The organism is Streptomyces iakyrus (assembly GCF_000717055.1).
In the GTDB taxonomy this organism is placed as follows: Bacteria; Actinomycetota; Actinomycetes; order Streptomycetales; family Streptomycetaceae; genus Streptomyces; species Streptomyces iakyrus.
The window spans coordinates 56,877-114,547 of sequence record NZ_JNXI01000008.1 but is presented as its reverse complement, the minus strand read 5'-3'; the positions used below and the strand labels follow the sequence as shown (position 1 = coordinate 114,547).

At 71.1% G+C, this 57,671-nt stretch carries 44 protein-coding genes and 3 pseudogenes (1 of these 47 only partly in view); 33 read left to right on the top strand and 14 right to left on the bottom strand.

The window, feature by feature from the left end:
* From OO68_RS14815 to OO68_RS14790, 6 genes and pseudogenes are all read left to right on the top strand, one after another.
* Positions 1-24, top strand: partial view of an S-(hydroxymethyl)mycothiol dehydrogenase gene (locus OO68_RS14815; RefSeq protein ID WP_033308813.1) — the 3' portion only. 1,062 nt of this gene lie to the left of the window's left edge; the window shows 24 of its 1,086 coding nt (coding positions 1,063-1,086); the start codon falls outside the window, past its left edge; it ends in the stop codon at positions 22-24.
* The gene (locus OO68_RS14810; protein WP_033308812.1) at positions 24-659 is read left to right on the top strand and encodes an MBL fold metallo-hydrolase; all 636 of its coding nucleotides are present in this window, start codon (positions 24-26) and stop codon (positions 657-659) included. The genes OO68_RS14815 and OO68_RS14810 overlap by 1 nt, the downstream gene beginning before the upstream one ends.
* An 86-nt stretch (positions 660-745) precedes the next feature.
* Positions 746-1,738: pseudogene (folP, locus tag OO68_RS42255) on the top strand (dihydropteroate synthase).
* A gap of 152 nt (positions 1,739-1,890) precedes the next feature.
* Positions 1,891-2,253: a bifunctional 3-phenylpropionate/cinnamic acid dioxygenase ferredoxin subunit gene (locus OO68_RS14800; RefSeq protein ID WP_033308811.1), complete on the top strand. Its 363-nt coding sequence runs from the start codon at positions 1,891-1,893 to the stop codon at positions 2,251-2,253.
* Entirely contained in the window at positions 2,250-3,413 is a 1,164-nt protein-coding gene (locus tag OO68_RS14795; protein WP_078625306.1) for an NAD(P)/FAD-dependent oxidoreductase, read from the top strand. Before OO68_RS14800 ends, OO68_RS14795 begins: the two co-directional genes overlap by 4 nt.
* 91 nt (positions 3,414-3,504) lie before the next feature.
* Positions 3,505-4,635 carry an aromatic ring-hydroxylating oxygenase subunit alpha gene (locus tag OO68_RS14790; RefSeq protein WP_033308809.1) on the top strand — a complete coding sequence of 377 codons (1,131 nt, stop codon included), beginning with the start codon at positions 3,505-3,507 and terminating at the stop codon, positions 4,633-4,635.
* Positions 4,636-4,705: 70 nt separating this feature from the next.
* Here the strand turns inward: OO68_RS14790 and OO68_RS14785 are convergent, their stop codons facing one another.
* Positions 4,706-5,452: an IclR family transcriptional regulator gene (locus OO68_RS14785; RefSeq protein WP_033308808.1), complete on the bottom strand. Its 747-nt coding sequence runs from the start codon at positions 5,450-5,452 to the stop codon at positions 4,706-4,708.
* A gap of 208 nt (positions 5,453-5,660) precedes the next feature.
* Here OO68_RS14785 and betA point away from each other — a divergent pair, with 208 nt between their 5' ends.
* The 11 genes from betA to OO68_RS14730 all read left to right on the top strand — a co-directional run bounded on the left by betA (position 5,661) and on the right by OO68_RS14730 (position 23,070).
* Complete coding sequence (gene betA, locus OO68_RS14780) at positions 5,661-7,322, top strand: choline dehydrogenase (RefSeq protein ID WP_033308807.1); 1,662 nt, start codon at positions 5,661-5,663, stop codon at positions 7,320-7,322.
* A gap of 196 nt (positions 7,323-7,518) precedes the next feature.
* Positions 7,519-8,988: an aldehyde dehydrogenase family protein gene (locus tag OO68_RS14775; RefSeq protein ID WP_033308920.1), complete on the top strand. Its 1,470-nt coding sequence runs from the start codon at positions 7,519-7,521 to the stop codon at positions 8,986-8,988.
* 19 nt (positions 8,989-9,007) lie between these two features.
* Positions 9,008-10,096, top strand: coding sequence for a quaternary amine ABC transporter ATP-binding protein (locus tag OO68_RS14770; protein WP_033308806.1), 1,089 nt, complete (start codon positions 9,008-9,010; stop codon positions 10,094-10,096).
* Positions 10,096-12,105, top strand: coding sequence for an ABC transporter permease (locus OO68_RS14765; protein WP_033308805.1), 2,010 nt, complete (start codon positions 10,096-10,098; stop codon positions 12,103-12,105). The genes OO68_RS14770 and OO68_RS14765 overlap by 1 nt, the downstream gene beginning before the upstream one ends.
* 13 nt (positions 12,106-12,118) lie before the next feature.
* Positions 12,119-13,081 (top strand): ABC transporter substrate-binding protein, encoded by a 963-nt coding sequence (locus OO68_RS14760; protein ID WP_033308804.1) that lies wholly within the window; start codon positions 12,119-12,121, stop codon positions 13,079-13,081.
* A gap of 227 nt (positions 13,082-13,308) precedes the next feature.
* Positions 13,309-15,747: a GcvT family protein gene (locus OO68_RS14755; RefSeq protein ID WP_033308803.1), complete on the top strand. Its 2,439-nt coding sequence runs from the start codon at positions 13,309-13,311 to the stop codon at positions 15,745-15,747.
* Between the two features lie 93 nt (positions 15,748-15,840).
* Positions 15,841-16,701, top strand: coding sequence for a bifunctional methylenetetrahydrofolate dehydrogenase/methenyltetrahydrofolate cyclohydrolase (locus tag OO68_RS14750; protein ID WP_033308802.1), 861 nt, complete (start codon positions 15,841-15,843; stop codon positions 16,699-16,701).
* Positions 16,698-17,981 (top strand): serine hydroxymethyltransferase, encoded by a 1,284-nt coding sequence (gene glyA / locus OO68_RS14745; RefSeq protein WP_033308801.1) that lies wholly within the window; start codon positions 16,698-16,700, stop codon positions 17,979-17,981. The genes OO68_RS14750 and glyA overlap by 4 nt, the downstream gene beginning before the upstream one ends.
* The gene (locus OO68_RS14740) at positions 17,978-19,210 is read left to right on the top strand and encodes a sarcosine oxidase subunit beta family protein (RefSeq protein WP_033308800.1); all 1,233 of its coding nucleotides are present in this window, start codon (positions 17,978-17,980) and stop codon (positions 19,208-19,210) included. Before glyA ends, OO68_RS14740 begins: the two co-directional genes overlap by 4 nt.
* 28 nt (positions 19,211-19,238) lie before the next feature.
* Entirely contained in the window at positions 19,239-22,472 is a 3,234-nt protein-coding gene (locus OO68_RS14735) for a sarcosine oxidase subunit alpha family protein (RefSeq protein ID WP_033308799.1), read from the top strand.
* Complete coding sequence (locus OO68_RS14730; protein ID WP_033308798.1) at positions 22,465-23,070, top strand: sarcosine oxidase subunit gamma; 606 nt, start codon at positions 22,465-22,467, stop codon at positions 23,068-23,070. Before OO68_RS14735 ends, OO68_RS14730 begins: the two co-directional genes overlap by 8 nt.
* An 82-nt stretch (positions 23,071-23,152) precedes the next feature.
* Here the strand turns inward: OO68_RS14730 and OO68_RS14725 are convergent, their stop codons facing one another.
* Together OO68_RS14725 and purU are read right to left on the bottom strand one after the other, a co-directional pair.
* A complete protein-coding gene (locus OO68_RS14725; protein WP_078625305.1) occupies positions 23,153-23,944 on the bottom strand; it encodes an IclR family transcriptional regulator in 792 nt (263 codons plus the stop codon).
* A 55-nt stretch (positions 23,945-23,999) separates the two neighbouring features.
* Positions 24,000-24,872: a formyltetrahydrofolate deformylase gene (purU, locus tag OO68_RS14720; protein ID WP_033308796.1), complete on the bottom strand. Its 873-nt coding sequence runs from the start codon at positions 24,870-24,872 to the stop codon at positions 24,000-24,002.
* 193 nt (positions 24,873-25,065) lie between these two features.
* On the opposite strand from purU, the gene OO68_RS14715 reads away from it, so the two are divergent.
* Both OO68_RS14715 and OO68_RS14710 read left to right on the top strand, forming a co-directional pair.
* Positions 25,066-26,208 carry an aromatic ring-hydroxylating oxygenase subunit alpha gene (locus OO68_RS14715; protein WP_033308795.1) on the top strand — a complete coding sequence of 381 codons (1,143 nt, stop codon included), beginning with the start codon at positions 25,066-25,068 and terminating at the stop codon, positions 26,206-26,208.
* A 456-nt stretch (positions 26,209-26,664) separates the two neighbouring features.
* Positions 26,665-27,450: a sulfite exporter TauE/SafE family protein gene (locus OO68_RS14710; RefSeq protein ID WP_033308794.1), complete on the top strand. Its 786-nt coding sequence runs from the start codon at positions 26,665-26,667 to the stop codon at positions 27,448-27,450.
* A gap of 43 nt (positions 27,451-27,493) precedes the next feature.
* On the opposite strand, the gene OO68_RS14705 is transcribed toward OO68_RS14710, so the two are convergent.
* The 3 genes from OO68_RS14705 to OO68_RS14695 all read right to left on the bottom strand — a co-directional run bounded on the left by OO68_RS14705 (position 27,494) and on the right by OO68_RS14695 (position 30,866).
* Positions 27,494-28,189: a hypothetical protein gene (locus tag OO68_RS14705; RefSeq protein WP_033308793.1), complete on the bottom strand. Its 696-nt coding sequence runs from the start codon at positions 28,187-28,189 to the stop codon at positions 27,494-27,496.
* Between the two features lie 455 nt (positions 28,190-28,644).
* On the bottom strand, positions 28,645-30,450 hold the full coding sequence (locus OO68_RS14700; RefSeq protein WP_051814634.1) for a caspase family protein: 1,806 nt from the start codon (positions 30,448-30,450) through the stop codon (positions 28,645-28,647).
* Positions 30,447-30,866, bottom strand: a complete 420-nt coding sequence (locus OO68_RS14695; RefSeq protein ID WP_051814633.1) for a hypothetical protein — start codon at positions 30,864-30,866, stop codon at positions 30,447-30,449. The genes OO68_RS14700 and OO68_RS14695 overlap by 4 nt, the downstream gene beginning before the upstream one ends.
* Before the next feature lie 367 nt (positions 30,867-31,233).
* Between OO68_RS14695 and OO68_RS14690 the strand changes: the two genes are divergently transcribed.
* The 4 genes from OO68_RS14690 to OO68_RS14675 all read left to right on the top strand — a co-directional run bounded on the left by OO68_RS14690 (position 31,234) and on the right by OO68_RS14675 (position 36,661).
* On the top strand, positions 31,234-32,649 hold the full coding sequence (locus OO68_RS14690; RefSeq protein ID WP_033308792.1) for a family 2B encapsulin nanocompartment shell protein: 1,416 nt from the start codon (positions 31,234-31,236) through the stop codon (positions 32,647-32,649).
* 73 nt (positions 32,650-32,722) lie between these two features.
* Positions 32,723-34,087 (top strand): 2-methylisoborneol synthase, encoded by a 1,365-nt coding sequence (gene tcp, locus OO68_RS14685; RefSeq protein ID WP_033308791.1) that lies wholly within the window; start codon positions 32,723-32,725, stop codon positions 34,085-34,087.
* Between the two features lie 27 nt (positions 34,088-34,114).
* Positions 34,115-34,990 (top strand): geranyl diphosphate 2-C-methyltransferase, encoded by an 876-nt coding sequence (locus OO68_RS14680; protein WP_033308790.1) that lies wholly within the window; start codon positions 34,115-34,117, stop codon positions 34,988-34,990.
* A gap of 129 nt (positions 34,991-35,119) precedes the next feature.
* Entirely contained in the window at positions 35,120-36,661 is a 1,542-nt protein-coding gene (locus OO68_RS14675) for a fused MFS/spermidine synthase (RefSeq protein ID WP_051814632.1), read from the top strand.
* Between the two features lie 28 nt (positions 36,662-36,689).
* On the opposite strand, the gene OO68_RS14670 is transcribed toward OO68_RS14675, so the two are convergent.
* Together OO68_RS14670 and OO68_RS14665 are read right to left on the bottom strand one after the other, a co-directional pair.
* Positions 36,690-38,282 (bottom strand): glycerol-3-phosphate dehydrogenase/oxidase, encoded by a 1,593-nt coding sequence (locus tag OO68_RS14670; protein ID WP_078625304.1) that lies wholly within the window; start codon positions 38,280-38,282, stop codon positions 36,690-36,692.
* On the bottom strand, positions 38,279-38,896 hold the full coding sequence (locus tag OO68_RS14665) for a TetR/AcrR family transcriptional regulator (RefSeq protein WP_033308788.1): 618 nt from the start codon (positions 38,894-38,896) through the stop codon (positions 38,279-38,281). Before OO68_RS14665 ends, OO68_RS14670 begins: the two co-directional genes overlap by 4 nt.
* A gap of 66 nt (positions 38,897-38,962) precedes the next feature.
* Here OO68_RS14665 and OO68_RS14660 point away from each other — a divergent pair, with 66 nt between their 5' ends.
* The 4 genes from OO68_RS14660 to OO68_RS47645 all read left to right on the top strand — a co-directional run bounded on the left by OO68_RS14660 (position 38,963) and on the right by OO68_RS47645 (position 43,945).
* Positions 38,963-40,561, top strand: coding sequence for an FAD-binding oxidoreductase (locus OO68_RS14660; protein WP_033308787.1), 1,599 nt, complete (start codon positions 38,963-38,965; stop codon positions 40,559-40,561).
* 84 nt (positions 40,562-40,645) lie between these two features.
* Positions 40,646-41,527 (top strand): diacylglycerol/lipid kinase family protein, encoded by an 882-nt coding sequence (locus OO68_RS14655; protein WP_033308786.1) that lies wholly within the window; start codon positions 40,646-40,648, stop codon positions 41,525-41,527.
* Between the two features lie 66 nt (positions 41,528-41,593).
* A complete protein-coding gene (locus OO68_RS14650; RefSeq protein WP_245236978.1) occupies positions 41,594-42,442 on the top strand; it encodes a GNAT family N-acetyltransferase in 849 nt (282 codons plus the stop codon).
* Between the two features lie 210 nt (positions 42,443-42,652).
* Complete coding sequence (locus OO68_RS47645) at positions 42,653-43,945, top strand: C40 family peptidase (RefSeq protein ID WP_245236977.1); 1,293 nt, start codon at positions 42,653-42,655, stop codon at positions 43,943-43,945.
* 63 nt (positions 43,946-44,008) lie between these two features.
* On the opposite strand, the gene OO68_RS14640 is transcribed toward OO68_RS47645, so the two are convergent.
* Positions 44,009-45,535, bottom strand: a complete 1,527-nt coding sequence (locus OO68_RS14640; protein ID WP_033308785.1) for an esterase — start codon at positions 45,533-45,535, stop codon at positions 44,009-44,011.
* A gap of 174 nt (positions 45,536-45,709) precedes the next feature.
* Here OO68_RS14640 and OO68_RS14635 point away from each other — a divergent pair, with 174 nt between their 5' ends.
* On the top strand, positions 45,710-46,654 hold the full coding sequence (locus OO68_RS14635; RefSeq protein ID WP_033308784.1) for a helix-turn-helix domain-containing protein: 945 nt from the start codon (positions 45,710-45,712) through the stop codon (positions 46,652-46,654).
* 306 nt (positions 46,655-46,960) lie between these two features.
* The gene (locus OO68_RS14630) at positions 46,961-49,237 is read left to right on the top strand and encodes a catalase (protein ID WP_033308783.1); all 2,277 of its coding nucleotides are present in this window, start codon (positions 46,961-46,963) and stop codon (positions 49,235-49,237) included.
* Positions 49,238-49,330: 93 nt separating this feature from the next.
* Here OO68_RS14630 and OO68_RS14625 read toward each other — a convergent pair whose 3' ends face one another.
* Positions 49,331-49,648 carry an aldehyde dehydrogenase family protein gene (locus OO68_RS14625; protein ID WP_033308782.1) on the bottom strand — a complete coding sequence of 106 codons (318 nt, stop codon included), beginning with the start codon at positions 49,646-49,648 and terminating at the stop codon, positions 49,331-49,333.
* 22 nt (positions 49,649-49,670) lie between these two features.
* On the bottom strand, positions 49,671-50,690 hold the full coding sequence (locus OO68_RS14620) for an extracellular catalytic domain type 1 short-chain-length polyhydroxyalkanoate depolymerase (protein WP_403551620.1): 1,020 nt from the start codon (positions 50,688-50,690) through the stop codon (positions 49,671-49,673).
* A gap of 348 nt (positions 50,691-51,038) precedes the next feature.
* Between OO68_RS14620 and OO68_RS14615 the strand changes: the two genes are divergently transcribed.
* From OO68_RS14615 to OO68_RS44030, 3 genes are all read left to right on the top strand, one after another.
* Positions 51,039-52,493 carry a 3-hydroxybutyrate oligomer hydrolase family protein gene (locus tag OO68_RS14615; RefSeq protein ID WP_033308781.1) on the top strand — a complete coding sequence of 485 codons (1,455 nt, stop codon included), beginning with the start codon at positions 51,039-51,041 and terminating at the stop codon, positions 52,491-52,493.
* A gap of 384 nt (positions 52,494-52,877) precedes the next feature.
* Positions 52,878-53,318, top strand: coding sequence for a VOC family protein (locus OO68_RS14605; RefSeq protein ID WP_033308779.1), 441 nt, complete (start codon positions 52,878-52,880; stop codon positions 53,316-53,318).
* A 111-nt stretch (positions 53,319-53,429) separates the two neighbouring features.
* Positions 53,430-54,857, top strand: a complete 1,428-nt coding sequence (locus OO68_RS44030; RefSeq protein WP_078625303.1) for a serine/threonine-protein kinase — start codon at positions 53,430-53,432, stop codon at positions 54,855-54,857.
* Positions 54,858-54,866: 9 nt separating this feature from the next.
* Here OO68_RS44030 and OO68_RS47640 read toward each other — a convergent pair.
* Both OO68_RS47640 and OO68_RS14595 read right to left on the bottom strand, forming a co-directional pair.
* Positions 54,867-55,068: pseudogene (locus OO68_RS47640) on the bottom strand (beta-glucanase); the annotation flags it as partial.
* A 101-nt stretch (positions 55,069-55,169) separates the two neighbouring features.
* Positions 55,170-55,559, bottom strand: coding sequence for a thiol-disulfide oxidoreductase DCC family protein (locus tag OO68_RS14595; RefSeq protein WP_033308778.1), 390 nt, complete (start codon positions 55,557-55,559; stop codon positions 55,170-55,172).
* A gap of 196 nt (positions 55,560-55,755) precedes the next feature.
* On the opposite strand from OO68_RS14595, the gene OO68_RS14590 reads away from it, so the two are divergent.
* Positions 55,756-57,360, top strand: coding sequence for a ricin-type beta-trefoil lectin domain protein (locus OO68_RS14590; RefSeq protein ID WP_033308777.1), 1,605 nt, complete (start codon positions 55,756-55,758; stop codon positions 57,358-57,360).
* A gap of 69 nt (positions 57,361-57,429) precedes the next feature.
* Here the strand turns inward: OO68_RS14590 and OO68_RS14585 are convergent.
* Positions 57,430-57,610, bottom strand: a pseudogene (locus OO68_RS14585) (SulP family inorganic anion transporter); the annotation flags it as partial.
* Positions 57,611-57,671 lie beyond the last annotated feature (61 nt).

The following is a 57,671-nucleotide window of genomic DNA, read 5'->3' as shown; positions in this document are numbered from 1 at the left end:
CTGCGCTCCGTGGTGGTGCTGTGATGGCCGGCGCACCGCGCATCGAACACCTCGTCACGAGCGGGACGTTCAGTCTCGACGGCGGCACCTGGGACGTCGACAACAACGTCTGGATCGTCGGTGACGACGACGAGGTGGTCGTCATCGACGCGGCGCACGACTCCGACGCCGTCCTGGAGGCCGTCGGTGACCGCCGTCTGTCGGCTGTCGTGTGCACCCACGCCCACGACGACCACGTGCGCGCGGCACCGGACGTCGCCCTCGCCACCGGCGCGCGCGTCCTGCTGCACCCCGACGACCAGGTGCTGTGGAAGACGGTGCATCCGAACCGGCGCCCCGACGGCCCCCTCGCCGACGGCGACGAACTCGTCGTCGCGGGCACCGCACTACGCGTCCTCCACACGCCCGGGCACGCCCCCGGGGCCGTGTGCCTGTACGCCCCCGACCTCCGGGCTCTGTTCAGCGGCGACACGCTGTTCGCGGGAGGTCCCGGCGCGACCGGGCGCTCGTACAGCGACTTCGGCACGATCATCACCTCGATCGGCGACCGGCTGCTGACGCTCCCCGGCGAGACGGTCGTGCACACCGGACACGGCGACACGACCACCATCGAGGCGGAAGCCCCGCATCTGGACGAGTGGGCCGCCCGCGGCTGGTGACACGAACACCGCCGTGCCGGCCAGCCTTGACAGGGCCGGCGCGGCATCCCCACACTCGTTGCGCGCATCGCACATCGTTCCTCCATATGCAACGAGGTGGGCCAGCCCATGATGACTCCCGTGCCTCCCCTCGCCCCGCCCCGCGTCGCATGAGCACCGCCGCCCGGACCGACCGGGCCGCTCCCGTCCCTTCCCCGCGGGGTCTGCCGCGCCTGGAGCGGACCTTGGTGATGGGCATCGTGAACGTCACGCCCGACTCGTTCTCCGACGGCGGGCGGTGGTTCGATCCGGACCGGGCTCTCGCGCACGGACTCGCACCGCTCGAAGAGGGCGCGGACATCCTGGACGTGGGCGGCGAGTCGACCCGCCCCGGCGCCACGCGCCCGCCGGTCGAGGAGGAACTGCGGCGCGTCCTGCCGGTCGTCCGCGCGCTCGCCGCCGCGGGCGCGAAGGCCAGTGTCGACACCATGCGGGCCGAGGTCGCCGCCCGAGCTGTCGAGGCCGGCGCCGTTCTGGTCAACGACGTCTCCGGCGGACTCGCCGACCGGCGATGCTGCCGCTGATGGCATGGGCGGGCACGCCCTGTCCTGATGCACTGGCGCGGGCACTCCGCCGGCATGCAGGCGCACGCCGTTTACGACGACGACGTCACCGACGTGGTCGACGAGTTGCGGGCGAGAGTCGAAGCGGCCGTGGACGCCGTAATCCCACCGGACTGTCTCGTCGTCGACCCGGGGCTGGGCTTCGCCAAGCACGCCGAGCACAACTGGCGGCTCCTCGGCCGCCTCCGGGAGGTCACCGCCGCACTCGGCCGGCCCGTTCCGGTGGGCGCCGCACGGAAGACGTTTCTGGGCCACCTTCTGAGGGACCCGGAGACGGGCCGGCCCCGCCCGGCGCACCTGCGGGACGCCGCCACCTCCGCGGTGTCGGTCCTGGCCGCCGCGCAGGGTGCCTGGTGCGTCCGCGTCCACGATGTCGCCTCGACCGCCGACGCGGTGCGCGTGACCGCCCGCTGGAGTCTCGAGAACGCTCCGGAAACTGTCGTCGGCGCCCCGGTCCTGAGGGGTGCCCAGCTCTGACCTGCGTTTCCTATGGTGCAGATCGTTTCGTATCGCGCAACGAAAAATAGGGGAGTCGAGCGGCCCGTGAACTCCTTGACAAGGGTTTGTGGGCGCCCTCAAACTGACGTTGCGTTCACCGCAATCCGTTTCGCTATACGCACCGAGGTGTCATGATGATTCCCGCGTGCCGTCTCGTGGATCTGCCCCGAGGCGAGGCCCACAGGCTCGACATCGACCCGCCGGTCTCGGTGTTCCACACCGACGACGGCGAACTCTTCGCCATCGACGACACGTGCACCCACCAGGACGCCTCGCTCGCCGACGGCTGGCTGGAGGGGCGCGAGGTCGAATGCCCGCTGCACGCCTCGAAGTTCGACCTCAGGTCCGGAGCCGTCGACGCCCCGCCGGCCAAGCTCCCGGTGCGCACGCACGAGGTCTTCGTCGAGGACGGCATGATCTACGTCCGGCTGTCCACGGCAGCCCCGAACCTGCCTCCCTGCATCGCCGCCCGGCTCGCCGGGGGCGTCGCGTGAGGACGGTCGCCGTGGTGGGCGCGTCGCTGGCCGGTCTGTCAGCGGCGCGCTCCTTGCGAAAGCAGGGCTACGACGGACGGCTGGTCGTCATAGGCGACGAGCTCCACCGTCCGTACGACAGGCCGCCCCTGTCCAAGGAGTTCCTCACCGGCGGCATCGGCGAAGCCGATCTGGCACTGGAGCCGGACGACGAGGACCTGCAAGCGGAGTGGCTGCTCGGCGCCCGCGCCGCCGGACTCGACACCACACCCCGCGCCGTGCGGCTCACCGACGGCCGGCAGGTGAGAGCCGACGGCATCGTCATCGCCACCGGCGCTTCCGCCCGCACCCTGCCCGGTATGGACGGCCTGGCCGGTGTGCACACCCTGCGCACCCTGGACGACGCCCGCGCCCTGCGGGACGAACTGGCCCGGGGCGGGCGCCTGGTCGTGATCGGCGGCGGCTTCATCGGTGCCGAGGTCGCCTCCACCGCCCGCGCGCTCGGCCTGGACGTGACCATCGTCGAGGCGGCGCCCACCCCCCTGGCCGGACCGCTCGGTGCGACCATGGGCGGCATCGTCTCCGGCCTCCACGCCGACCACGGAGTGCGCCTGTTGTGCGGCGTGGGCGTCAAGGGGCTGAGCGGCGAGACCCGCGTCGACGCCGTCCTCATGGAAGACGGGCGCAGCATCCCCGCCGACATCGTCGTCGTGGGCGTCGGGGCCCGCCCCTGCGTCGACTGGCTGGCAGGCTCCGGTGTCGAACTGGACGACGGCGTCAAGTGCGGCGCGGACGGCCGTACCGGCCTGGCCGGGGTGGTCGCCGTCGGCGACTGCGCCTCCTGGTACGACCCGCGCGCGGGCACCCATCGCCGTGTCGAGCACTGGACCGGCGCCCGGGAACGCCCCGACGCGGCCGTGGCCGCCCTGCTCTCCTGGGGCGAGTCCACACCGGGCGTACCGAGGCCGCCGTACTTCTGGTCCGACCAGTACGGCGTGAAGATCCAGTTCGCCGGCAACGCGTCCCGTGCCGACAGCGTCACCATCGAGGAAGGCGCCGCGGACGACCGTGACGTCCTGGCCGTCTACCGGCGTGCCGGTCACCCGGTCGCCGTCCTCGGGATGAACCAGCCCCGGCTGTTCATGCGCTGGCGCAAGCAGCTCGCGGCCAACACGCCCTGAATGGGCGTTGCTCCTTGATCCGACGACGTCCGGTGCAGCTCGTCCCGGCGCGTGCATGCCCGACCCACGACGTTTCTCCGAGGAGTGCACTGTGACCTCGACCGGCCTGCCGGAAAGTCTCATCGCCACCCTGCCCGGCTCCGCCTACACGGATCCCGGGGTCTTCGCCCAGGAGCAGGAGCACATCTTCGAGGCGATGTGGTTCTGCGCCGTGCGCTCCGCCGACCTCGCCGCTCCCGGGGCTTTCCGGACCGTCCAGGTCGGCCGCGAGAGCATCCTCGTCACCCGTGCACGTGACCAGTCCGTACGCGCCTTCTTCAACGTCTGCCGGCACCGCGGGGCCAAGCTCTGCACGGCGGAGAGCGGCGAGGTCAAGCGCGCCTTCCAATGCCCCTACCACGCCTGGACGTACGACCTGACGGGCAAACTCGTCGCGGCGCCCAACCTCACCAAGATGCCCGACGTCGGCCGCACCGCGTACGGCCTGGCAGCCGTGGCGACGCGCGAATGGCTCGGCTACGTGTGGGTGTGCCTCGCCGAGAACCCGCCCCCCTTCGACGAGGTCGTGCAGGACGTCGTCGCGCGTCTCGGCGACACCGAGTCGATCGAGCACTACGGCATCGAGGACCTCGACGTCGGCAGACGGATCGTCTACGACGTCCGGGCGAACTGGAAGCTCATCGTCGAGAACTTCATGGAGTGCTACCACTGCGCGACGATCCACCCCGAACTCACCGAAGTGCTGCCCGAGTTCGCCGACGGCTACGCCGCCCAGTACTACGTGGGACACGGTGCGGAGTTCGGCGCGGACGTCAAGGGCTTCACCGTCGACGGCTCGGAGGGCCTCGACCGCATCCCGGGCGTCACCGAGGACCAGGACCGCCGCTACTACGCGATCACCGTCCGACCGCAGGTGTTCATCAACCTCGTGCCCGACCACGTGATCTTCCACCGGATGTACCCGGTCGCCGCGGACCGCACCATCGTCGAGTGCGACTGGCTCTACCTCAAGCACGTCGTCGAGAGCGGCAAGGACGTCAGCCGGTCGGTGGAGCTCTTCGACCGGGTCAACCGGCAGGACTTCGACGCCTGCGAGCGCTGCCAGCCCGCTATGAGCTCCCGGCTCTACGCCAAGGGCGGGGTCCTCGTGCCCAGCGAGCACCACATCGGCGAGTTCCACACCTTCGTCCAGGAACGCCTGGGCGCGGGGCGGCCGCAGTAACAGCGGCTCCCGGCGTCCCGGCTCCCGGCCTCCGCCGCGAAGGTCGGCCGGCGCAGGCGGCGCGGCCGGCTCAGCCCAGGTAGCCCATCCGGTGGCTGATCTCGTCCGCGCCCTTGACCAGCACCGGAGCGAGGTCGTGCATCCGGTCCTCGGTGAGCCGGTAGGCCGGTCCGGAGGCGCTGATCGCCGCGATGACCTCGCCGTCGCGGTTGCGGACCGGGGCGGCCATGGCGTGCAGCCCCGCCTCGAACTCCTCCAGCGTCCAGGAGTAGCCGCGCTCCAGCGCCTCGGCCAGGTTCTTCTCCAGCTTCGTCTTCGCCGTCAGGGTGTGGGGCGTCATCTTCTTCAGGCCCGCGTCCGACAGCAGCGCGGCACGCTCCTTCGCCGGCATGTGGGCCAGCAGGATCTTGCCGCTGGAGGTGGCGTGCAGCGGCGTCAGCTGGCCGACCCAGTTGAACGCCGTGACGGCGCCCGGACCGCGCACCTGGTACAGGTTGATCGCGTACTTCTCCTGCATCACGGCGAGGTTCACGGTCTCGCCGATCTCCTCGGCGAGACGCTCGCAGACCGGGCGGCTCTGCTGGGTGATGTCGATGCGTCCGGTGACCGCGCCGGCGAGACGGACGATGCCGAAACCGAGGCGGTACTTGCCGCGCTCGCCCGCCTGTTCCACCAGGCCGCGCACCTCCAGGGCGCCCAGCAGCCGGAACGCGGTGGACTTGTGGACGTCGATCTCGGCGGCTACCTCGCTGACGCCGGCCTCGCCGCGCCGGGCCAGGATCTCCAGCACGGTGATGGCCCGGTCGACCGACTGCACCCCGCCGGTCGGCGCACTTGTCGTTTCGGTATCTGGATGGTAGTTGCTCACAACGCAACTATACGGGCGATTAACATAGCCGACAGCGGTGCAGGTCACGGCCTTGGCCCGAGAAAATCGAAGTTGCGTTGTCCGCAACCTGGTGCGCATAGAGATACCGGTACTAGCATGCCGCGCATTCTCTACGGCGCGAGCGAGACGAGGCCTCATGGCTGACTTGCAGTACGACTTCGTCATCGTCGGTGGTGGATCGGCCGGCAGTGCACTGGCCAACCGGCTCTCCGCGGATCCCGGCAACCGGGTCCTGGTGCTGGAGGCGGGCAGACCCGACTACCCCTGGGACGTCTTCATCCACATGCCCGCGGCACTGACCTACCCGATCGGCAGCCGCTTCTACGACTGGAAGTACGAGTCCGAACCCGAGCCCCACATGGGCGGCCGACGCGTCTACCACGCGCGCGGCAAGGTCCTCGGCGGCTCCAGCAGCATCAACGGCATGATCTTCCAGCGCGGCAACCCCATGGACTACGAGCGCTGGGCGGCCGACCCCGGCATGGGGGCCTGGGACTACGCGCACTGTCTGCCGTACTTCCGGCGGATGGAGAACTGCCTGGCCGCCGACCCGGACGACGAGTTCCGGGGCCACGACGGCCCCCTCGTCCTCGAACGGGGTCCCGGGACCAACCCGCTCTTCGAGGCCTTCCTCAAGGCCACCGAGGAAGCGGGACACGCCCCCACCAGCGACGTGAACGGCTATCGACAGGAAGGTTTCGCCAGGTTCGACCGCAATGTCCACCGCGGACGTCGGCTGTCGGCCGCGAAGGCCTACCTCAAGCCCGTGCGGAAGCGCCCCAACCTGACCGTCACCACGCGTGCCCTGGTCACCCGCGTCCTCTTCGAGGGCAAGCGGGCCGTCGGCGTCGAGTACCGGCACGGCCGCGGCAGGCCCCAGCGGGTGCGGGCCGGTGAGGTCATCCTCTGCGGCGGCGCGATCAACTCCCCGCAACTCCTCCAGCTCTCCGGCGTCGGCAACGCCAAAGAGCTCGCGGCGCTCGGCGTGGACGTCGTACACGATCTGCCGGGCGTCGGCGAGAACCTCCAGGACCACCTGGAGGTGTACATCCAGTACGGCTGCAAGCAGCCCGTCTCCATGCAGCCGTACCTCGCGAAGTGGCGGGCCCCCTTCATCGGATTGCAGTGGCTCTTCCGTACGGGCCCGGCCGCGACCAACCACTTCGAGGCGGGCGGCTTCGTCCGCGGCAACGACGACGTGGACTACCCCAACCTGATGTTCCACTTCCTGCCCATCGCGGTCCGCTACGACGGCTCCGTCCCGGCCGGCGGACACGGCTACCAGGTGCACGTCGGGCCCATGTACTCCGACGCCATCGGCTCGGTGAAGATCAAGAGCAAGGATCCCGCCGAGCACCCCGCGCTGCGCTTCAACTACCTCTCCACCGACCAGGACCGCCGCGAGTGGGTCGAGGCCGTCCGGGTCGCGCGCAGGCTGCTCAACCAGCCCGCCATGGCCCCGTACAACGCCGGGGAGATCTCGCCCGGCCCGTCCGTGGAGACCGACGAGGAGATCCTCGCCTGGGTCGCCAAGGACGCCGAGACCGCGCTGCACCCGTCCTGCACCTGCAAGATGGGCACCGACGAGATGGCCGTCGTGGACCCGGCCGACCTGCGCGTGCACGGCATGGAGGGACTGCGGGTCGTCGACGCCTCCGTGATGCCCTACATCACCAACGGCAACATCTACGCGCCGGTGATGATGATCGCGGAGAAGGCGGCCGACCTCATCCTCGGCAAGGAGCCGCTGCCGCCGTCCGGGGCCGCGTACTACCGGCACCGCGAAGCATCCGCGTAACCCACTGTTTTCAGACAGCCGACCAGCCCGGAAATCCGGTGGTCCGGGCTGGTCGGCGTCGGATTCCATGGGTTGCCTCCTTGGTAAAACCGTCATCGGCCAACCCCTTGACGTGGGTTCCCGCCTTCTCCAGAGTGTTCCACCACAAGCAATGCGGTGCGCGATGCGCAACGCGATTCGCTCGAAGGGCCCCGACGTGGCAGACCTGTACGTGGACGGAAAGTGGCGGGATCCCGTGGCCGGAGGCCATCGGGACATCCGCTGCCCCGCAGACGGCACACTCTCCGTGACCGTGTCCGAAGGCACCCGCCCCGACACCGAGGCGGCCATCGCCGCGGCCCGCCGGGCCTTCGACGAGGGGTCCTGGCCGCGCACCCCCGAACGCGAACGCGGCGCGCTGCTGCTGCGCACCGCCGACATCCTCGAACGCGACGCCGACGCGTTCGCCCGCGCCGAATCACTGGACACCGGCAAGCGGCTGGTGGAGAGCGAGTACGACATCGCCGACGTCGTCTCCTGCTTCCGCTACTACGGAGGGCTCGGCGGCACCGACGCCGGCCGGGTGATCGACACCGGCCGCGACGACGCCGTCAGCCGCGTCGTGTACGAGCCGATCGGCGTGTGCGCACTGATCACCCCCTGGAACTACCCGCTGCTCCAGGCGAGCTGGAAGGTCGCCCCGGCCCTCCTCGCCGGCAACACCATCGTCCTCAAGCCCAGCGAACTCACCCCCTCCACCTCGATCCTGCTGATGAGAGCCCTGGCGGAGGCAGGACTTCCGGCCGGCGCCGCCAACCTCGTCCTCGGGGCCGGGCCCGACGTGGGAGCACCGCTCGCCGAGGACCCCGCCGTCGACATGGTCTCCTTCACCGGAGGCCTGGACACCGGAAGACGCATCATGGCCACCGCCGCCGCGACCGTGAAGAAGGTCGCGCTGGAGCTCGGCGGCAAGAATCCCAACGTCGTCTTCGCCGACGCCGACTTCGAGACGGCCGTGGACTTCGCGCTCACGGCCGTCTTCCTGCATTCGGGCCAGGTCTGCTCGGCCGGCGCCCGGCTCATCGTCGAGGACGCGCTGCACGACCGGTTCGTCGACGAGGTGGTCCGCCGCGCCCGGCTGATCCGCCTCGGCGGTCCCTTCGACCCGCAGGCCGACACCGGCCCGCTGATCTCCGCCCAGCACCTGGCGAAGGTCGAGGCGTACGTCGCGGCCGGACTCGCGGAGGGCGCCGTCCTGCGCTGCGGCGGTGAACGCCCGGGCGACCCGGCCCTGGCCGACGGCCACTACTACCCGCCGACCGTGCTCGACGCGTGCGGTCAGGACATGAGCGTGGTGCACGAGGAGTCCTTCGGGCCCGTCCTCACCGTGGAGCGCTTCACCGACGAGGACGACGCCGTACGCATCGCCAACGACACCGTGTACGGACTCGCCGGCGCCGTCTGGACGCAGGACGCCGGCAAGGCCCAGCGGGTCGCCCGCCGGCTACGCCACGGCACGGTGTGGATCAACGACTACCACCCCTATGTGCCGCAGGCGGAATGGGGCGGGTTCGGGCACTCCGGCGTAGGCCGGGAGCTGGGACCGACGGGCCTGGACGAGTACCGGGAGCCCAAACACATCTGGCAGAACATCCAACCCCGGCCGCAGCACTGGTTCCGCGGCTGAACGCCGAAAGAGGTCGAACATGACCCCAGCAACGACCGAGGCGTCGCGGCGGCGCGACACCCCCCAGGACTCGGCACCCACCCCGGTCATCTCCGTACGCGACCTGTGGAAGGTGTTCGGGCCCAAGGCGGCCCAGGTGCCCGGCTCCGAGGAACTGCGCGGACTCACCCGCCGCGAACTGATGGACCGCACCGGATGCACGGCCGCCGTGCGCGACGTGAACTTCGAGGTCGCGCCCGGCGAGGTGTTCGTCGTGATGGGCCTGTCCGGCTCCGGCAAGTCCACCCTGGTGCGCTGTCTGACCCGGCTCATCGAACCCACCGCCGGCGAGATCCTCTTCGAGGGCGAGGACATCCGCGACGCGGACGCGAGCCGCCTGCGCGAGCTGCGCCGCAGCAAGTTCTCCATGGTCTTCCAGCACTTCGGGCTGCTGCCGCACCGCCGGGTCGTCGACAACGTGGCCTTCGGCCTGGAGATCCGCGGTATGAGCAGAGCCGAGCGCACCAGGCGCGCGCTGGAGGTCGTCGAACTCGTCGGCCTCTCGGGCTACGAGAGCTCCTACCCCGACCAGCTCTCCGGCGGCATGCAGCAGCGCGTGGGCCTCGCCCGCGCCCTGGCCGGCGACCCCGACGTCCTCCTCTTCGACGAGCCGTTCTCGGCGCTCGACCCGCTGATCCGCCGGGACATGCAGAACGAGGTCGTCCGTCTGCACCACGAGGTCGGCAAGACGATGGTGTTCATCACCCACGATCTGTCCGAGGCACTGCGCCTGGGCGACCGCATCCTCATCATGCGCGACGGCAGGATGGTCCAGTGCGGCACCGGCGACGAGCTGGTGGGCGCCCCCGCGGACGACTACGTACGCGACTTCGTCAGGGACGTGCCCCGCGGTGACGTGCTGACCCTGCGGTGGATCATGCGCCCGGCGGAGCCGGACGACCCCCTAGACGGTCCCGAGCTCGGCCCGGACGTCGTGGTGAAGGAGGCCACGCGGGCGGTGCTCGCGGCCGAGAAGCCGGTCAAGGTCGTCGAGAACGGCAAACTGCTCGGCATCGTCGGCGACGAGGAGATCCTCGCGGTGGTCGCCGGGCAGGAAGGCGACGCCTGATGACCGTCGCCGTAGAGAAGACGCAGAGACCGCAGAGAACCGGGAACGAGGAGCCGCCCGCTCCCGCCCGGCGGGCGCCCACGGCCAGCCGCTCGATGAGCGTCGGCGCGATCCTGGTCGTCTGGCTCGTCCTCTTCGCCGTGCTGCGCGGCAAGCAGACCCTGTCGCTCGCCGCGGCCGATCTGACCGACCTGCACCGGTGGTTCAACGACGTCAACGACTCCATCGGCGCGAACCGCAACTCCAACCCGCTCTTCCTCTACTTCTTCAACGAGATCCGCCTGGTCATCGACACCCTGGTGACCTTCGTCCAGGAGCTGATCTCGCAGCCGACCGCGGGCCGCCCGGTTCCGCAGATCGGCTGGCTCGGTGTCGTGGGCATCGCCGGCTACGTCTCCTGGGCCCTGGGCAACTGGCGGGTCGCGCTGCTGGCCGTCGCCGGCTTCACCTTCCTCGGCCTCCAGGGCCTCTGGCAGGAGAGCATGGACACGCTGGCGCTGACCCTCTCAGCGGTCTTCGTGGCACTGCTGTTCGCGCTTCCCCTGGGGGTGTGGGCCGGACTGTCCGACCGGTTCAACCGGGTCGTGACGCCGTTCCTGGACTTCATGCAGACGATGCCGACTTTCGTCTATCTGGCGCCCCTGACCCTGTTCTTCCTGATCGGCCCGGCCTCCGCCACCATCGCGACGGCCATCTACGCTGCGCCGCCCGCGATCCGCATCACCGCCCACGCGATCCGCTCGGTTCCCGAGACCACCGTCGAAGCGGCGGACTCGATGGGCGCGACGCGGCGCCAGGCGCTGCTGAAGGTCCTGCTGCCGATGTCCAAGCGGACCGTGGTGATGGGCGTCAACCAGACCATCATGGCCGCCCTGGCCATGGTGACCATCGCGGCCCTGATCAACGCCCCCGGCCTCGGGGCGACCGTCGTCCAGGCCCTCCAGTCGCTGGACGTCGGCACGGCGTTCAACGCCGGACTGGCCATCGTCGTCCTGGCCATCGTGCTCGACCGGGTCACCACCGCCGCGAGCGGACGGGCCGACACGGCCCGGGGCTCGGACAGTCCCTTCCTCAAGTGGCGGCGGCACCTGTTGGTGGCCGGGGGAGTGGTGGCCGCGGTCCTGGTGTACCTGTCGCACACCTATCTGTGGGCGGCCGAGTTCCCCGGCGAGGGCGGCACCGGCAGCACCATCGCCAAGGCGGCCACCGACGTGACCACCTGGGCACAGGACAACCTGTCGGGTCTGACCAACGCCTTCCGCGACGCCCTCACCAACGGCCTGTTGAACCCCTTCCAGACCCTGCTGACCGACTCGCCGTGGTGGCTCGTGGGCGCAGCCCTCGTCGCGCTCGGCACGGTGCTCGGCGGATGGCGTGCCGGGGCCACCTCCGCGGTGTGCGTGGGTCTGCTCATCGCCACCGGCGTGTGGTCGGACGCCATGACGACCCTGGCCTCCACCGCGGTGGCGACCGTGCTCGTGATGCTGCTCGGTGTCGTCCTCGGGGTGTGGATGGGGCGCAGCGCGCTCGTCGACCGGCTGCTCAGGCCATCCCTGGACGCGGCCCAGGTCATGCCGCCGTTCGTCTATCTCGTGCCGTTCCTCGCGCTGTTCGGCGCGACACGGTTCACGGCGATCGTCGCCGCGGTCGTCTACGCGGCACCCGTCGCCATCAAGATCATCGCCGATGGGGTGCGGGCCGTGCCCGGGACCACCGTGGAAGCGGCGATGTCCACCGGATGCAACACCTGGCAGATCATCACCAAGGTGCAGCTGCCGATGTCACGCGGAGCCCTGACCCTCGCGACCAACCAGGGCCTGATCTACGTGCTGTCGATGGTCGTGGTGGGCGGCCTGGTGGGAGCGGGCGCCCTCGGCTACGACGTCGTGGCCGGGTTCTCGCAGGGCCAGTTGTACGGGAAGGGGCTGGCGGCCGGACTCGCCATCGTCCTGCTCGGAGTCATGTTCGACCGGATCACTCAGGCGGCGGCTCGCCGCGCCGGAGCATAAGGAGCACCTCACCATGGCACGACACTTCAGAGCCGGCGCGGCCGGCCTGGCCGTCCTCGGCCTCACCCTCACGGCCTGCGGGGGCGCGAAGGTCGGCGACGACAGCGCGGCCGGCTCGGGCAGCTCGGGCAAGTGCGGCACCTTCAACCTCGCGATCAACCCGTGGGTCGGCTACGAGGCGAACGCGGCGGTCCTCGCGTACGTCGCCGAGCACGACCTCGGCTGCAAGGTCGAGCAGAAGGACCTCAAGGAGGAGATCGCCTGGCAGGGCTTCGGCACGGGCGAGGTCGACGCCGTCGTGGAGAACTGGGGCCACGACGACCTGAAGAAGAAGTACATCACCGACCAGAAGACGGCCGTCGAGGCCGGCCCGACCGGCAACAAGGGCCTCATCGGCTGGTACGTGCCGCCGTGGCTGGCGAAGGCGCACCCGGACATCACCGACTGGAAGAACCTCGACAAGTACGCGTCGAAGTTCAAGACCTCGGAGTCGGGCGGCAAGGGGCAGCTCCTCGACGGCGACCCGTCGTTCGTCACCAACGACGAGGCGCTGGTGAAGAACCTCAAGCTGGACTTCAAGGTGGTGTACGCGGGCAGTGAGACAGCGCTCATCCAGGCCTACCGCAACGCAGAGAAGAACAAGCAGTGGGTGATCGGCTACTTCTACGAGCCGCAGTGGTTCATGTCCGAGGTGCCGCTGAAGAAGGTCAGCCTGCCCGAATACAAGGAGGGCTGCGACGCCGACGCGGAGAAGGTCGCCTGTGACTACCCCGTGTACGAGCTCGACAAGATCGTCAGTGCGAAGTTCGCCAAGTCGGGCAGCCCGGCCTATGACCTGGTGAAGAACTTCACCTGGACGAACGACGACCAGAACACCGTGGCCAAGTACATCGCGGTGGACAAGATGGCGCCCGAGGCCGCGGCGAAGAAGTGGGTCGAGGCCAACCGCGGCAAGGTCGACGCCTGGATCAAGTAGCGCGCGGTAACGCCCGTGTGAGTCCGGCCGGAGAGGCCCGGCAGGCTGTGTCGTCAGCCTGCCGGGCCTCGTGGTTTTGCGGTACTTCCTCCCCGCCGCGCCCGGGTGATTTTCCGGCGTCGCGGACCTCTTGACACGCCGATGCGCGGCGGGCACATTGAGTTGCGCAACCTGAACCCTGTTGCGTAGACAGCAACTGAATCGCTTTCAACGTCGGAGGTGCGGCGATGGCGGGACCCCGGGTGGTCATCATCGGAGCGGGCGTGGTGGGGGCGGCGCTCGCCGACGAGATCTCCGCGCGCGGCTGGACCGAAGTGACCGTGGTCGACCAGGGCCCACTGCCCGCCACCGGGGGTTCGTCGTCGCACGCCCCGGGCCTGGTCTTCCAGACCAACCCCTCCAAGACCATGACGGAGATGGCCCGTTACACCGTCGAGAAGTTCTGCTCCCTCGACGTCGACGGGCAGCCCTGCTTCCTCCAGGTCGGCGGCCTGGAGGTGGCCACCAGCCCGGAGCGCGTCACCGAACTCCATCGGCGCCACGGCTGGCTCGCCTCCTGGGGCATCGAGTCCCGGCTGCTGTCCACCGAGGAGTGCGTCGCACAGCACCCGCTCGTCAACCCGGACAGGGTCCTCGCCGGCCTTCACGTGCCGACGGACGGCCTCGCCAAAGCGGTCCTCGCCGTCGAGGCGCAGATCCGCCGGGCCACCGAGCGCGGCGTCCGCTTCCTCGCCCGCCACGAAGTCCTCGACGTCCGGCAGGCCGAGGGCGAGGTGACCGGCGTCCTGACCGACCAGGGCGAGATCCCCGCCGACATCGTCGTCTGCTGCGCCGGCATCTGGGGCCCGAAGATCGCCCGCATGGCCGGCATGAACCTCCCGCTCACCCCGCTCGCCCACCAGCTCGCCTGGACGGGCCCGGTCCCCGCCCTGGCCGGACAGACGCAGGAGGCGGTCCGCCCGATCCTGCGCCACCAGGACGCCGACCTCTACTACCGCGACCGCTTCGACGGCCTGGGCATCGGCTACTACGGCCACCGCCCGATGTCCGTCTCCGCCGACGACATCCTCTCCGTGGACGAGGCCGACGAGATGCCGTCCGTCCTGAAGTTCACCGAGGAGGACTTCGAGGAGGCCTGGACCGAGACGCAGTCACTGCTCCCGGCGACGCAGGACGCCAAGGTCGACGAAGGCATCAATGGCCTGTTCTCCTTCACCACCGACGGCCTGCCCCTGCTGGGCGAATCCCCGGACGTCAAGGGCTTCTGGGTCGCCGAGGCCGTCTGGGTCACGCATTCCGCCGGCGTCGGTCGGGCCATGGCCGAGTGGCTCGTCGACGGCTACTGCTCCTCCTTCGACCTGCACGAGTGCGACGTCAACCGCTTCGAGCCGCACCAGCTCTCACCGGAGTACGTACTGGCCCGCGACTGCCAGAACTTCGTCGAGGTCTACGACATCCTCCACCCCCTCCAGCCGTCGGGGGACCCGCGCCCGATCCGCACCAGCCCGTTCCACACCCGCCAGCAGGAGCTGGGCGCCTTCTTCCTGGAGGCGAACGGCTGGGAGCGGCCGCAGTGGTACGAGGCCAACGCGAACCTGGTCGAGGGGCGCTCCATCATCACCCCCAACGACTGGGCCGCGCGGTACTGGTCGCCCATCGTCGCCGCCGAGGCCCAGACCACCCGGCAGACCGTCGCCCTGTACGACATGACGGCCCTCAAGCGGCTGGAGGTCAGCGGGCGCGGCGCCGGCGAGTTCCTGGAGCGGCTGTGCACCGGCAAGGTCGCCAAGTCCGTCGGCTCGGTGACGTACACGCTGCTCCTCGACCACGACGGCGGCATCCGCAGCGACGTCACCGTCGCCCGGCTGTCTCCCGACCTCTTCCAGGTCGGCGCCAACGGCAACCTGGACCTCGACTGGTTCACCCGCCACCTCCCCGCCGACGGCACGGTCCAGGTCCGCGACATCACCCCCGGCACCTGCTGCATCGGCCTGTGGGGGCCGCGCGCCCGCGACGTCCTCCAGCCGCTCACCGACGCCGACTTCTCGGCGACCGGCCTGAAGTACTTCCGCGCCAAGCGCGCCCACATCGGCTCCGTGCCCGTCACCGCGATGCGGCTGTCCTACGTCGGCGAGCTCGGCTGGGAGCTGTACACCACGGCGGATCTGGGCCTGAAGCTGTGGGACACGCTGTGGCGGGCGGCCGAGCCGCTGGGCGGGATCGTGGCCGGGCGCGGCGCGTTCAACAGTCTCCGTCTGGAGAAGGGCTACCGGTCCTTCGGCACGGACATGACGTACGAACACGACCCGTACGAGGCCGGGGTGGGCTTCGCCGTGAAGCTCGACAAGGACGACTTCATCGGGAAGGCGGCGCTGGAGCGGCGCAAGGCCGATGTCCGGCGGAAGCTGACCTGTCTCACGATCGACGACCCTCAGGCCGTCGTCATGGGCAAGGAGCCGGTGTACGACGGGGACTGTGCGGTGGGGTACGTCACCAGTGCGGCTTATGGCTACACGATCGGCAAGGGCATTGCCTATGCGTGGCTGCCGGTGGAGCTGGCCGCTCCGGGGACCGTTCTGCACATCGGGTACTTCGACCAGTCTGTTGAGGCCGTGGTGGCTGAGGAGCCTCTCTTCGACCCCACCATGTCCCGTTTGCGTGGCTGAGTCGTCGTCTGCGGGTGCGTCGTGGCTTGTCGCGCAGTTCCCCGCGCCCCCTAAGGCCGTTCCAGCACAGCCTCGTTGGAAGGAACACTCCAGGTGACTGCACATCTGCTCGACGGCAAGGCCACTGCCGCCACCATCCGGCGTGAACTCGCCGAGCGCGTGGCCAAGTTGGCTGCCATCACCGGGCGTGCTCCGGGCCTCGGTACTGTCCTGGTCGGTGACGACCCTGGCAGTCGTGCCTACGTCGGTGGCAAGCACCGGGACTGTGCCCAGGTAGGCATCGCCTCGATCCGGCGGGAGCTGCCCGCCGACGCCACCCAGCGGCAGGTCGAGGAGACGATCGACGAGCTCAACACCGACCCCGCCTGCACCGGCTACATCGTCCAGCTCCCGCTGCCCCGCCACCTGGACGCGGGCGCCGTACTGGAGCGCATGGAGCCGGCAAAGGACGCCGACGGACTGCACCCCGTCAACCTCGGCCGGCTCGTCCTCGGCGTGGAGGCGCCGCTGCCGTGCACCCCGCGCGGCATCGTCGAACTGCTCCGCCGGCACGACGTGCCGCTCGCCGGAGCCCGGGTGTGTGTCATCGGGCGGGGCATCACGGTCGGACGGCCGATCGGGCTCCTGCTCACCCGCCGGTCCGAGAACGCCACCGTCACCCTCTGCCACACCGGAACGAAGGGCCTGGCCTGGCACGTACGCGAGGCGGACGTCGTCGTCGCGGCCGCCGGTTCGCCCGGCCTGATCACCAAGGACATGCTGCGCCCCGGCGCGGCCGTCCTGGACGTCGGCATCACCCGCACCGACCAGGGCCTGGTCGGAGACATCCACCCGGACGCCGCCCAGGTCGCCGGATGGCTGGCGCCGATGCCCGGGGGCGTGGGCCCCATGACCCGCGCCATGTTGCTCGCCAATGTCGTCGAGGCCGCCGAGAGGAACGCGAACGCCGTATGAACGCGCTGAACACCCCCCTGGCGGAGCTGGACCCCGAGGTCCACGCCGCGCTCCGCGCCGAGCTGCACCGCCAGCAGTCCACCCTGGAGATGATCGCCTCCGAGAACTTCGCGCCCTCCGCCGTGATGGAGGCCCAGGGTTCGGTCGCGACCAACAAGTACGCCGAGGGCTACCCGGGCCGCCGCTACTACGGCGGCTGCGAGCACGTCGACGTCACCGAGCGGCTGGCCATCGAGCGCGTCAAGTCTCTCTTCGGCGCGGGCTTCGCCAACGTCCAGCCGCACTCGGGCGCCCAGGCGAACACCGCCGTCTTCTTCGCGCTGCTCCAGCCCGGCGACACCGTCCTCGGCCTCGACCTCGCGCACGGCGGGCACCTCACGCACGGCATGCGCATCAACTACAGCGGCAAGATGCTCAACGTCGTGCCCTACCACGTGTCCGAGGCGGACAACCTCGTCGACATGGACGAGGTCGAGCGGCTCGCCAAGGAACACCGCCCCAAGATGATCATCGCGGGCTGGTCGGCGTACCCCAGACAGTTGGACTTCGCGGCCTTCCGCAGGATCGCCGACGAGGTGGGCGCCCTGCTGATGGTGGACATGGCGCACTTCGCCGGGCTGGTGGCGGCAGGACTGCACCCGAGCCCCGTACCGCACGCCCATGTCACGACCACGACGACGCACAAGACCCTCGGCGGCCCGCGCGGCGGCGTCATCCTCACCAACGAGGCCGACCTCGCCAAGAGGATCAACTCGGCGGTCTTCCCCGGCATGCAGGGCGGCCCCCTGGAACACGTCATCGCTGCCAAGGCGGTGTCGTTCAAGGTCGCCGCGACACCGGAGTTCGCCGAACGCCAGGCCCGGACGCTCGCGGGGTCCCGCATCCTCGCCGAACGCCTCACCCGGCCGGACGCGGCAGCCGCCGGAGTCAAGGTGCTGACCGGCGGCACGGACGTCCACCTCGTCCTGGTCGACCTGCGCGACTCCGAGCTGGACGGCCGCCAGGCCGAGGACCTGCTCCACGAGATCGGCATCACCGTCAACCGCAACGCCGTGCCCTTCGACCCGCGTCCGCCGATGGTCACCTCCGGCCTGCGCATCGGCACCCCCGCCCTGGCCACCCGCGGCTTCACCGAGGAGGACTTCGCCGAGGTCGCGGACGTCGTCGCGCTCGCCCTCCAGCCGCAACCGGACGTGGTCGCCCTGCGCGCCCGCACAGAGGCCCTGGCCGCCCGGCACCCGCTCTACCCGCACCTGTCCGAGGACGGAGACGCCCGATGAGCCCCCGCACCCCCGGCGCCGAGCTCCCCGAACACCCCGACTGGCTGTGGCGCAACCCCGAGCCCAAGCGCTCCTACGACGTCGTCGTCGTGGGCGGCGGCGGACATGGCCTGGCCACCGCCCACTACCTGGCGAAGAACCACGGCATCACCAATGTCGCCGTGCTGGAGAAGGGCTGGCTGGCGGGCGGCAACATGGCCCGCAACACCACGATCATCCGCTCCAACTACCTCTGGGACGAGAGCGCCGGCATCTACGAGCACGCCCTCAAGCTGTGGGAGGGCCTGGCGGACGAGCTCGACTACCCGATCCTCTTCTCCCAGCGCGGCGTACTGAACCTCGCCCACAGCCTCCAGGACGTCCGCGACAGTGTGCGCCGGGTCGAGGCCAACCGCCTCAACGGCGTGGACGCCGAGTGGCTCGACGCGGACGGCGTCAAGGACGTCTGCCCGATCGTCAACACCTCGCCGGACGTGCGCTACCCCGTCCTGGGCGCCACCTACCAGCCGCGCGCGGGCATCGCCAAGCACGACCACGTCGCCTGGGGCCTGGCCCGCTCCGCCGACGCCGCCGGCATCGACATCGTCCAGAACTGCGAGGTCACAGGCCTCGACGTGGTCGGCAACCGGGTGGTCGGCGTCCAGACCACCCGGGGCCCGATCGCCGCAGGCAAGGTGGCGCTCTGCTCGGCGGGCCACACCTCGGTCCTGGCGGCCATGGCGGGCATCGACCTCCCCGTGCAGAGCCACCCCTTGCAGGCGCTCGTGTCGGAGCTGCTGGAACCGGTCCACCCGACGGTCGTCATGTCCAACGCGGTCCACGTGTACGTCAGCCAGGCGCACAAGGGCGAGCTGGTGATGGGCGCGGGCATCGACGCGTACAACTCCTACACCCAGCGCGGCGCCTTCCACATCATCGAGGAGCAGATGGCGGCGGCCCTGGAACTCTTCCCGGTCTTCGCCCGCGCCCACGTACTGCGCACCTGGGGCGGCATCGTCGACGTCAGCCCCGACGCCTCACCGATCATCGGCCTCAGCCCGGTGGACAACCTCTACCTCAACTGCGGCTGGGGAACCGGCGGTTTCAAGGCCACCCCCGGTGTCGGCTGGGTCTACGCCCACACCATCGCCCATGACACACCGCATCCGCTGAACGCCCCCTTCTCGCTCGACCGTTTCACCACCGGCGCGCTCGTGGACGAGCACGGCGCGGCCGCGGTGGCCCACTAGGCCCACTGGAAGCTTTGGGAGCCGATCCATGCTGCTGATCCCCTGCCCGTGGTGCGGACCTCGTGACGAGGCCGAGTTCCACTACGGCGGCCAGGCCCATGTGCCGTACCCGGAGGCCCCGGCGTCCCTCACCGACGAGGAGTGGGCCCGCTACCTCTTCTTCCGCGACAACCCCAGGGGCCCCTTCGCCGAGCGCTGGAGCCACGCAGCGGGCTGCCGCCGCTGGTTCAACGCCGTCCGGGACACGTCGACGAACGAGATCCTGACGGTGTACAGGGCGGGGGAGGAGCGCCCGGCCACTTTCGGGACACGCCCGGTGAAGTCAGCCCGTCCGGCGCTTGAGGACGAGGCCGTCCAGGCCGATACGGGGGTCTGGGGGCAGAGCCCCCAGCGGGGTCCGGGGGCAGAGCCCCTGTTTTCGGGAAGGGGCGGGGTGGGGGAGGACAACCAGCCGTTCCGCCACCCCACCCGAGGCCGCATCCACCGCGACGAGCCCCTCACCTTCACCTTCGACGGCACGGAGTACCAGGGCTGCAAGGGCGACACCCTCGCCTCCGCCCTCCTCGCCAACGGCGTCATCCAGACCGGCACCAGCATCAGACGGGGCCGCCCCCGCGGCATCTTCTCGGCCGGTGTCGAGGAACCCAACGCGGTCGTCCAGATCGAGGAACCGTTCCCCGAGCCCATGCTCCCGGCCACCACCGTCGAGCTCTACGACGGCCTCGTCGCCACCAGCCTCCCCGGCCAGGGCCGCCTCGCCACCGAACCGGACCCGGCCCGCTACGACGCCGTGCACACCCACTGCGATCTCCTGGTCGTCGGCGCCGGCCCGGCCGGCCTCGCCGCGGCGGCGGCCGCCGCCCGCTCCGGCGCCCGCGTCATCCTCGCCGACGACCAGCCGGACCCCGGCGGCAGCCTCCTCGGCACCGGCGAACTCCTCGACTGGGTGGCCGAGACGACCGCCCGGCTCGACGCCGCCCCCGACGTGCGCGTCCTGCGCCGCACCACGGTCTTCGGCTACTACGACGACAACCACCTGCTCGCCGTCGAGCGCCGCACCAACCACCTCGGTGCCGCGGCTCCCGAGAAGGTGTCGCGGGAACGCGTCCACCGCATCCGGGCCCGCCACGTCGTCCTCGCCACCGGCGCCCACGAACGCTCGCTGGCCTTCGCGGACAACGACCGGCCCGGCGTGATGCTGGCCGCTTCGGCCCGCGCCTACGTCAACCGCCACGGCGTCCTGCCCGGCCGCCACGCGGTCGTCTTCACCACCAACGACAGCGCCTACGCGGTGGCGATGGACCTCGCCGCGGCGGGCGTCGCCATCGAGGCCGTGATCGACACCCGTCCCGAGCCGGGTCCGTGGGCCGAGCGCACCCGCAGGGCCGGCATCGAGGTGCTGACGGGCCACGCCGTCACGGCCACGGAAGGCGCCCCCCGTCTCACCGCCGTCACGGTCGCCCCGTACGGGGAGACGACAGGGCGACGGGAGTTCGCCGCCGACCTGCTCCTGGTCTCCGGCGGCTGGAACCCGGTCGCGCACCTGTTCAGCCAGGCGGGCGGCAGGCTCCGCCACGACGAGGAGCTCGGCAGTTTCGTCCCCGACTCCTCACGTCAGGCCGTCGAGGTCGCGGGCGCCGCGAGCGGTGTCTTCGACCTCGGCCGGATCCTCGTACAGGGGGCGGCCGCGGGAGCCCGCGCGATCGAGGCCGAGGGCTACACCCCTCAGGCGCCCCGCCTGCCGCGGGTGGCGGCACAGCCGCAGACGCCGTCCATGCCGGTGTTCACCGTCCCCGGCCGTGAAGGCGCCCCGCGCTTCGTGGACCTCCAACGCGACGTCACCGTCGACGACCTCGCCCGCGCGACCGGTGCCGGAATGCGCTCGGTGGAGCACACCAAGCGCTACACCACGGCCGGCACGGCCAACGACCAGGGCAAGACCTCCGGCGTCCTGGCCAGTGGCGTCGTCGCCGAACTGCTCGGCGTGGACATCTCGGCGCTCGGCACGACCACGTTCCGGCCCCCGTACACCCCCGTCTCCTTCGCCGCCCTCGCCGGCCGCGACCGCGGCGTGCTGAGCGACCCGGTCCGCACCACCGCCCTGCACGAGTGGCACGTCGCGCACGGCGCCCTCTTCGAGAACGTCGGCCAGTGGAAGCGGCCCTGGTACTACCCGCGGGATGGCGAGGACATGGAGACGGCCGTGCTGCGCGAATGCGCCGCGGCCCGTGAGGGCGTCGCCTTCATGGACGCCTCCACCCTCGGCAAGATCGACGTCCAGGGTCCGGACGCCGCCGCCTTCCTCGACCTGCTCTACACCAACATGATGAGCACCCTGAAGGTCGGCATGATCCGCTACGGCGTGATGTGCCGTCCGGACGGGATGGTCTTCGACGACGGCACCGTCATCCGCCTCGACCAGGACCGCTACCTGGTCACCACCACGACGGGCAACGCCGCCACCGTGCTGGACTGGATGGAGGAGTGGCTCCAGACCGAGTGGCCCGAGCTGAAGGTCCATTGCACCTCCGTGACCGAACAGTGGGCCACCGTCGCCCTGGTCGGTCCGAAGTCCCGCGAGCTCCTCGGCTCCCTCGCGCCGCAACTGGCCGTGGCGAACGACGACTTCCCGTTCATGGCGTGGCGGGACACGACGGTCGGGGGCATCGAGGCCCGGGTGTGCCGGATCAGCTTCTCCGGGGAACTGGCCTACGAGATCAACGTGTCGCCCTGGGAGGCCCTCGCCTTGTGGGAGGCGCTGTACGCGGCGGGCGCCCCGTACGGCATCACCCCGTACGGCACGGAGACGATGCACGTCCTGCGTGCCGAGAAGGGCTACCCGATCGTCGGCCAGGACACCGACGGCACGGTGACGCCGCAGGATCTCGGCATGAGCTGGGCGGTGTCGAAGAAGAAGCCCGACTTCATCGGCAAGCGTTCCTTCGCCCGGGCCGACACCGTCCGGCCCGACCGCAAGCACCTGGTCGGTCTGCTCCCGGAGGACCCGGGCACGTTCCTCCCCGAGGGCACGCACCTGGTCGCCGACAGCGTGCTGCCCGCGCCCCCCGTTCCGATGCTCGGCCATGTCACGTCCAGCTACCGCAGCGCGGCCCTCGGCCGGACCTTCGCGCTCGCACTGGTCAAGGGCGGACGCGAGCGCATCGGTGAGCGCCTCTACGCCCCCGTCGGTGACCGGCTGGTCCCGGTGACCGTCGCGAGCCCCGTCCTCTACGACCCCGAGGGAGCCCGCCGCGATGGCTGACACCGCCCTTACCGCCCCGCTCCGCAGCCCCCTGTCGCACGCCATGGACCGGCTGGCCGCCGCGACCCGCACCTCCGGGGGCGCCGTCCGGCTGGCGGAACTCCCCTTCCTGACCCAGATCAACGTCCGCCTCGATCCCAAGGGAGCGGCGGCGGACGCCGTGGGGCTGGCGCTGGGGCTGCAACTGCCCGTGGAGCCTGGCACCGTCGTCCGGGCCGGGGAGCTGACCGCGCTGTGGCTCGGCCCCGATGAGTGGCTCGTGGTGGGCCCGCCGGGCGGCCGGCGCGGGCTGGAGAACCGGATCCGTGAGGCCGCGGGTGACGAGCCCGTGTCCGTCGTCGACGTCTCGGCCCAGCGCACCACCCTCCTCGTCGCCGGGCCCCGTGCCCACGACCTGCTGGCCCACGGCTGCTCGCTGGACCTGCACCCGCGCGTCTTCGGCCCGGGACGCTGCGCCCAGACGACGCTGGGCCGCACCCAGGTCGTCCTGGTGGCCCGTGACGACCCGAGGGCCGGGTTCTGGGTGCTGGTCCGCTCCTCCTTCGCCGGCTATCTGGCGGACTGGCTGCTGGACGCCGCCGTGGAGTGGACGGGCTGAACCCGGACACCACGAAAGCGGCGGTCGCAGATCCGGACACCGAATCTCCGACCGCCGCTCGGCAAGCGAGCCCGTCCCTGCCTCAGCCCGTGTAGCCCAGACGGCGGCTGAGCTCGTCGGCTCCCGCGACGAGCACCTCCGCCAGCTCGCGCATCCGGTCCTCGGTCAGCCGGAAGGCCGGCCCCGACGCGCTGAGGGCGGCGACGACCTCGCCCTCCTCGGAACGCACGGGCGCGGAGAGGGCGTTGAGGCCCTCCTCGTACTCCTCCATCGTGATGGCGTAGCCCTGCTCCCGGGCGACGGCGAGGTCCGCCTCCAGCTTCTTCCTGGAAGTCACCGTGCTCGGTGTCATACGGGGCAGGCCCGTCTCGGTGAGGAGCTGGTCGCGGTCCTTCTTGTCGAGGTGCGCGAGGAGGATCTTGCCGCTCGACGTGCAGTGCAGCGGCGTCTGCCGTCCCACCCAGTTCTGCGCGGCGATGGCCGAGGTGCTGCGCACCTGGTAGAGGTTGATCGCGTGGTGGGATTCGAGCACGGCGATGTTCATCGTCTCGCCCACGTCGTCGACGAGGCGCTCGCAGATGCCCCGTCCGTGCCGGGTGACGGCGATACGGCCCGTCACCGCCCCGGCCAGGCGCACGACTCCGAAGCCGAGACGGTACTTCCCGCGCTCGCTCTCCTGCTCGACCATCCCGTGCGCTTCCAGCGCGCCGAGCAGCCGGAAAGCGGTGGACTTGTGGACGTCGATTGCCGCGGCCACTTCACTCACGCCCGCCTCGCCGTGCTGGGCGAGGATCTCCAGCACGGCGACCGCGCGGTCAACGGACTGCACTCCGCCACTCGGAGCGCCAACGGGCTCGGCACCGTAGTTGCTCATGGCGAAACCCTAGGTGAAATGGTCAACGGGTGTGAGGGGGTGGAGGCCGATTTCCTCAGCGGAAGACGACCGTACGGTTGTCGTTGACCATGATGCGACTCTGGCTGTGCCATTCCACCGCCCGCGCCAGGACCTGCGCCTCCACGTCGCGCCCCAGGGCGACCAGGCTGTCCGGTCCCTGTGAGTGGCTCACCCGGACGACGTCCTGCTCGATGATGGGCCCCTCGTCGAGGTCCGGGGTGACGTAGTGGGCCGTCGCTCCGACGAGCTTGACGCCGCGCTCGTGCGCCTGGACGTAGGGACGGGCGCCCTTGAAGCTCGGCAGGAACGAGTGGTGGATGTTGATCGCCCGGCCTTCGAGCTGCTTGCACAGGTCGTTCGACAGGATCTGCATGTAGCGGGCGAGGACCACCAGGTCGATGTCCAGCTCCTCGACGAGCTCCAGCAGCCGCGCCTCCGCCTCGGGCTTCGTCTCCTTGGTCACGGGCACATGGTGGAACGGAATGCCGTAGCTCTCGGCGAGCGGTTCGAAGTCCCGGTGGTTGGAGACGATCGCCGGCACCTCGATGTTCAGCGCGCCGGTACGGCAGCGGAAGAGCAGGTCGTTCAGGCAGTGCCCGAACTTCGACACCATGATCAGTGTGCGCGTCGGGGTCGACGCCTCGTACAGCTGCCAGGAGATCCGGTACGCCTCCGCCACCGGTGCGAAGCCGGACTTCAGGTCCTCCAGCGTCATGCCCGGGTCCGTGACGTCGAAGTGCACCCGCATGAAGAAGCGGTCCTTGAGCCGGTCGTCGAACTGCTGGCTCTCCTGGATGTTCCCGGAATGCCGGACGAGGAAGCCGGTGACGGCGTGGACGAGGCCCGAGCGGTCGGGGCACGACAGGGTGAGGACGAACTCACGGCCGGTGGTGGGTCCAAGAGACACTGAGCCCTCCCTGAGGGAAGTGCGTATTGCGCAACAGTGGGACTGATACGCAACATGGTCCCGGCTCCGGCGGCCCGGGGTCAAGGTCTTGACAGTGCTTCGGGCGGACTGCACTGTGAGTTGCGTAGCAAGAGGTCCGTTGCGTATGAGGCAACCACTCGCCCGACCGGGGCGCTTCACTCCGAGGTGAACCATGACTACGACCGGCCTGCCGGACAGCCTGATCGCGACCCTTCCCGGCGACCACTACACGGACCCGGAGATCTTCCGCCTCGAGCAGGAGCACATCTTCGAGTCCATGTGGTTCTGCGCGGCACGCTCGTCGGAACTGGCGAAGCCGGGTGCGTTCCGGACGGTGGACGTCGGACGGGAGAGCGTCCTGCTGACCCGCTCCCGGGACGGCTCGGTCAAGGCCTTCTTCAACGTGTGCCGGCACCGGGGCGCGAAGCTCTGCACCCAGGAGTCCGGCGAGGTGAAGCGGGCCTTCCAGTGCCCGTACCACGCCTGGACGTACGACCTGAACGGCAAGCTCGTCGCGGCCCCGAACCTGACCAAGATGCCCGACATCGGCCGCACCGAGTACGGCCTGGCGAGCGTGGCGGTGCGCGAGTGGCTCGGCTACGTGTGGGTGTGCCTCGCCGAGAACCCGCCGCCGTTCGAGGAGTCGGTGATCGCCGACGTGGTCGCGCGCCTGGGCGACGTCGAGTCCATCGAGCGCTACGACGTCGAGAGCCTGGAGGTCGGCCGGCGGATCGTCTACGACGTCCGGGCCAACTGGAAGCTCATCATCGAGAACTTCATGGAGTGCTACCACTGCGCGACCATCCACCCGGAGCTGACCGAGGTGCTGCCGGAGTTCGCCGACGGGTACGCCGCGCAGTTCTACGTGGGGCACGGCGCCGAGTTCGGCGCGGACGTCCAGGGCTTCACCGTGGACGGCTCGGAGGGCCTGGACCGCATCCCGGGCGTCACCGAGGACCAGGACCGCCGGTACTACGCCGTCACGGTGCGCCCGCAGGTGTTCATCAACCTCGTCCCCGACCACGTGATCTTCCACCGGATGTTCCCTGTCGCCGTCGACCGCACGATCGTCGAGTGCGACTGGCTGTACCTGAAGGGTGTGGTGGAGAGCGGCCGGGACGTCAGCCGGTCCGTGGAGCTGTTCGACCGGGTCAACCGGCAGGACTTCGACGCCTGCGAGCGCTGCCAGCCGGCCATGAGCTCCCGGCTGTACGCCAAGGGCGGCGTCCTGGTGCCCAGCGAGCACCACATCGGCGAGTTCCACGACTGGGTCCAGGACCGCCTCGGCACCCGCGCGAACCTCGCGGAGCGCTAGTCGACGGCCCGCAAGGCACCCGCCGATGACCCCGACGACTCCCGTCTGCGGGTGGGCCCGCCCCAGGACCACGCCGCCGGCCTCCCCGCGGTCATCTCCTCCCTGCGCCACGCCCACGCGCAGATGGGCGCCCGCCGCAGTCTGCTCACCCTGCTGAGCGTCAACCAGTAGTCGGGCTCACACCCTCGCGGACTCGCCGGGCGCAGTGACTACTGGCTCGGCCAGCAGGGCCGCCTCACCCCGAGTTCTCTGCCGGGGCCGAACGCCGGGCCCCTGCCTTCCGGACGGTGGCCTATCCCACCCCGCGTGGCTGCTGCGCCGCCTATTTCCCCGAGACCAACGTCCTCGTGCCCCGTTCGTGAACATCTCGTTGCCGATGATCCCTGCCGGTGCCGGAGCGCTGATACTGACCGGGTTTGCGGACAGGGCAGGGCAGGGGCAGAGACAGGAGGCCGGATGGGCGGGACGGTGGGGGCGGGGCTGGTCGCCGGCTTGCTGATCGCGGTGGTGACCGTGCCGGCCGGGGTGTCCGGGGCGGTGTTCCTGCTGCCGGTTCAGTTGAGCGTCTTCGGCGTGCCCAGCCCGGCCATCACGCCGACGAACCTGCTCTTCAACGTGGTGGCCGGGCCGGGCGCCCTCTGGCGGTACCGCCGCGACGGCGCTCTGCGCGGCGGCCTGGCCCGGCGCCTGGTCGCCGGCACGCTCCCCGGCGTCGTGCTCGGCGCCGCACTGCGCGTCTTCGCTCTGCCCGGACCGGGTGTGTTCCGGCTGCTGATAGCCGCCCTGCTCCTGCCGCTCGGGGTGTGGCTGTGCATCAGCACCCTGCGCCCGGCCCGCGGCCGTTCCGTCGGGGCGGCGGAGCCGTCCCCGGTGGCGCTGACCGCTCTGGCCGTGGCGGTGGGAGTGGTCGGAGGGATCTACGGCATCGGCGGCGGATCCCTCCTCGGACCGATCCTCGCCGCCCGGGGTCTGCCCATGGCGCGGGTGGCGCCGGCCGCACTCGCCGCGACGTTCGCCACCTCTGTCGTCGGCGCCGGTGCGTATGCGTTGCTGTCCTTGGTCAGCGTCGGCGACGTCGCACCCGACTGGTGGCTCGGGCTGGCCTGCGGACTGGGCGGCCTGGTCGGCGGTTACCTCGGCGCCCGCCTGCAGCCCCGCCTGCCGGAGACGGGCCTGCGTCTCCTCCTGGGCGGCCTGGCTGCAGGTCTGGGCATCCTCTACGTCGTCCAGGCCCTGGCCTGAGGCGCCGCGTCCGCCGTGGCGCCTTCGAGGGCAGGACGCGCGGTCAGTTGTCCGTGCCCTTGGGCTGGGTTTCGCCCTCGGGCGCGGCCGCCGACTCCGAGGCAGGGGCGGTGTAGAAGACGGACCTGCCCTGCTTGGAGCGCTCCGCCTGGCTCTTGGCCACGAGGCCTTCGAGCGTGACGCGCACGACCTTGGCCGCGATGCCGCGCTGGGGGTGGGCTTCGCCGAGTGCGGCGGAGATCTCCGCCGCGGAGCGCGGTTCCTTCTGCTCGGCGAGATGGCGGCGAATGAGCTCGACGAGGGTGGGCTCGGGCGCCTTGGCGTTGTCCGTCGTCTTGGCCGCGGGCTTCTTCGCCGCGGGCTTCGCGACTGCCGGCTTCGCTGCCGCGGGCTTACCAGCTGCCGGCTTCTTGACTGCCTTCTTCGCCGGCGTGGCGGCGGACTTACGCGCCTTCTGCTTCGCGCCGACCGCCGGCTCGGCCTTCTTCCGACGCGGGGAAGGCAGCACGGGACTCTCGGACTCGGCTGCGGACCCGTTCGGCGACGTGGTGATGCCGAGTGCCTGCTGCATGGTCACCAGCACGCCGTGGTCGTGCTGGAGAGCGGCGAGCTGCTCCTGCAGAGTGGTGATTTCCGCACCGATGCGTTCTTGCTCCTTGAGGTTCGCTTCGAGGTCGCCGGTCACCTGGGCGATGTACTGCGATGCCAGTTCGGTGGCGGGAGTCTTTGTCTCGGGCATGGCACTGACCTTTCCTCGGCGTCGAAGGCAAGCTGCGGGTGATGCCTGTCCCAGGGCGGGCTTCAGTGGCCCGGTGGGGGGAGTTGGGCGTCCAGCGAGCTGCCCTGGTGAGAGATGGTACGGACATGAGAGGCCAGTTGTTCCCGTTGAGTGATGTCCTCTTTCCCGGCGCCGGACTCACAACTGCAGCCTTCGGCGTCAACGGGCGTACAACAGGCCCGAGTTGGCGAGGGCTCCCGTCCGGCAATTGCCGGCTGAACGCCTGCACGGCGTCCGCGGCCCGCCCGGCAGGATCAGGATCGCTGCCGTGTCGCGTGTGGAGCGGCTGTCACCAGCCGGGCCGTTCAGGCATCACCGTCGGCCGGGACCCGTAGGGCCACCCGGCACCCGCAGCCGGCGGTCGGGCCCGATGCGAGGCACAGAACTGCCGGACCACCTCCAGTGAGCTGAGGCGGTCACCAGTGACGGCTGCCCACCAGGTAGGCGATGCCCGCGAGGACGGCCAGAACCAGCGCCGGGATCGCCAGCCCTTTCGCGATCGAGGTCAGTGTGTGCGTACTGCTCGCCGCCTGCCTCGTGTAGTGCTCCCGCCGTGTTCCCAGGTCGTGCCGGGCCACCGCGCCGACCACCAGCGCCACCGCACCGGTGACCAGACACACGATGAGAGGCGTGAGCGCTCCGTACTCACGGACGTTGTCCTCGATGGTCCCGTGCACCCCTTCCTCGCCCCGTTCGACGATGGCCGTCACCGCCCTCTGCATGGCCAGTACGAAGGTGCCGATGGACGCGACGGCCAGGGCGAGAGCGGCACCGGCAAGGGCGGGGGCGCGTCTGTCCTTTCGACGGGCGGAGGCAGTGGTCTCGGGCGGCTTCTTGGGACGAGGTGGGGTGCCCGGGGGCCCAATGACCACCGTGTGCTGCTCGTCGCCCCCTCCGTGAGACGGCTCCGTGGGACCGTTCGAGGTGCCTGTGTCGGGCCCCGTGCCACCGGGCCCGTGCGACGGAGTCACCTCCGCCTCGACATGGATCACCGACTCGTCGGCCACACCCTTCAGCACGATGTCACCCGACAGGCGTCCCTCGGTGGCCGTGTCGATGTGGACCTCCAGACCGCTGCCGGTCGGGTCGACCCGCAGCCACGACTGTCTGGGCTGGGCCACGCAGTGCCGGGCCAGCGGCGGGCCGTGCATGGTCACGGACTGCTTGCGAGGGGCGGACCCCTTCGCTATCACACCGAAGTCCAGGTGGTCCGGCGACGGTGCGAGCCGGATCTTGCCCAAGGCGTCGGACGCCATGCCGGCGATCTGCTGGATGTCGTTGCGGGCGACCTCCTCCAGGTGCTGACGCGCCCCTTCCGCCACGGGCAGCTCCCTGTGCTGCAACCGTTTCTGCAACTCCAGCACGGCGCCCTGCCGGGTGAGGAACTCTTCGCTGCTCATCGCGGCCTGCAAGGAGGGCGGTGAGGGACTGGCAACGATCTTGATGCGGCCGCGCCGGCTGTGTGCCAGGTGCAACTCCCCGTGCAGCTCCGCCGCCTTCTTCGGCGTCTGATGGGGGTTCTGCTCCCGCACCTGCCTGTAGACGTACTCATACAGGTCGTCGAGGGAGACCTTGCCGTCCGCATCGAGGTCGGCCTCGCCGGTCTCCAGGCCCTCGACCACCGCGTGGGTGAACACCGAAGGCCGCGGAGCGGAGGAGTCTTCCGTGAGGTGGTTGTCCTCGAAGGCGTACTCCATGGAGTCGGACGCGGTGATGACGGCCCAGCCCCGCCCGCTGACCGGCTCGTCCTTCGCGAAGGACTCGAGGACGTTGACGTCTCCGGACGCGCGCACGGAGGACGAGCCCCGGGAGAAGGCCCCGCCGTAGCAGCAGTCGAGGAACAGCACGCTGCGGCCCGCCCGCGTGACGGACATGCAACTGCGGACGAACTGGGAGGGCACAGCAGTGGCGGCCAGCAGCGGGGGCTCGGTGTCGCTCGCGGCGAAGTACAGCTCGCCCGACTCGCTCTTGAGGCCGTGGCAGGAGAAGTGCAGCAAGAGCGTGTCGGCGCGGCGGCGGTCGTTGAAGAAGCGTTGGATGCGCCGGCGCATGACATCGGCCGACGCGTTGTGCACGACCTCCACCTCGAAGTCGCCGATTTGCGGGTCGTGCAACACCTTCTCGAGGGCCGCGGCGTCCTGGGCGGGCGCCCTGAGTTTCTTGAGCCCCTGGTCGGTGTACCGGTCGTTGGCGATGATCAGCGCGTGTCTGGACTCCGTCATGGCTCGGCTCCAGCCGGGGAATGGCGCCGGATGAAGATCTCGAACGCCTCCGCGACCTGGTCGTCGGTCGCCTCGGACACTTCCAGGACGTCGTCGCCCATCCGCAGGTGCAAGGACGGGCGCGTGTCATGGCGACGGCCCAACCACGACCTGATGACGGTCATCACCTGGTTCAGGGCGGTCGCCGAGCTGCCCAGGGTCACCAGCAGGGCACCGATCTGAGTGACGTCCACGGCCCGTGCTCCCGGAGGGACCTCTCCGCCGGGAAGCGCCGTGACATCGTCCACGTCGAGGTCGAGCAGTTCCTGACGCAGGTAGCCGGTCAGTTCGGCGATGCGTTCTGCTTCGGCGTCCTCCTCGGTGAGGAGGATGCGCAGTTCGTTCTCCACCGTGTCAGCCCCTTCGTTCGTGCTCACCGGGGCGGCGCAGAGGTCGAGGTATCGGTGGACTCCACGTCATCATTTCCAGTTTCCGCTGCTCAGAGCCGGGTGGCAAGTCACCCATGGCGGAATGATTTTCACGCTTCAACCGTAAGGTTCCGCTTTCAACCTGGAGGGCGGGGCGATGCCGCGTGACGGACCGATAAACCGCATTCAACCGATTGTCACTGCTTCGAGGTAAGCATCTCGTCTCGCTGGTGGTTGCGGCCCGTCCAGCGGCTAGCTTTCTGCAGGTGGGCGGATCGCCGTGATCCGTCCAGCCCGTTGCCCACTCCTCCCTGTCTCCCGTCGGCGCATCCGCGTGCGCCGGACGCCCCGTCGTGCAAGGAGAGACTCCCTCCCGATGACCGTCGACAGCATCCCGGAAACCCGGACCACACCCGACGCGGCGCAGCAGTCGCTGGGCACCGCCGCCGCCCGCAACCTCGCCACCACCACCAAGTCCGCCCCGCAGATGCAGGAGATCACCTCCCGCTGGCTGCTGCGGATGTTGCCCTGGGTCGAGGCCGAGGGAGGCGCCTACCGGGTCAACCGGCGGTTGCGCCATACCCTCGGCGACGGACGCATCGAGTTCGTCCAGGAGGGCGCAACGGTCAGGGTGATCCCCAGGGAACTCGGTGAACTGGCCCTGCTGCGGGGATTCGAGGACACCGGCGTCCTCACCGCACTCGCCGACCGCTGCACACAGCGTGACTTCGCGGCGGGTGACGTCCTTGTCGAGCGCGGCAGCCCCGCCGACCGGATCCACCTGATCGCCCACGGCCGGGTCAGCCGGACCGCCACGGGCAAGTACGGCGGAGAGATCGCCATCGCGGTCCTCGCGGACGGCGACCATTTCGGTGCGAACGCCCTGCTGGACCCCGAGGCCCGCCACGACAGCACGGTCACCGCCGAGACCTCCGGCACCCTCCTCACGCTCTCCCGTTCCGACTTCGCCGCAGTGCAGGAGTCGGCGCCCGCCCTCCGGGCCCACGTCGAAGCGTTCAGCTCCCGCTCGCGACTGCGGCAGAACAAGCACGGCGAGGCCGAGATCGCCATGTCGGCCGGCCACGTCGGCGAGACCGACTTGCCGGGCACCTTCGTCGACTACGAACAGCAGCCGCGCGAGTACGAACTCTCCGTCGCACAGACCGTACTGAGGATCCACACCCGGGTAGCCGACCTCTACAACGGTCCGATGAACCAGAGCGAGGAGCAACTCCGGCTCACCATCGAGGCCTTGCGGGAGCGCCAGGAGCACGAGCTCATCAACAACCGTGAGTTCGGACTGCTGCACAACGCCGACTTCAAGCAGCGCATCCAGCCCCGTTCCGGTACGCCCACCCCGGACGACATGGACGACCTGCTCTGCCGCAGGCGCGGCACCAAGATGTTCCTCGCCCACCCCAGGACCATCGCCGCCATCGGGCGGGGCTTCAACGCCTGCGGTCTCTACCCCGACCACGTCGACCTCGGCGGCCAGTCCGTACCCGCCTGGCGCGGAGTCCCCATTCTGCCCTGCAACAAGATCCCCATCAGCAAGGAGCAGACCAGCTCCATCATCGCGATGCGCGCCGGCGAGAAGAACCAGGGCGTCATCGGCCTGCGGCAGACCGGACTGCCGGACGAGTACGAACCGGGGCTCTCGGTGCGGTTCATGGGCATCAACGAACAGGCGATCAACTCCTACCTCGTCAGCACCTACTACTCCGCCGCAGTGCTCCTCCCCGACGCCCTCGGCGTCATGGAGAACGTGCAGATCGCTTCCAGACCGCGCTGAAGCTGTGATCCGCGCAGGTCACGCCTGACACCCCCGCACGGAGCGCCCACCCCACCGCAGCAAGGAGCTGCCGATGCCCGACTCCGGGCCCCTCGGACCACCCCTGCCCGAACAGCGGCCGATGACGCCCACGGTCGCACCGGACGCCTTCACGGCCATGCCGGACGCCCCCACAGCCGTACCGGACGCCCCCGCGCCGGTGGCCGCGGGCCTTCCGCTCACGCCCACCGCCCGGCACTTTCTCGCCGCACTGCATCCGCCGGTCACGATTCCCGACCCGTCGCCGCCGCCGACGGCCGCCCCCGTACCGGACACGCACGACGCGGCCGAGGCCGGCTCGGCGCTAAGGCGGGTTCTGCGCGGACCCACCGGACCGGGCACGACCTCTCTCTCCGTGGCCGAGAGGTTCCAGACCCCGCTCCCGGATCCGGAGCCCCCGGCCCCCGCCCCGCCCGCCGAGGGGCGAGCCGTCCCCGGCCTCTACTACCACCCCGTCCCGGAACCCGACCCCGTACGCGTCGAAGAGGTGAGCCGCCGGATCAAACACTGGGCCGAGGACGAGATCCAGCTCTACCCCGAGGAATGGGAGAAGCAGTTCGACGGATTCTCCGTCGGCCGCTACATGGTCGCCTGCCATCCCGACGCCCCCACGGTCGACCACCTGATGCTCGCCACACGGCTGATGGTCGCGGAGAACGCGGTGGACGACTGCTACTGCGAGGACCACGGCGGGTCACCCGTCGGCCTCGGCGGGCGCCTGCTCCTCGCGCACACGGCGATCGACCACTTCCACACGACCGCGGAGTACGCGCCGGCCTGGCTGGAGTCGCTCGGGTCGGACGCCCCGCGCCGGGCGTACCGCAGCGCGATGGACTACTTCGTCCGCGCGGCCACGCCCTCCCAGTCCGACCGCTACCGGCACGACATGGCCCGGCTGCACCTGGGCTACCTCGCCGAGGCCGCCTGGGCGCAGACCGGTCACGTCCCGGAGGTGTGGGAGTACCTGGCGATGCGCCAGTTCAACAACTTCCGCCCCTGCCCCACGATCACCGACACCGTCGGCGGCTACGAACTGCCCGCGGACCTGCACGCCCGGCCGGACATGCAACGGGTCATCGCCCTCGCCGGCAACGCGACCACCATCGTCAACGACCTCTACTCGTACACCAAGGAACTCAACAGCCCAGGCCGCCACCTGAACCTGCCCGTGGTGATCGCGGAACGCGAGCAACTCTCCGAACGCGACGCCTATCTGAAGGCCGTCGAGGTCCACAACGAACTCCAGCACGCCTTCGAGGCCGCCGCGGCCGATCTCGCGGCGGACTGCCCCCTGCCCCCCGTGCTGCGCTTCCTCAAGGGCGTGGCCGCCTGGGTCGACGGCAACCACGACTGGCACCGCACCAACACCTACCGCTACAGCCTGCCCGACTTCTGGTAAAGAACGGACCTTTCTGTGACCACTGAAATGACGACGGAAACGACCACCACCGCCTCCGTGAAGATCCCGGCCCCGGCGACGCCGTACCAGGGGGACATCGCCCGCTACTGGAACAACGAGGCACGGCCGGTCAATCTCCGCCTCGGTGACGTGGATGGGCTCTACCACCACCACTACGGCATCGGCGAGGTGGACCAGGCCGCGCTCGGCGACCCGGCCCACAGCGAGTACGAGAAGAAGCTCATCGCGGAGCTGCACCGGCTGGAGTCGGCACAGGCCGAGGTCCTCCTGGACCATCTCGGCCCCGTCGGGCCCGGCGACACCCTCGTCGACGCCGGCTGCGGGCGCGGCGGCTCCATGGTCATGGCCCACCGCCGCTTCGGCTGCAAGGTCGAGGGCGTCACCCTCTCCGCGACCCAGGCCGACTTCGGCAACAGGCGGGCACGGGAACTGCGGATCGAGGACCACGTCCGCTCCCGCGTGTGCAACATGCTCGACACGCCCTTCGAGAAGGGCAGCATCGCCGCTTCGTGGAACAACGAGTCGAGCATGTACGTCGACCTCGACGACCTGTTCGCCGAGCACTCCCGCTTCCTGCGGGTGGGCGGCCGCTACGTGACGATCACCGGCTGCTGGAACCCCCGCTACGGCCAGCCGTCGAAGTGGGTCTCCCAGATCAACGCCCACTTCGAGTGCAACATCCACTCGCGCCGCGAATATCTGCGCGCCATGGCCGACAACCGGCTCGTGCCGCAGGCCATCGTCGACCTCACTCCGGACACCCTGCCCTACTGGGAGTTGCGGGCCACGTCCTCGCTGGTCACCGGGATCGAGGAGGCGTTCATCGAGTCCTACCGGGACGGCTCCTTCCAGTACGTCCTGATCGCGGCCGACCGGGTCTGACCCTGCCTTGCGCGTGCCGGGGTCCTCACCGCGGGCCCCGGCTCCCCGAGTTGGATGAGGTCGCGCTCAACCCGCGCCGCACATATGGGGATGTGAAGGGTGCGGTTCCGTCGATGACCCCGTGCGAGAATGTCGCCCGTGACCGGATCGTCTACGTCGCCCGTCGTCGAGAGCACACCCCGTGAAGGTCTGGGCCCCCGTGCTGCCGCGATACTGGTGTTCGGGTCCTCGGCGGCGGTCCTGGTGGTCGAGATCGTCGCCCTGCGGCTGCTGGCTCCCTACCTCGGCCTGACCCTTGAGACCAGCACCATGGTGATCGGCATCGCGCTCACGGCCATCGCCTTCGGCTCCTGGCTGGGCGGCGTCATCGCGGACCAGGTCGATCCGCGCCGGCTCATCGGTCCCTCGCTGGGGGTGTCCGGAGCGGTGGTGGCGCTCACCCCCGCGGTGCTGCGGAGTACGGCGGAGTGGGCACCGGCGGTGCTCCTGGTCATCGCGTCGCTGACCATTCTGGTGCCGGGTGCGCTGCTCTCCGCGGTGACGCCGTTCGTCACGAAGCTGCGTCTCACCAGCCTGGCGGAGACCGGTACGGTGGTCGGCCGGCTGTCGGGCATCGGCACGGTGGGCGCCATCGTCGGCACCGTGCTCACCGGCTTCGTCCTCGTGTCGCGGTTGCCGGTCAGCGGCATCCTGCTCGGGCTCGGAGCACTGCTGGTGGCCGGCTCGGCGTGGGTCGAGTGGCGAACGCGCGGGTGGACCGGTGCCCCGGCCCTGGCACTCGCCGTCGCGGCCGGCGGCCTCGCCGCCACGGTCGCGCCCGGGGGCTGCGACGTGGAGACCAAGTACCACTGCGCACGCGTCGTCGCGGACCCCGGCGAGGGTGACGGCCGCACGCTCGTCCTGGACGGCCTGCGGCACTCCTACGTCGACATCGACGACCCGACCCATCTGGAGTTCGAGTACGTGCGCGCCGTCGCGTCGGTGGTCGACGCCGGCTTCCCGCAGGGCGAACCACTGGTCGCCCACCACCTGGGCGGTGGCGGACTCACTCTTCCCCGCTACCTCGCGGCCACCCGCCCCGGGACACGGAGCGTCGTCTCCGAGATCGACGGCGGAGTCGTGCGCATCAACCACGAGCGACTCGGTCTGCGGCCGGAGGCCGGCATCGACGTACGTGTGGAGGACGGCAGGCTCGGCCTGCGGCGACTCGACACCGGCAGCCGTGACCTCGTCGTCGGCGACGCCTTCGGTGGCGTCAGCGTGCCATGGCACCTCACCACCGTGGAAGCGATGGCCGATGTCCGGCGGGTGCTCGACGACGGAGGCGTGTACGTGGCCAACCTCATCGACCACGGTGACATGGACTTCGCCCGCGCCGAAGTGGCCACGCTCGGCGAGACCTTCCCGCACGTCGCGCTCCTCGGCGAACCCGCCGACATCGGCCTGGGCCCGGCCGCCGCGTCGAAGGGCGGCAACCTGGTGGTGCTCGCCTCCGACCGGCCGGTCGACCTCCGGGCGGTCCAACGAGCGCTCGACGCCCGGCACACCGGATGGAAGACCGTCACCGGCGAGGACCTCACCTCCTGGACCGGCGCGGCCCGGCTCCTCACAGACGATCACGCACCCGTGGACCAGCTCCTGCAGCCCTACAGTCCGCAGAACGGCCGGTGAGCGGGCCGGACCGGGCCCACCGGCCTCTTCACCGGCCTCGGCTTGCCGCGCCCAGGGTTTCACCCACCAGCTCGCGTACGGCCTTCAACGCCTCGGCCCGGTCCGCCGGGACCAGTCCGATGCGCGTGCGACGATCGAGCAGGTCGGCTTCGTCCAGAGCACCCTCGTGCCGTACCGCCCACAGCAGTTCGGCGCCGGTCACCGCATGGCCGGGCACGACGGGCTCGCCCAGCCGCGGGTCCCGCTCGGCCAGGGCGTGTACCGCCGGGGCCTCGGTGCCGTAGCACTGCACGAGACGCCGGGGCGCGCGGATCGCGGCGAGCGTCCGGGGGGCCGCGGCGCCCACCAGCGGGAGCGTGGCGGTGGGGGAGGGGCCGACGGCCAGGCCGCGTGCCTCGACCACGGCGTTCACCGCGTCCTCGGCCATCCGGCGATAGGTGGTGAGCTTGCCGCCGACCACACTGACCACGCCGTCCGGTGAGGTCAGCACCGCGTGCCGGCGGGAGATGTCGGCCGTGCGGGAGGCGGCGCCGGGCTGTCCGGTGGGCGTGGTGTCCAGCAGGGGGCGCAGCCCGGCGAACGCGCCGACGACGTCGCTGCGACGGACCGGGACGTCGAGGACCGACCCGAGGACGTCGAGCAGGAAGCCGATGTCCGTCTCCGGCACCTCGGGGACGTCCGGAACGGGCCCGTCCAGGGGTTCGTCGGTGAGCCCGACATAGACCCTGCCGTCGTCCTGGGGCAGGACGAGGACGAAACGGTTGGTCTCGCCGGGGATGGGGATGTGCAGACCGGCGGGCAGCGGGCCGATGTCCTGCGAGCGCAGGACGATGTGGGTGCCGCGGGAGGGCCGGACCCTGATGCCCTCCACGAGGTCACCGGCCCACACACCGGACGCGTTGATCACCGCCCGGGCCCGGATCTCGCCCTCCTCGCCGGTGAGTTCGTCGCGTATGCGGGCCCCGGACGCGGAGAGTTCCAGGGCCCGGACACGGGTCAGTACGCGGGCCCCTCGGGCGGCGGCGGTACGGGCGAGGGCGGTCACCAGACGGGCGTCGTCGGTGAGCCTCCCGTCCCAGGACAGCAGGCCGCCGCGCAGCTCGGTGGGGCGCAGCGCCGGAGCCAGGTGCCGGGTCTCGACCGGGGAGAGCCGACGAGGGGCGGGCAATGTGGCGCGAGCCGTGCGGGCCGACAGCCGCAGGGCGTCGCCGGCCCGGAAACCGGCCCAGGCGAGAGCGGCCTGGCCGCGCGAGACGAGTCCGGTCAACGGCAGCACGAACGGCTGGGCGCGCACCAGGTGGGGCGCTGTCCGCTCCATCAGCACGCCGCGCTCGACCGCGCTCTCGTGGGCGACGTCGAACTGCGCCGAGGCCAGATAGCGCAGCCCGCCGTGGATGAGCTTGGAGCTCCAGCGCGACGTGCCGAACGCGAGGTCGCGGGCGTCGACGGCGACGACGTCGAGACCGCGGGCGGCTGCGTCCAGGGCCGCTCCGGCGCCGGTCGCGCCGAGGCCGACGACCAGCACGTCCACCACGCGGCCGTCGGTCGCCTCGGCCAGGTCGCGGGTGCGCCGCGCGGCGGACAGGGAGGCCCCGGCGGCGGGGGTGCCGGTCAGGCTCATGGGGTGAGGGTCCTCTCCAGGAGGGTGCGCAGTTCGGCGAGGAAGGCCGCACTCGTGAGCTCGGCGTCGTCCTCGTCGGTCATGGTGCGCAGGGACAGGGCGAAGGACTGGAGGACCAGCAGCACGGTCCTGGCCTGGCGTTCGGCGGGGGCCACCCGCACCGAGCCGTCCGCGTGCCCCTCCCGCAGCGCCCCGGCGAGCAGCCCCAGCAGGGCCTCCTGGCTCGCACCGCGCCGGTCCAGCACGTAGGGCAGGAGCAGTTCGGGATCGACGTCGACGATCTTCTGGAAGAGCGGGTGGGCGCGGAAGGCCTCCACGCCCGCCACCAGGCCGTCGATCAGTGGCGGGCGCGTGCCCACCTCGGGCCGGCTCTCGGGCATGGCTCCGGTCGCGACGGCGATCCACTCGCGCGTCATGAGATCACCGACCAGGGAACGGACGTCGGGCCAGCGGCGGTAGAGGGTCATCCGTGAGACGCCCGCGCGGCGGGCCACGTCGGTCATGGTCGTGCGGCGGACACCGACGGCCAGGACGCAGTCCCGGACGGCGTCGAGCACCACGTCGTTGTCGGAGGACCTCTGCTGAGCCGAGCTGTTGTGACGATTAGGCGTCATGTGTAACAGTGTAACGCCCGAGGCCGCTCCAGCGGCAACCCCCGACGACCGGTGAGGACGACACGCATGGACATGCTGTGGAACGGCTGGGGCGACCCGGCCAGGGCGACGCCGCTGCCCGACACCGTCACCGGGCTGCTGCGCGACTGGCTCGGCGTCACGCCGCAGCCCACGGCATCAGCCCGGCTGGAGGAGATCACGATCTCCACGCCCGCTCTGGAGGACGCCGCCCGCAACGCGCTGCACGCCGCACTCGGCGACCGCGCGGGGAGCCTCCGCACGGACCCGGAGAGCCGCATCCGGCACACCCGCGGCAAGTCCACCCCGGACCTGCTGCGCATCCGCGCCGCCGACACCGCCGACGCCCCGGCGGCAGTCGCTCTCCCGCACAGCCACGACGAGGTTCTCGCCGTGCTCCGCGTGTGCGCCGAACACCGCCTCGCCCTCGTCCCGTTCGGCGGCGGCACCTCCGTCGTCGGCGGCCTCGCCCCCGTCGGCAAGGCACCCTTCATCGCCCTGGACCTGCGGCACATGAACCGCATGCTCGACCTCGACCCCGTCTCCCGGACCGCCACCCTCCAGCCCGGCCTGCGCGCACCCGAGGCCGAGGCGCTCCTGGCCGAACACGGTTTCACTCTCGGCCACTTCCCCCAGTCCTACGAGTGGGCCACCATCGGCGGCTTCGCCGCGACCCGCTCCAGCGGGCAGGCCTCCGCGGGCTACGGACGCTTCGACGAGATGGTCCTCGGCCTCACCCTCGCCACACCCGAGGGCACCCTCGACACCGGCCGGGCACCCCGTTCCGCGGCCGGCCCCGATCTGCGGCAGCTGCTGCTCGGCTCGGAAGGCGCCTTCGGTGTCATCACGTCCGTGACCGTCCGCATCCGGCCCGTCCCGCAGACGCGCCGCTACGAAGGCTGGCGCTTCGCCTCCTTCGACGAGGGCACCGCCGCGCTGCGCCGGCTCGCCCAGGACGGCCCCCGCCCCACCGTCCTCCGGCTGTCCGACGAGACCGAGAGCCTGATCGGCCTCGCCCAGCCCGAGGCCATCGGCTCCGCGGCCGAGCAGCACGGCGCCGGATGCCTCGCCGTGGTCGGCTTCGAGGGCGCCGAGCAGGACACGGCGCAACGGCGGGCGGCCGCGGCGGCCGTACTCACCGACTGCGGCGGCAAGTTCGCGGGCGACGAGCCGGGGGAGCGCTGGGCCCACGGCCGCTACGCGGCGCCGTACCTGCGGGACTCGCTCCTCGAAGCGGGCGCGTTCGCCGAGACCCTGGAGACCGCCGCCTACTGGTCGCGACTGCCCGGCCTGTACGCGGCCGTCCGCGACGCGCTCACCTCCACACTCACCGGCAACGGCACCCCGCCGCTGGTCATGTGCCACATCTCGCACGTCTACGAGAACGGCGCCTCGCTGTACTTCACGATCGTCTCCGCCCAGGGCGCCGACCCGGTCGAGCACTGGACGCGCGCCAAGCACGCCGCGAACGAGGCGATCCTCGCCGCGGGCGGCACCATCACCCACCACCACGCGGTCGGCACCGACCACCGCGACTGGTACGTACGGGAGGCCGGGGACCTCGGTGTCGCGGCGCTGCGCGCCGTCAAGCGGCGGCTTGACCCGGACGGCCTGCTCAACCCCGGCGTCCTGCTGCCGGCCGACTGACCGCAGCTCCGCTCTCCGCCCGAGACCGCACCACCCCTGACCAGACGACAGCCCGGCACCACCCGTCAGCCCGGAGGCACATCGATGCGACAGTTCACCGCCGTCGTCAACCCGACCGCGGGCGGAGCCACCAGTGCTGCGGCGCTGCACCAGGTGGCCCGCCTCCTCCGGGAGGCGGGCGCCGAGCTGGAGACCGAGTACAGCCGCAGCCTCGCCCACGCCCGCGAACTCGCCCGGCACGCCGGGGAACGCGGCCGGGTGGTGCTCGCCGTCGGCGGCGACGGGATCACCGGCAGCATCGGCGGAGCCCTCAGCGGCACCGGCGCCCTGTTCGGCATGGTCCCGGCCGGCCGCGGCAACGACTTCGCCCGGGCCCTGGGCCTGCCCGGCGACCCCGACGGCGTGGCCCGGGTGCTGCTCCACGGCACACCGCGCGCCGTGGACACCATCGAGGTCACGTCGTCCGTCCACGCCGGCACCGTCGTGCTCGGCAGCGTCTACGCGGGCGTGGACGCGCTGGCCAACCTCCACGCCAACCGCTCCCGCATGCTGCGGGGTTCGGCCTCCTACTACGCCGGGGCCCTGCGCGCGATCAGCACCTGGCGCCCCGTCCGCTACCGGATCACCGTCGACGGCCACGACCACGCGTACAGCGGCTACACCGCCGTGGCGGCGAACTCCAGCTACTACGGCTCCGCGCGCCGCATCGCTCCCGAGGCCCGTCTGGACGACGGTCTGCTCGACGTCGTGATGATCCGCGACGCCCCACGCCGGCTGTTCTTCACCCTGATGAAGGAGCTCGACACCGGCGCCCACGTCCACCGCCCCCAGGTGCAGGTGGTGCGAGGCCGGGAGATACGCATCGAGGCCGACAGCGACGTCCCCTACGGCGCGGACGGCGAGATCGAGGCCGCCCTCCCGGTGACGGTCAGAGTGCTGCCCGGGGCCCTGCGAGTCCTGTGCTGAGCCGCCGATCCCGGTGGGGACGAAACAAAGTGGCGGCGGTGGCGCCCTGTTGCTTGGATGCCCGTCGTGACTTCTCCTGACTTCGACGATCATCCCGAGCGAGCCCTGCTGGACCGGCTCGAGGAGTACTACGACGCGATCCCGCGGCACGGCGCCCGCGTCGAGGACCACGGGCCGCTCACCCTGTTCGTGCGGGAGGGCCAGGGCTGGCCGTTCTACGCACGTCCCGCACGGGGATGGTCCGGGCCGTTGCGGGCCACCGACGTTCACAAGGTCCGTGCCCGTCAGCGGGAACTGGGGATCCCGGAGAGTTTCGAATGGGTCGCCGAGACCACACCCGCGCTCCGGGCAGCAGCCGAGGAGTCGGGGCTCGTGGTCCACGAACACCCGCTGATGGTGCTCGATCCCGGTACGCCCGCAGCCCATGTGGACGGGTCGTCCGGCGGCGTGTCCGTCCGGATCGTAGGCGCGGACGATCCGGTCCTGCCCGGGGCCCTGGCGGTTCCCCATCTCGCCTTCGCCGAGCCGGGGACCCACGTCGGTCGCGCGGGAACACGTCAACTGGCGGAGGCGATCGAGGAGCGCGTCGCCGACGGAACGGTGGAACGCGCCATCGTGCGCATCCGGGCAGGCCTGACCGTGGTCGCGGCAGCCGTCGAGCACGGATCGGTGCTGTCCGCCGGCCAGCACCAACCGCTGGCGGGAGTCAGTGAGATCGTCGGCGTCGGAACGCTCCCCGCGGCCCGCCGCAGTGGACTCGCACGCGCGGTCACCGCGGCACTGGTGGCCGACGCCCGGTCGAGGGGCGCTGCGACCGTCTTCCTGTCGGCGGGTGACGACGATGTCGCGCGGGTCTACGACCGACTCGGCTTCCGCAGAGTCGGCACGGCACTGATCGCCGAGCCCGCCGAGTAGGGGCGAACGTCACAGCGGCATATCAGGCAATTCGCAACTTCGATCTTCACGGAAGGCTCACAAGTTGGCTAAGTTGGTTACAGCATGCACGACTTCCACCGATGGGTAGGTGGTTCTGTGCGCTCTCGGACTGAAGGAGTGCCTTTTCCATGTCGCTGGAAAGAACCTCGCGCCTCGGAGTGACCGAGGCCCGGCTCTCGCAGTTGGCTGGTGCCCGCGTTGGCGCATGACGGCGAGGGGCCGAGCCCTGAGGAGGTCCGGCGGCGGATCGACCGTCTCTACGACCGGGCCGAGAGCGACACCGGCACCTTCAACGCGACCCGGGCCGCCGCGATTCCGCGTCAGCGAGGCACTGTCGCCCGTGGCCGGTCCGAAGGGGAGACGCAGCCGGCGGTAGGAGCCTTTGCCCGGCAGTGGTTCGACGCCGCCCGCGCCAAACTGGGCCCGTCCGTACCGGCGTGGCAGTCGGACCGGAAGGTGCCGGTCCGGCCCGAGCGCGCACCCGAGGCGGCGCGACCTTCCCGCCCGGCGGAACGCCCCGCCGAACGTCGAGCCATCGAAGCGCCCCCTGCGGAACCCGCCGCGGAACTCCGGGCCCTTGAAGCGCCCCCGGCGCTCACCGGCGTTGCGCGGGAGCGGCCCGGCGGAACAGCTCAGGCGCCTGCCGCCGAGGTCCTCCCGGAGCTCCCCGGCCAGCCGGCCGGACTGTTCGCGGCAGGCGGCGCACAGCCCGGTCCCGACGGAGATGTGGCGGCCTGGCCCCTGTACGAGCCCGCACCGGCGCCCGCATGGGAGTCCGGCCCACAGTCCCTTGCGGCGCTGTCCGCCGTGCCGGCCCCCACCTCGGGTGCTCACCAGGCGGATCTCCTGACGAGCGGGACGGAGACGTACGGCGCCGACCCGGCGACCGGCACGACCGCACCGTACGCCGCGCCCCTGTCAGCGGACCTCACCGCTTACCACGCCTCCGGTCCGTCGCCCGACACGACCACCATGACCCCTGACGCCGGTCTGCCCGGCATCACCGCGTCTGCCCTGGCGCCGCCTGCTCCGGCGGCTGCGCTCACCCCAGGCGACCTGCCCGCCACCACCTACACACCTGGCGCCTACGCCGAACCCTGGCTGACGCCGGTCTCCGGCCGCAGCACCCAGGCCGAGCGGGTGATCGCCTTCGCCCGCGCGCAGATCGGTCTGCCGTGCGTATGGGGCGCGGTCGGGCCGGGATCGTACGACGCCGCCGGACTCACCCAGGCCGCGTGGCGAACGGTCGGTGTCTCCCTGCCCCGGACCACCCAGGCCCAGTGGAGCGCGGGGGTGCAGGTCCCGCTCGCCGATGTCCAGATCGGGGACCTGGTGTTCTTCCAGGACGACCTCGGCCATGTCGGCATCTGGAGCGGCGACGGCATGATGATCCACGCGTCCGGCCCGGGGGCGCTCATCCGAGAGGAGTCGGTGTTCTTCGCCGGCCAGTCGGCCATCAAGGGCGCGATCCGCCCGGCCTGACATGGCGCGCAGCGGAGAACGGCGCCGGCGATGAGGGCCGGTGGCGAGCGGTGACCAGGGGAGTCACCTGGTCAGATGGGTGACCACCGAGCGCATCGCCCGGTGCAGGGCGGGCATCGTCTCCTCCGGCGCGTCGAGGGTTTCGAACCCGTGGTGACCGTTGGGGACGTCGACCAACTCCAGTCGCGCGGCGCTGCCGTCCGCCGCCGCCACGAACGCGTCCACCGTCGCGGCGATCTCGGGAGCCTCCCGCCCGGCGCGGAGGAGGACGATGGGCAGGGACCCCGCCTGTTCGACCGCCCTGGCGGGGTGGAAGCGGCTGCCGGCCATGCCCCAGGCGGGAAGAGGCGCCAGGACGGGATAGGACGCGGCCAGACAGCGCAGCCAGGCGGGCGGCCGGGTCAGCCAGTCCGTAGTGAGGAGACCTCCGCCGGAGAAGAACCACAGGGCGACCCGGTCGGCGTCCACCCGGGCGTCGGACCGCACCAGTTCCACCCCGGCGGCGATGTCCGCGGCGGCGCGGTCGTAGTCCGCGACGTCGTGCAGGCGGTGGTCGAGAGTCGCACCGACCATTCCCTCGGCGGCGGCCAAGCGGGCGTACCCCACCAGCGTCGGCCACTCGCGCGGGCGCGGCCGCGCTCCCGCGGGCACGGGTCCGCCGTGCACGAAGACCACGGCCGGGCGCGGGCCCCCCTCGCCGTCCGGGACGTAAAGATCGACATGACCTTGACGGTCGCGAGGCAGCTCGGGAACGTCCAGCGGGAACGGGCGCAGGTGGGCAGGCGCCGGCGCGTCGTCGCCGGCCGGCCGCAGGCGGTGCCCCTCACCGGCCGCGGCCCGCAGCAGTACGCCGGCCAGTGCGTCGGGGCAGGACAGCATCGGCCAGTGCCCGGTGGGAAGTTCGAAGAAGGTGACCTGAGGTTCGGTCAGGGCGGCCAGGGCGGGGTCGCCGAAGTCGACAAGCCTCTGCACCTGGTCGATACCGGCGCCGTTGCGGGCACACAGCACGCCGGTGACGGGAACCGCGGCCACCGCCCCCGTCAGCCGCAGCGGTTCGAGGAGAGTGGCCAGCGGCTGCGGCGCTGCCCGTGCGGTCAACCGCTTCAGGGCCGCCTCGTCGACGTCGGCGGTACTGCCCCAGCGCTCCCACTCGTCATGTCCCGGCGGCGACAGCACGCCCTCGCGCTCGCCCGCCTCGGCGCGTCCGGCCAGCTGCGCGCGCAGCGCCTGGTCCGGCACGGTGGCCAGCGCCGGAACACCGTTCTGCGGCATCCCGCAGTCCAGGTACACGACGCGTGCGATGCGTCCCGCCCGCCGATCAGCGGCGCCGAGCACCGGGTGGATCCCATAGTCGTGACCGACGAGCACGATCTCCCGCCCGGACGCCACGTCCACCGCGTCGATCGCCGCGATCACGTCCTCGATGTGCGTCTCCAGACCGACGTGCGCCGGCGGGGCGGGCCGGGCCGGGTCCATACCCGTCAGCGGGACGGCGTGCGCCGTGCTGCCGGCCGCGACCAGCCGCGCGGCGGTCTCCTCCCAGACATGGGCCCCGGTGAACACACCCGCAACCATGATGAACACGCTCACAAAAGTCCTCCCCGACTCTCAGAATCCGCCGAACCGCCGGAACTCGCCGAACATCGCACTCTTCGGATTGGTGTCATGACGCCGCGAGGGTCGCGGACGCCGTCGTCCGCGGGACACCGTGTCCGCCTCGCCCCCGCACCGGTACCGTAGGAACTCCCCTTAAGGGAGGTTCAACTGTCGACGTCACACGAGCTGTTGTGGAGCATCGGGGAACTCGCCGAGCGCGCCGGCGCCACGGTGAAGACCGTCCGCTTCTACTCCGACCAAGGCCTGCTCCCCGAAGCCGCCCGCAGCAGTGGCGGACACCGCCGCTACGGCCCCCAGGCACTGGAACGACTGCAGCTGATCCGCTCCCTGCGCACCCTTGACCTGCCCCTGCCCGCGATACGCCGCGTCCTCGACGACGAAGAGGCAGCCGGCCGTGTGCTGGAGGACGCCCTCGACAGCCGCCTGCGCGGGCTCGGCAGTGAGCTGAAGGCCCTGCGCTGGCGGGAAGCCGCACTCCACCTGGTGCGCGACTGCCCCCCGGCCGAGCGCGCCGGTCGGCTGAGGCTGCTCGGTGCCCTGAACACCCCGCCGAGCACCGCACCACTGGCCAGGTTCTGGCGCGCCTGGCTGCCACCACGGATGCCACGCCCGGCGACCACGGCATTCCTGGAGGCGGCCGTCCCCCAGCCGCCCGACGAGCCGCACCCCACCCAGGTGCTCGCCTTCGCCCGGCTGCACGCGATGACGACGGCCCCCTGCCCAGACGGTCGGCAGCCCCAACCGGACGTGCACCGAGTGGCAGGGGCCGACGGCGCCGTGCTGCTGTACGCGGGCCTCGCCGAAGCATTCGAACTCGCGGCCCCTCACCTGCGCCGGGCACGCGATCCGCATCCGGGTGAGGCCCTGGACGCCTACGTCGCTGCCTACGCGAGCGCGTTGCGCAGCCGCGACACCCACGACTTCCGCCGCTCGCTGGCCGCCCGGCTCTCTGCCGAGGCGCGCCTGAACCAGTACTGGGAACTCGCCGCCGTCGTCCTGACCCGGCCCGGCAGCAGCCCCCACCCGACCCCGGGCTCCGCGGACGACTGGCTGCGCGCGGCACTGCGGCTGGACAACGCCACTGCCGCATAAGGTGGCGTCTCACCGTTTCGACGACGCCACCACTCAGCCGGTACGGCGCTTCTGGAGCGGGCCCTGCAGTGGCTTGCCACCCATGACAGGTGGCTGCTCATCCTCGACAACGTCACCGATCCCAAGGACGCCGGCCTCATCCAACCGTGCAGCGGTCAAGGGAAACGGATTCCCGTCCCGTCACGCGATCCCCTCCAGGACCAGGGATTCGTCCGGCGTAGCCGGGTTACCCGGCGGTGGAACTCGGAGCACCCGATCCACGAGGCCGCACCGGCCACGGCCGGCTGAAGCAGGGGAACGATAGCGATGAGCCAGCCCAATCCCATCAAGCGGGCGGCGGACAAAGTCACCGAAGCCATCCAGGGCACCGGCACAGGACCGGAGGAAGGAATTCCCGGCAGGCCGGCCCCGGAACCCCCCGGTGTCGAGGAACCGGTGGAGCCGCGTGAGCCGCTGCCGCCGAAGCCCGACCAGAGCGGACCCGACACGATGTCGCCCACCGGGCAGGCGACCGGCGCGGCCCAGGCACGCATGGCCCAGTCGGGCGCCCATCTGACGAACGCCCAGGGCACACGGCTCCACGACACCGACCACTCGCTCAAGGCGGGTCCGCGCGGCCCGGTACTGCTGCAGGACCACCACCTGCGCGAGAAGGTCATGCACTTCGACCACGAGCGCATCCCGGAGCGCGTCGTGCACGCCCGCGGCGCCGCGGCGCACGGCGTCTTCAAAAGCTACGGCACCGCGGCCGCCGTCTCGAAGGCGGCGTTCCTGGCAGCGGGCGCGGAGACGCCGGTGTTCGTGCGCTTCTCGACCGTGCTGGGATCCAGGGGCTCCGCCGACACGGTGCGCGACACGCGCGGATTCGCGACCAAGTTCTACACGGACGAGGGCGTCTTCGACCTCGTCGGCAACAACATGCCGGTCTTCTTCATCCAGGACGCCATCAAGTTCCCGGACATCATCCACGCCGGCAAGCCGCACCCGGACCGGGAGATCCCGCAGGCCCAGAGCGCGCACGACACCTTCTGGGACTTCGTCACCCTGCACACCGAGGCCACCCACCACACCCTGTGGAACATGTCCGACCGGGGCATCCCGCGCTCGTACCGGATGATGGAGGGCTTCGGCGTACACACCTTCCGCCTGGTGGCCGCCGACGGCTCCACGACGCTGGTGAAATTCCACTGGAAGCCCAAACTCGGGGTGCACTCCCTGGTGTGGGAGGAGGCGCAGATCGCGGGCGGCGTCGACCCCGACTTCCACCGCCGCGACCTCGCCGACGCCATCGAGGCGGGCGCCTACCCGGAATGGGAGCTGGGCATCCAGACCTTCCCGGACACCCCCGACCAGACCTTCAAGGGCATCGACCTGCTCGACGCGACCAACCTCGTCCCCGAGGAGCTCGCCCCCGTGCAGCCGGTCGGACTGCTGACGCTCAACCGCAACCCGTCGAACTACTTCGCCGAGACCGAGCAGGTCGCCTTCCACGTCGGCCACCTGGTGCCCGGCATCGACATCACCGACGACCCGCTGCTCGCCGGGCGCCTCTTCTCCTATCTGGACACCCAGGTCACGCGGCTGGCCGGCCCGAACTTCTCGCATATCCCCATCAACCGGCCGCACTCGCCGGTCAACGACATGCTGCGGGACGGCTTCCACCAGGACGCCGTGCACCGAGGCGTGGCACCGTACCGGCCCAACTCGCTCGACGGCGGCTGCCCCTTCCTGTCGGGGGCGGACACCGGGGCGTACGTCGAGGCGCCGGTACGGGTGCCGGAGGCGACGAAGGTCCGGGAGGCTCCCGAGTCGTTCTCCGACCACTTCAGCCAGCCGCGCCGGTTCTGGCTGAGCATGAGCGCGGTGGAGCGGGAGCACATCATCGGCGCGTACACCTTCGAGCTGGGCAAGTGCTACGAGCAGGCCGTCAAGGAGCGGGCGCTGCGGGTGCTGGCCAACATCGACGGCGAGCTGTGCGCTCGCGTGGCCGAGGGCCTCGGCCTGCCGGCGCCCGAGCCGACCGTGCCCCCGGCCGATGTCGAGCCGAGTCCCGCGCTCTCCCAGGTCGGGCAGTCCTGGCCCACCGACGGCCGCCTCATCGGCATCGTCTCCGGCCCGGACGGCGACCTGGACGGCGTGCGTGCAGTGCGCGAGGCGGTGCTCGGCGCGGGCATGGTGCCGCTGGTCATCGCCCCCACGGGCGGCAAGCTGGGCTCGGGCGACGACGCGGTGACCGTGCAGCGGACGTTCGCGACCGCGCGGTCCATCGAGTTCGACGCGCTGCTCGTGGCCGGAGCTCCCGCGGCGGGCGGCGACGCCTACGGCTCCCGAGACGCCAAGGCCTCGCCCACCGGTCTGCCGGGGCCCGTCGATCCGCGGGTGAGCCTGCTGCTGTCGGAGGCGTTCCGCCACGGCAAGGCGATCGGCGCCTGGGCGGGCGGCGACACGGCACTGGAGTCGCTCGGCATCACCGCCGACGCGCCCGGCGTGGTGGTCGGCCAGGACGGCACCTCCGTACTGGAGCAGCTGAAGGAGCTGATGACCGCCCACCGCGTGTGGGAGCGGTTCGTCACGTCCGTCTAACGTGTGCCGAGCGGCCGGACTGTGGCGTCCGGGACGGCCCCGCCCCGGACGCCGGAGCAACCTGCGCTCCGATCGGGCGTGCGGGGTGGACCGTCAGGCCGCGACCCAGGGGGCGCGGGTGTTGGTGAACTCGCGGATGCCCGCGGCCGCCAGCTCCCGGCCGTAGCCGCGGCGCCCGGTGCCGCCGAACGGCAGACGCGGGTCGGAGGCGACGACGGCGTTGACGAAAGCCGCGCCGCTGGTGATACGGCGGGCGAGGCCCACACCGCGAGCCGCGTCAGCGGTCCACACGCTCAGCCCGAGACCGAAGGCGGTGGCGTTGGCTCGCCGGACGGCGTCCTCGTCGTCGTGGGCGACGGTCAGGGCGGCCAGGGGCGCCGCGAAGGTCGCCGTGGCGCGCCCCGAGTCCATGGTGACGTCGTCGTTCGAAGGCCTAGTCGTCGTCGAGGCCCCAGAAGCGGGCGGTGTGGTAGCTGGAGCAGATGGTGTCGCGATAATACGTGCCGATGCTGCCGCACTGTTCGGTGCCGCCGCCCGGGTCGACGGCCAGGCCGTGGCCCATGCCGGAGACCGAGTAGACCTCGACGGCGGAGCGGCCGGAGGCGTCGCCGTACACGCTCCGTGTGGTGCCAACGCCGAGACTCTCCGTACGGGAGGGCGACTGGCCGATGCCCCACACGTTCGTCCACTGGTCGCGCAGTTCGTCCGCGTTGGCCGGCTTCACGGTGGTGTCGGCGGTGCCCTGCCAGATGGCCACGCGCGGCCAGGAGGTCGTGCCGGCCGGAGCGGCCGAGCGCACCAGGTCCCCCCACTGGGCCGGGCTCTTGTCAGGCGGGACGTACATGCAGGTGTAGGCCGTGACCAGGCTGCTCGCACAGCGGGCGGGCAGGCCGGAGTTGACGGCCCCGCCCGCGAAGACGTCGGGATAGGCGGCCAGCATGTTCGCCGTCATGCCTCCGCCCGCGGACAGGCCGGTGATGTAGACGCGCCCGGTGTCGGCGCCGTACAGCGAGACGGCCTTGTCCACCATCTGCTTGATCGACAGCGCCTCGCCACGGCCGCGCCCGCTGTCGCCCGGCTCGAACCAGTTGAAACAGGAGTTGGCGTTGTTGACGCTGCTCGTCTGCGGGAGGACCAGCGCGAAACCGTAGGCGTCGGCGAACTCGGGCCAGCCGGAGTGCGCGTAGTAGTCGTTCGCGCTCTGCGTGCAGCCGTGCAAGGCGACCACCAGCGGGGCGCCGGCAGGCAGTGCGTCCGGCGCGTAGGTGTACATCAGCAGGTCGCCGGGGTTGGTGCCGAAACCGGCGATGTGAGTCAGGCCGGCGGCGGACGCCTGGGGGCTCACGGCGAGCAGACTGCCCGTCAGCGCCACAGCCCCGGCGGTGGTGGCACAACGGCGCATGCGTGCGGCGAGGGTCCGGGAGAAGCGGCGAGCAGGATGCGACTGTCCCATGACGACTGCCTCCTGAGGTTGTGGGGGGGCTCGCCGGTACCGGCAGGATCGGTGACCGGCGTGCGGTGCATCATCGGCGCTCACGTGCCGACGTCGGCATGGGCGGGACAGCCACCGGTGACGAGAACCTGTGTGACGGCACGACATGTTCGGACCCTTGAAGCGTCGTGTACGGCATCAGCCCACAGGCCCGCGGGGGAGAGCCGAAGCGCCGCGCACAAGGCACCGCGGGTGGTGGTGCCGGCGACTACGACGTGACTCTGGAAGGTGGTCGGCAGCCCCATATGCCGCGGCGAAGCCGCGCCATAGCGTCCGGCGCATCCCCCCACCCGACCCCGGAGGTTCTGGATGCCCTTCCCTCCCCGCCCCTGGCCACGCTCCCGGAGACGAGGCGGACCGGCGGCCCTCGCCCTGACCGCCCTCGTCCTCGCACCCGGGCCCGCCACCGCGGCACCGGTCAGTCCGAGCGGCCACCACTGCGCGCACCTCACACAGGTGCGCGTACCAGGGGCCGAGCACCAGCGGGCGGCCTGCCTGGACGAGTTGACCACGGCCGGGACGGTCGCCTCCGGCCACACCGACCCGGCCGACTGGGCGGGCCTGACGCCCAAGGACCTGCCCGTGCCCAGCGGGGTCCCCGGCGTCCAGATCGACGGCTATTTCCCCGACACGTCAACCACCAACACCAACAACGGATGGAACCACGACGCCCAGTTCGTCATACGCCTGCCCGACCGCTGGAACGGCGGTCTGGTGGTCGCCGGCACCCCCGGCAACCGGGAGCAGTACGCCAACGACCGGGCCATCGCCGACTGGGTGCTCTCCCGCGGCTTTGCCTACGCCGCCACCGACAAGGGCAACACCGGCCTGGCCTTCCACCGTGACGGCAGGAAGCCGGGCGACGCCATCGCCGAATGGAACGACCGGCTCACCCAGCTCACCCGCGCCGCCCGCGCCACGCTCACCCGGCACTACCACCGACCGCCGTCGCGCACCCTGGTGACCGGCATGTCCAACGGCGGATACCTCGTACGCTGGCAGTTGGAGAACCATCCCGGCCTCTACGACGGAGGAGTCGACTGGGAGGGCACCCTCTGGCGCGCCGACGGCCCCACCCTGCTGGACTTCCTGCCCGGGGCGCTCCGCCACTACCCCACGTACCGCACCGGGGGCGACGAAGCCGAAGGGGCACGCAGAGCCCTGCACGCCACCGGCTTCCCGGCCGGTTCCGAGTTCCTCTGGCCGTACCACCACCAGGTCTACTGGGACCTGACCCAGCGCATCTACCGCGGGGAACTGGACCCCGGTTTCGACGGCCCGACCGAGGCGGGCACGCCCTTCTGCGCGCCGGGCACGCCGGCCTGTGACGCCGACTACGACTTTGCCTCCCGTCCGGACGGGGTCCGCAAGGCCGTGGAGAAGATCGCTCTGACCGGCCGGATCGGCAAACCGCTGATCACCCTGCACGGCACCCTGGACGTCCTGCTGCCGATCGCCGAGGACTCCGACGTCTACGCCCGCATGGTGCGCCAGGCCGGCCGCGACCGACTGCACCGCTACTACCGCATCGAGGGCGGCACCCACACGGACGCCCTCGTCGACACCTACCCGGAACGCCTGCGCCCGCTGACGCCGTGCCACCGCACGGCCTTCGCGGCCCTGGAGAGCTGGCTGACGCAAGGACGCCGCCCGCCCGCCTCCCACACCGTCCCGCTGCCCGACGATGCAGACCCCGTCACCCGCCTGAGTACCTGTTCCCTGACCACACGCGCGGACGCGACCCCTCCGCCCACATACCGGTGATTTGTCCCGGCTGTATACGGCGAGGAGTTCGCGCCGGGGCGACTGCCCCGGAACGGGTCCTCAACGCGTATACCCGCCTTGGGCGTTGCCAGCGACGATTCCCCTGTACCCGCCTGCCTCTCGCAGAACCTGCGGGGATCCGACGAAGACCTTGCGGGCTGGGCAGAGGATGATCGCGCTGTCGCAGCAGGCGTACACGTCCTCCATGAGGTGGGTGGCCAGGACCACGGTCTGCCCCCCCGGCGACGCCCCCGCACTCTTCCTCATCCACGGGATTCATCGGGCTCAGCCCGAGAATGTCGAGAAAGCGCCGCCGGCTCCGTCCCAGGGACATCAGCACCCGCTCGCTCAACCGGCCGACTCGAGGAAGAAGGAGAAACCAGCATGGCGATTCAGCGGATGGACAACGTCGGCATCGTCGTCGAGGACATGGACGCCGCCATCGCGTTCTTCGCGGAACTCGGCATGGAACTGGAGGGCAGGGCGGTGGTCGAAGGCCCCGTCGCCGACCAGTGCACCGGACTCGACGGCGTCCGCTGCGACATCGCGATGCTCCGCACCCCGGACGGTCACAGCCGGATCGAGCTGGCGAAGTACCGCAGCCCCGCGGTGATCAGCGCCGGGCCGCGCAACCGGCCGCACAACGTCCTGGGCACGCACCGCGTCATGTTCGCCGTCGACGACATCGAGGACACCGTGGCCCGCTTGCGCCCGCACGGTGCCGAACTCGTCGGCCGGATCGCCCGGTTCGAGGACAGCCATCTGCTCTGCTACCTCCGCGGCCCGGAGGGCATCATCGTCGGACTCGCCGAGCAACTGCGCTGAGGTGGGCGCGTCACCGGCCGGTGCAGGCGGCGGAGGAATGGGTACCTGCGTCCGGCGGCCCGTCGACGACGGGCTCTGAACGGTGTGCGCGTGCGGAGTGGGGAGATCCAGGTGGGGTTGCGCGAGGTGCGGGAGACTCGGGCGTTTCGAGGCTGTGCCCGGATTCTGGCGGGCCGCTACCGCCTGGACGGGCTGCTCGGTTCAGGCGGTGCGGCTGACGTCCACCGCGGCTTCGACCTGAGACTGCGGCGGCCGGTCGCCGTGAAAGTCTTCCGCCCCGGCAGCGGCTTCGACACGGAGGAGGCTTTCCGCAGCGAGGCCGAGATCCTCGCCCGGTTGCAGCATCCGGGCCTGGTGACCGCCTTCGACGCCGGACACCATGACGGCGAAGCCTTCCTGGTCATGCAGTTGATCGACGGGCGCACCCTCAAATCCCGCATAGCCGAGGGCCCCCTGACGTGCGAGGCCGCAGCCGCACTCGGCGCGGCACTGGCCGAGGCTCTGACCCATGCCCATGAGGAGGGGATCGTCCACCGGGATGTCAAACCGTCCAACATCATTCTTGACTCTTCCGGACATCCCCATCTGACGGACTTCGGCATCTCCCGGCTGCTCGATGCGACGACACGCACCGCCACCGGCGCCCTGACCGGCACGGCGGCCTATCTCGCCCCCGAACAGGTGCTGGGCCGGCCCGTCGGCCGCCCCGCCGACGTCTATGCCCTCGGCTTGGTCCTCCTCGAAAGCCTCACCGGCCGACTCGAATACGACGGTGGCCCCTTGGAGGCCGCGATCGCGCGCCTGCACCGCCAACCGGCCCTCCCGGACTTCCTGCCCGACGGCTTCGCCGCCCTCCTCCGGGACATGACCAGCCTCGAAGAAGACGTGCGCCCCAGCGCGGCCGACTGCGCCCAAGCCCTGGCCCGTCTCTCCGGAACGACCTCAGCAGACCCCGCCGCACCCGTTGCCCGCTCCGCGCTGAGCGCCGTACCTTCCACGGTCGCGCATCGCGCCGACAGCACACACGGGAGCATGTCGCCCGCCGTGCCCGCGCCCGCAAGCCTGAGCACGTCAACGGGCCTCGCTGGGGGGATGTCCCGGCCCGCGACGACGTGGGGCCGCATCCGTTCGCGGGGCGTGGCGGCTGCTCTGGCCGCCCTTCTCGCCGGCGGCCTGGTGGTCACCGAAGGCTTCTCACACCGCGGCGCCACAGGCGAAGCGGCCCCCTCCGCCCCCGATCCGGTCGCCCCCTCCACACCTCCCGAATCGGCCGCTCGCGACGATGACACGCCCTCCACCTCGGCGCCTCCGCCCAGCCCCTCCGTCTCAGACCGGCCGATGGACGATTCCGTACATGTGCGCAGCGCTCGTCCGCCCTCTGACGGCCCGGATCCCGGCACCGACCGGGCCGCTGGTCACAGCACCTCTGAGCAGGCCGCGGCCAAGGCAGACGCGAACGCCAGAGCAAACGCCCACGGAAAGATCCCGGGAGAAGGCCGAAAGAACCAGAAGGGCAAGAAGGCAGCACATGCCAAGTAGAAGGACAGGACTGAGCAGCCCGGTGTTCCACCGGCCGTCCTGTCGTCGTCTGGCGTGGAAGACGTCGGAGCGGCTGTATGCGGCGTCGGCCGTCAGGTGGTCGAGCTTTGTCAACGCGTGGATTGACCGGGCCTCCACCGGGATAGGCCCAGGAACGGCCTGCGACCCATTGGGTGATGGAGGTGAAGTCGGCGGTGAAGACGACCGGCATGAAAAGCCGGACGACCGGGATCCGAAGACGAGCCGGCCGGTAAGAAATCTGCCAAAAAACACCTGTACTGTGAACTGATGTGAAGTAGAGGACTTCGCTACCTACACCTGATGCCTCTCCGCTCCGGGCACCGCACACGCCGGAGTCCCCCCAGGAAGTCGACCGCGATGGTCGGCGACGAGGCGGTAGACGCCGTGAGCGGCCCAGCGCACGGGCGGCAGGGTGAGAACGGCGCCGGCGACGGACCACACGCCGCCCGCGCTCAGCAGCATCTTCGCCACGGCCTGCGCTCCGCCGTACACGCGCCCGTGGGGCGTCACCCACAGGGCCTCGTAACGGGCACGCTCCGCAGTGACGCCGAGCGATGCGAGATCAGCGTGCTGCCATGCCACAACCTCGCACCGGGGCCGCACCAGACGCTGGACGGCGCCCACCGACGTGGTGCAGAAGCCGCAGTCCCCATCGAAGATCAGCACTGGTCGCATGCGCACCCCTCCATCGTGCCGCACCGGCATCCGCACCCGGGCGGGAGGAGGGCACTGGGTGATCGAGATACCTGTCATCTCCGACCCATGGTTACCCGCAGAAACCCTTTCCCCACGGCCCCGCTTCCTCCACTATGAGCCGTCATACCCGCCGGTAAGTCAGGTTTCCGAGCGGGCCGCAAGGCTGCAAGGAGGCGGCGGGATGGCTCGGGCCGACGACAAGGATCGTGGCGGTGTGGAGCCCGGTCACGGGATGCACGCGGACGCGCCCGACGCGCGGCTCGCCGAGCTGCTGCGCGCCGATACGGTCTCGGCGTTCCCAGCGCTCCAGGAACTGCGGGCCCGCCATCATCCGCACGTCCTCGCCTACGCCCGGCTGTGCAGCCCCAACGAGTCCATGGCGAGGCAACTGGCCGCCCAGGCGTTCACGCTGGCCGCCCGACAGGCCGCCCGCGGCATCGACCCCGGACTGCCCTGGCGCCACCGACTCCTCCTGCTGGTCGCCCGGTCGGCCGGGACCTGGGCCGAGGACGGGCGGGCGGCCGGTCTGGACGCAGGGCTGCTGCTCGTCCTGAACACGACCGGTCCCTCCGGTGTGCTCCCCTCCATGCTCACGGCGTTCCAGTCCTTGCCTCCCCGCACTCAGGGCCTGCTCTGGTACGGGATCGTGGAGCAGGAGCCCGCCGAGCGGACGGCCGCCCTCCTCGGTCTGACCCGGGAGGACGTCACCTACGGAACGGACCCGGCGCTGCACCAGCTGGCCCGTGCATGCCTGCGCACACGCCTCGCGGCCTCCGAGGACCCGGACTGCTCCGACTTCGGCCGCCTCATCGAGGAGTCCGTACGACCCGACAACCCCCGTGACAGCGCCGATCTGCATGCCCACACGGCGCGTTGCCCGCACTGCACGACGGCCTACGCCGAGCTGTCTGCCCTGCGGGACGCACCGCGCACGGCGCTTGCGGAGGGGCTGCTGCCGTGGGGCGGCACGGCGTACGCGGCAGCCGAGCGGGAGGACGGGGGCACCGCCGTGGGGCGGAACCCGCCGGGACGTGCCGGAACCGGGCGGGGTCCGGAGGAGCGGGGTGGGGCACCGGATCGCCGACGCACCGTGCTGGTGTCGGCGGCGCTCGGGGTGGCCTTGCTGCCGCTGGTGCTGTTTCTGACCGCGCAGGGCGGATCCCCGTCGCGGGGTCCGGCGGTCGCGGCGAGCGCGCCGGTGAGCGTGCCGCCGATGGCGGTCGCGGTGACGGTGACGGCCACCGTGTCGGCGAAGCCGAACTCGCCCTCACCGTCGCCGACTTCACCCTCGCCGTCGCGGAGCTCGAAGGCCCCGACAAGAAGCCCGTCACCGACGAAGACGACGAGCCCGAAGCCCCGGCCCTCCTCCGCGCATCCACCCGCGGGCTCGTTCGCGCAGGTCGTGAACGTCGGGTCGGGGCTGTGCCTGGACGTGGGTGGTGCCTTCGACGACGGGACCGACGTGATCACGGCTCCCTGCTCCACGTCGCGCACGCAGCGCTGGCGCGTCGACGACGACCGCGGGGTGCTGCAATCGGCCGCGGATTCCGACTTCTGCCTGGACAGTCGGGGAGCGACGCACCGGGGTGTCGGCATCTGGAGCTGCGACTCGGTGGAGGGCCGCAACGGCCGGAACCTGATGTTCGTGGTGGACGAGGAAGGCCTGATCCGCCCCTCCATCGCCATGGGGACGGCCGTCACCCCGGACGGCGGCGCCGGGGACGGACTGTCGCTGGAGCCGGCGCACGGGGGCACCGGGCAGCGGTGGCGGGCAGGGGCTGCCTGATCGGACGGGAGGGTTCAGTGGCCGGCGGCAAGCTCACCGGTGAGCTTGCCGTGGAGGTCGGCGCTGGGGTGCCATGGTGAAGGAGGCGAACAGGCCGATGGCCGGTCGACACCGGCGATGATCGAGAACGAGATCGCCTCGGGGATCAAGGCGAGCGCCACGACCAGGCCCCCGAGGACTTCGGTGCGCCAGACCTTGGGGTCGAGATCCAATCGGGCTTCAGACCATGCAGACGCGCGGCCGGGGACACGGCATAGGCGGCAGCAGACACGAGGGAAAGAGCTGTCGGGCTCGGGCACACCCTGCGGGAG

What these genes read in the sequence shown, in the direction of transcription:
- OO68_RS14810 (WP_033308812.1), top strand. Translation starts at nt 24, where the DNA reads ATGGCCGGCGCACCGCGCATCGAACACCTCGTCACGAGCGGGACGTTC.
- OO68_RS14800 (WP_033308811.1), top strand. Translation starts at nt 1,891, where the DNA reads ATGATGATTCCCGCGTGCCGTCTCGTGGATCTGCCCCGAGGCGAGGCC.
- betA (WP_033308807.1), top strand. Translation starts at nt 5,661, where the DNA reads ATGGCTGACTTGCAGTACGACTTCGTCATCGTCGGTGGTGGATCGGCC.
- OO68_RS14770 (WP_033308806.1), top strand. Translation starts at nt 9,008, where the DNA reads ATGACCCCAGCAACGACCGAGGCGTCGCGGCGGCGCGACACCCCCCAG.
- OO68_RS14765 (WP_033308805.1), top strand. Translation starts at nt 10,096, where the DNA reads ATGACCGTCGCCGTAGAGAAGACGCAGAGACCGCAGAGAACCGGGAAC.
- OO68_RS14760 (WP_033308804.1), top strand. Translation starts at nt 12,119, where the DNA reads ATGGCACGACACTTCAGAGCCGGCGCGGCCGGCCTGGCCGTCCTCGGC.
- OO68_RS14755 (WP_033308803.1), top strand. Translation starts at nt 13,309, where the DNA reads ATGGCGGGACCCCGGGTGGTCATCATCGGAGCGGGCGTGGTGGGGGCG.
- glyA (WP_033308801.1), top strand. Translation starts at nt 16,698, where the DNA reads ATGAACGCGCTGAACACCCCCCTGGCGGAGCTGGACCCCGAGGTCCAC.
- OO68_RS14740 (WP_033308800.1), top strand. Translation starts at nt 17,978, where the DNA reads ATGAGCCCCCGCACCCCCGGCGCCGAGCTCCCCGAACACCCCGACTGG.
- OO68_RS14735 (WP_033308799.1), top strand. Translation starts at nt 19,239, where the DNA reads ATGCTGCTGATCCCCTGCCCGTGGTGCGGACCTCGTGACGAGGCCGAG.
- OO68_RS14730 (WP_033308798.1), top strand. Translation starts at nt 22,465, where the DNA reads ATGGCTGACACCGCCCTTACCGCCCCGCTCCGCAGCCCCCTGTCGCAC.
- OO68_RS14725 (WP_078625305.1), bottom strand. Translation starts at nt 23,944, where the DNA reads ATGAGCAACTACGGTGCCGAGCCCGTTGGCGCTCCGAGTGGCGGAGTG.
- OO68_RS14715 (WP_033308795.1), top strand. Translation starts at nt 25,066, where the DNA reads ATGACTACGACCGGCCTGCCGGACAGCCTGATCGCGACCCTTCCCGGC.
- OO68_RS14710 (WP_033308794.1), top strand. Translation starts at nt 26,665, where the DNA reads ATGGGCGGGACGGTGGGGGCGGGGCTGGTCGCCGGCTTGCTGATCGCG.
- OO68_RS14705 (WP_033308793.1), bottom strand. Translation starts at nt 28,189, where the DNA reads ATGCCCGAGACAAAGACTCCCGCCACCGAACTGGCATCGCAGTACATC.
- OO68_RS14700 (WP_051814634.1), bottom strand. Translation starts at nt 30,450, where the DNA reads ATGACGGAGTCCAGACACGCGCTGATCATCGCCAACGACCGGTACACC.
- OO68_RS14690 (WP_033308792.1), top strand. Translation starts at nt 31,234, where the DNA reads ATGACCGTCGACAGCATCCCGGAAACCCGGACCACACCCGACGCGGCG.
- tcp (WP_033308791.1), top strand. Translation starts at nt 32,723, where the DNA reads ATGCCCGACTCCGGGCCCCTCGGACCACCCCTGCCCGAACAGCGGCCG.
- OO68_RS14680 (WP_033308790.1), top strand. Translation starts at nt 34,115, where the DNA reads ATGACGACGGAAACGACCACCACCGCCTCCGTGAAGATCCCGGCCCCG.
- OO68_RS14675 (WP_051814632.1), top strand. Translation starts at nt 35,120, where the DNA reads ATGTCGCCCGTGACCGGATCGTCTACGTCGCCCGTCGTCGAGAGCACA.
- OO68_RS14670 (WP_078625304.1), bottom strand. Translation starts at nt 38,282, where the DNA reads ATGAGCCTGACCGGCACCCCCGCCGCCGGGGCCTCCCTGTCCGCCGCG.
- OO68_RS14665 (WP_033308788.1), bottom strand. Translation starts at nt 38,896, where the DNA reads ATGACGCCTAATCGTCACAACAGCTCGGCTCAGCAGAGGTCCTCCGAC.
- OO68_RS14660 (WP_033308787.1), top strand. Translation starts at nt 38,963, where the DNA reads ATGGACATGCTGTGGAACGGCTGGGGCGACCCGGCCAGGGCGACGCCG.
- OO68_RS14655 (WP_033308786.1), top strand. Translation starts at nt 40,646, where the DNA reads ATGCGACAGTTCACCGCCGTCGTCAACCCGACCGCGGGCGGAGCCACC.
- OO68_RS14630 (WP_033308783.1), top strand. Translation starts at nt 46,961, where the DNA reads ATGAGCCAGCCCAATCCCATCAAGCGGGCGGCGGACAAAGTCACCGAA.
- OO68_RS14625 (WP_033308782.1), bottom strand. Translation starts at nt 49,648, where the DNA reads ATGGACTCGGGGCGCGCCACGGCGACCTTCGCGGCGCCCCTGGCCGCC.
- OO68_RS14620 (WP_403551620.1), bottom strand. Translation starts at nt 50,690, where the DNA reads ATGGGACAGTCGCATCCTGCTCGCCGCTTCTCCCGGACCCTCGCCGCA.
- OO68_RS14615 (WP_033308781.1), top strand. Translation starts at nt 51,039, where the DNA reads ATGCCCTTCCCTCCCCGCCCCTGGCCACGCTCCCGGAGACGAGGCGGA.
- OO68_RS14605 (WP_033308779.1), top strand. Translation starts at nt 52,878, where the DNA reads ATGGCGATTCAGCGGATGGACAACGTCGGCATCGTCGTCGAGGACATG.
- OO68_RS14590 (WP_033308777.1), top strand. Translation starts at nt 55,756, where the DNA reads ATGGCTCGGGCCGACGACAAGGATCGTGGCGGTGTGGAGCCCGGTCAC.